Here is a 57,671-nt window from a genome sequence, read left to right as displayed (position 1 = left end):
ACAGCGTGAATTCGCCAGCGCCCTTCTTGTGGACCGAACCGAGGATCGTGTCTTCGAGTGCAGCCAGAATTGCCTTCGCCGACTTCGGCTCGACGCCCGCACGCTCCGCAACGTGTGCAGCCAGCGAGGCCTTCGTGAAGGTGTCCTTGATCGGCGAGGGAACGCCGGACGCCTTCACGGCGACCTTCTTAGCCGTGACTTTCTTTGCGGGAGCAGCAGCTTTCTTTGCAGCAACCTTCTTCGTCGGTACCGTAGCAGCCTTCTTGGCTACCTTTTTTGCGGAAGTCGCCATATTTCTCCTACCTCTAAGGGTCATTGATTGCGAGAAGCGCACGCGATATGCACACGCTTCAACGCCGGATTCTACAAGCGCTTTTGCTTTCTGCGCGAATCTTTTGTGTGTAACGGTTACGGTTTGTTGCGTGGCGCTGACTACGTCGCGCATTTCGAGCCTGTTTTTAAGGGGTAAACGCGATCGCCTGGCGATTTCGCCGCACCTGTCCAGCACGAATCGTCAAGCCCAGCGCCTCGCAGGAAGACCCCAGTCTCAACGACGAAATTGAACGTCCGTTACGCGCGCAAGCGTCAGGGACGCCGGACAGGACGGCATGCACGATCCCTCAAAAGCACGCTCAAGTCCTTGATTCGACACGTGGCAGCAGCTTCGCGAGCGTCGCAAGCGCGGTGTCGATCCGTTCGGCCTCGATGCCGCCATAGCCAAATACAAGCCCTGGCTGCGGCGTTGCCCGCACATAGAAAGGCGCGAGCCCATGCAGTGCGATCGATTCGTCGCGCGCCGCTTCGATCACGGCCGCCTCGGTGAGCGGCGCCTTCAGCAACGCAGCCATATGGATACCCGCCGTCGGCACGATAGGCTCGAACCAGCGAGCGAGGTCGCCCTGCAGATGCGCAAGCAGGCTTGCGCGGCGTGCTGCGTAAAGCTTGTGCATCCGCTTCAGGTGCTTGGCGAAGTCACCGTTCAGCATGAAACTGGAAAGCGCCGTCTGCGTCAGCGAGCAACCATGCCAGTCGCCAATCTGCCGCGCCTTGCACAGCGTGTCGAATAGCGACGCGGGCGGCACCATGTAACCGACGCGCAGCTCGGGGAAGATCGTCTTTGAAAACGTTCCTACGTACGCGACGAGGCCCGTGCGGTCGAGACTCTTCAGCGGCTCCATCGGCCGTCCTTCGAAGCGGTATTCGCAGTCGTAGTCGTCTTCGATGATGACGGCGTCGCGCTGTTGCGCCCATTCGAGCAGTTCGACGCGCCGCGCGAGACTCATCGGCATGCCGAGCGGAAACTGATGCGACGGCGTCACGTAAACGAGCCGCGCGTGCTTCGGCAGCTTGCTCACGACCAGGCCTTCGGCATCGACGGGCACGGCTACGACCTTCGCGCCCACGGCCGTGAGGCACGCGCGCGCGGGAGGATAGCCGGGGTCTTCGATAGCGGCGACGTCGCCGGGACGTAGCGTCACGCGTGCGATGAGGTCGAGCGCATGCTGCGCGCCCTGCGTCACGATGACGTCCTCCCAGTTACTCGCGACGGCGCGATTAAACGCGAGATAGCGCGAGATCGCGAGCCGCAATTCCTGTTCGCCGGCGGCATCGCGATAGGTGCCGCGTCCGCGCGACTGCACGCGAAGCGCGTGGTTCACGCAGCGGCGCCAGACGTCGAAAGGGAAATGGGACTTGTCGGTTATACCGCCAATGAAGTCGTACGGTGTGCCGGGCGTCGTTTGCGGGCTGAGTACCTCGGGGACGGTGTGCCATACCGGTTGAGCGCGGGCGCTGGAGCTGGGGGCCGTTTTCGCGTCGTGGGCGGCACGTGCGTGTGCTGGCTTTTCGGCGGGCAGCCGCTGTAAACCTCCGGCGACGAAGGTGCCCGAGCCGGGGCGCGCATGCAGGAAGCCCTCGGCGAGCAGGCGCTCGAAGACGTCGAGGGTCGTTTTGCGGGAGACGCCGAGTTGCGTCGCGAGATCGCGGGTCGAAGGCAGTTGGGTGCCGCCTGCCAGGCGGCCTTCGATTATTCCTGCGCGCAGTTGTCGGTAGATTTGCCCCGCCAGGTCGTGGCGGCCCTCTACGGATAGGTGGATTTCCATTTCAGTTTTGGTTCTGGTTTGGTTTTTGCCTGCGGCGCTTCTGGTTGTTGTTAGCTTAGCGTGCGCGTCGCGGTTCGGTGGGTTTGTTTGTGCGTTCGCAGTTGAGGTGTTTGCTGCGCAAGCGGTTTGGTTTTTTTGACCTTGCGCGGGTATCCGCGGTTGAGGCTTCGCGGCGCGGGTGTTGGTCTTGGTTTTGGTTTTGGTTTGCTCGTGTTTGCGCTGGCATCCGCGCTTTGCCTTTTCGCTGGCATCCGCGCTATGCCTTCGTGCTTCAAGCGTCGCCCCTATGCGGGGCGGCACCTACTTTTCTTTGCCGCCGCAAAGAAAAGTAGGCAAAAGAAAGCGGCTAACACCGCCAATCCTTCTTCTTGCATGAGGGCCCCCAACCGGTCCTACGCTTCACACGGCAGCGTCCTTGTTCGCGTGCGTTGCCAACGCACTGAATGAACGCCTCACCCGCTTCGAATGCCTGTGCACGGGCTAGCGGCAGCGAATGGTTTGCGCCGCCCAGGTGGCAAACTGTGTGTAGGTTGTCGCGTCGTATAGCTTGGCGCTCTTACAGGGTGGGACGCGTGCGCTATTGGTCCGAAGTGAGGCGTGTGTAGCGCTACGGCCTACACACAGTTTGCCACCTGGGCGGCAGCGGAATATCTGGCACGGCATGCTGCGACGCGGGCGCGTGAAGTCGGTGAGGCGCACCGCAAGAGCGCTGGCAACGAACATGAGTCACGTGGTTGCCGTGTGAAGCGTAAGACCCTTTGGGGGCCCTCAGGCAAACACAAGAGCTGGCGGTGTTAGCCGCTTTCTTTTGCCTACTTTTCTTTGCGGCGGCAAAGAAAAGTAGGTGCCGCCCCGCACAGGGGCGACGCTTGAAGCACGAAGGCATAGCGCGGATGCCAGCGCCAACACGAGCAAACCAAAACCAAAACCAAGACCAACACCCGCGCCGCGAAGCCCCAACCGCTGATACCAGCGCAAAGTCAAACCCACAACACCAACACCAAAAGAAAAAGGCGCACCCAAGAAAGGCACGCCTTGGAAGACCGCTCTGCCCCGCAGGGGCAAAAGAAAACCTTACTGCACCGAGGCCGCCACGCCCTCACCGCTGCGCGCTTGCTCAGCGCACTGCTGATGCGCCCGCGAAAGGCGCCCCATCAGCGGCAGCAACAAGATAGCAACAACAGCCCCAACAGCAGCCAGCCACCCAAGCTCAGCAAAGAGCTTCGTATACAGCGGCAAAGAGATCAAAGGATCGAGATCCCCAGCCGGCATCTTCGCCAGATTGGCAACAACACTACCCAGATACTGCGACACACCCGTCGCCACAAAATAAGCGCCCATCATAAAACCGCTCATCCGCGCCGGCACATATCGCGCGATCATCGCGAGCCCGAGCCCGCTCACCAGCAACTCGCCGAGCGAGTACAAACCATAACCCCCGACCATCCACCACGACGACACCCGCCCGTTGACGGCAAAACTACCGCTCCACGCGTAAACGAAAAATCCCGCCGCCACCACCGCAAAACCAAATGCATACTTCGCCGCAACCGGCACGTCCTTGCCGCTCTTCGCGAGCTTCGTATATAGCATCGCAAGAAGCGGGCTCAGCAGCATGATCCAGATCGGATTCAGCGCCTGGAACTGCGCAGCACTCCACGTAAACAAATGCGCACCGAACAGCGAGAACGTCGGATCGACATTGCGCAGCGCGAACAACGTCAGCGACGTCGACATCTGCTGATAGAACACGAAGAACAGAATCACCTGCAGCGTCAGAATCAGCGCAGCCAGCAAGCCTGAGCGCTCCGACCGCTCGCAGCTGAGCAACATGTACGCGAAGATCGCCAGAATCGCGACGCCCGCCGTGTACACGCATGCGACGGCAATCGCCTTGTGCTGCAACACGAACGTCGTCGCCGTGCCGAGCGCGATCCCGCCGATCGCAACAGCCAGCACGCGCTTCCAGCGGATCGGTTCGGCATCCGGCGCGGAACCAACGTGCGTCAGCGTGCGGAACATCAGGAAGTAGTTCACCACGGCGATCAACATGCCGCCGCAACAGACGGCGAACGCCGCGTGCCAGCCCCAGTGATCCTTGATCCACGGCGTCGCCAGCATCGACACCGTCGAGCCGATGTTCACCGCCATGTAGTAAATCGTGAACGCGCTGTCGATGCGCGCATCGTCGCCTTCATAAATGCGCCGCACGAGGTTCGCGGCGTTCGACTTGAACAGCCCATTGCCAACCACGATCACGCCCAGCGACGCATACATGAACTCGAGGCTGTCGTTCGGCAGCGCAAGCATCAGGTAGCCAGCCGCCAGCACCAGCGCGCCGAAAATCATCGAGCGACGCGCGCCGAGAATCTTGTCGCCAATCCAGCCGCCGATCGACGGCGACGCATACACGAGCGCCGCGAACGCGCCCCACGTGAGCGTCGCGCGGCTGTCGTCAAAGCCGAGCCGGTCGATCATGAACAGCACGAGCAGCGCCGCCATGCCGTAGTAGCCGAAGCGTTCCCACATCTCAATGAGAAAGACCGTCGAAAACGACCGGGTCTGGGATACGGGTGATTTCATGCTTTCCTCTTATTTACGCTATAGCAGCCGCGCGCGCATGCGTCGAGCGGACGCAATGCCACGTGGCGAAGCTGGAAAAAACTGGAGATCGTCGATCACTTGCCGTAGCCGATGCGCAAAGCGGCATCGAGCGACGGTTCAGTGCGATACGAGCAACGGACAGCGTGGTCCGCGTCGAAAACGGAACAACCAGGACTTCAGCGGGAGGCCGTCAACGCGAACAGCGCGTGACGAAAGGCTCAATGATAAAGCATCGCGCGAGCGGACCGCTTCGGCGGTTGCATCGAAATACGCGTGCTGGATATGCGGGATGGATGCGGAAAGACTGCGAAAGAAATCGACATGGATGTTCACCTTCATTCGTCGGTGGCAGTCCGGTCAGGACGTACCGATCAAAACGCCGTCGCAGGATCGCTGCAAACGGGAGTGCAGGCGGATCAGCCCGGCTGGGCCAACCCGCGCGAGGTTGCGATTGTGCGCATCGAAACGCGACTTGTCGCCTCGGGAATTCACTGACATGCGCGCCGCTCGTGCACGATCCGTCTCAATGCATTACCGGTCTTCTAACGCAAATCCAATAAGTGAACTTTGCGATCTGGCAACATAGAGTACTTTCTCGAAAAGATCGGATCTGCGTGAACGGCATGGAAGAGTTATCAAGTCGCGCAAGGCTGAGCGGGAAAGAGCAACACGTCATCAAACAAAATTTGCTTATATCAAACTAATTTTGACGGACTAATTTGGTTTTGTTATGGTCACGACACTTGAGAAAGACACGGCACTTGCACTGGGGAGCAAGATCCGCGCGCTGAGGCAAAGGCTGAAGCGTACGCTTGACGAAACAGCGACAGCAGCAGGCATTTCGAAGCCGTTCCTGTCGCAGGTCGAGCGCGGTCTCGCGTCGCCGTCCATCACGTCGCTGGCAGGCATTGCGAATGCGTTGGGAGTGAAGGTGCAGTATTTCGTCGACACACCAAGCGAAGAGCGGTCGGTGTGTCGCGCAAACGAGTTGAAGTTTTTTGGTTTCGCAGACTCGGCGAACCTGTTTGCCCGGATGACCAATCTGTCGGGGGGCCGTCAGTTGGAAGCCATCCTTGTGAGGATGCCACCCGGGCAAAAGCGTTCCGAAGTCACGACACATGCCGGTGAAGAGTTCATCTATGTCATCGAAGGGCAAGTGTCGTTGACGCTGGAAGGCAAGACCTTCGTGCTGCGCGCCGGAGACAGCGCGCATTACGAATCGACGGTGCCGCATAGCTGGGCCAACACGGCCCGCAAGGAATCGGTCGTCGTGTGGGTAGGTACGCCGAGATTGTTTTAGAAGGCAGGCATTCGATCCTGGTTGGAAGCGCTTCCGCAAGTCCGGGGGCGCACAAAATTCCGCTGTAGGATGCCTGTAATAATAATTGTAAGGAATCCTGCATGCCGTACACCGAACAAGGGCCACCTCGGCCTTCATCACGCGGATAACCGTTAGCGGCGTCCGTGCCGCTTGCGTTTCTCTCCCGACTTTTTCTGCGAATCCAACCATGAAAACACCGTTCGTTTACACGACGGCGCTGGCCGCGCTCGTCCTCACATTTCAGCAACACGCATCGGCCGTCACGGTCCCGTCGGGCGCCACGCTCGCCGCGAGCCAGGAACTGACCCGTCAGGTTCCCGCCGAAACCGAATCGCTCGACCCCGCGCACATCGAATCGTGGACGGGCAACACGATCGGCCTCGATCTGTTCGAAGGCTTGACGCGCATCGACGCAACGGGCGCGATCGTGCCTGGCGTCGCGCAGTCGTGGACGCGCACCGCGCCCGACACGTGGGTCTTCAAGCTGCGTCACGATGCGAAGTGGAGCAACGGCCAGCCGGTCACGGCAGCGGACTTCGTGTATGCGTGGCAGCGCGTCGTCGATCCGAAGACGGGTTCGAAGTACACGGTGCTCGTCGAGTTCGTGAAGAACGCGAAGGAGATCATCGCCGGCAAGGCGCCCGTGACGAGCCTCAGCGCGCGCGCCGTCGATCCGTACACGCTCGAAGTGAAGACCGACGTGCCCGCCGCATTCTTCCCGCAACTGACCGCGATGGCGACGATGGCCCCCGTCGACAAGGCAGTCGTGACGAAGTTCGGCAACGACTGGACGCGCCCGGCGAACTTCGTCGGCAACGGCGCGTTTGCGCTGACCGACTGGCAGCCGAACAACCGCCTCGTCATCAACAAGAACGGCAACTACTGGAACGCACCGAAGGTCGCGATCTCGAAGGTCACGTATCTGCCTATCGAAAGCGACGAAACGGCAATGCGCATGTACCAGGCCGGACAGTTCGACTACACGTACACGATTCCGTCGGGCATCTACAACCAGGTCGACAAGCAGTTCGGCCAGCAGTTGCAGAAGGGCCTGCAGATCGCAACGTATTACTACAGCCTCAACAACGACGACCCCGTCTTCAAGGACAAGCGCGTGCGCCAGGCGCTGTCGATGGTGGTCGATCGCGAGCTGCTGACGTCGAAGCTCACGTCGAGCGGCGAACTGCCGATGTACGGCCTGATCTCGAAGGGCACGGAAGGCGCCGCCGTCTTCAAGCCGGAGTGGGCATCATGGCCGATGGCAAAGCGCGTCGACTACGCGCGCAACCTGCTGAAGGAAGCCGGCTACTCGGATGCGAAGCCGCTCACGTTCACCTTCACGTACAACACGAACGATCTGCACAAAAAGGTTGCCCTCTTCGTCACGTCGGAATGGCGCACCAAGCTCGGCGTCACCGCGAAGCTGGAGAACGTCGAATACAAGGTGCTGCTCAAGCAGCGTCATGACGGCAAGGTGCAGGCGTCGCGCGACGGCTGGTTCGTCGACTACAACGACGCGATGTCGTATTTCGACCTGATCCGCTGCGGCAGCGTGCAGAACGACCAGCACTACTGCAACCCGAAGGTCGACGCGCTGATCGATCAGGCCAACCAGCAGACCGACGACAAGCAGCGCACCACGCTGCTCTCGCAGGCGCATGACCTCGCGATGAACGACTATCCGATGATCCCGCTGTTCCAGTACTCGGCGGCGCGTCTGGTGAAGCCGTACGTCGGCGGCTACGCATCGACCAACTATCTCGACATGCGCGCGTCGCAAGACCTGTACTTGCTCAAGCACTAAACAGCAGGAACCGCACTCATGCTTGCATACACGTTGCGCCGCACGCTGTGGGCGATCCCGACGATACTCGCCGTGATCACCGCATGCTATCTGCTGCTGCATCTCACCCCGGGCGGCCCGTTCGATACCGAGAAGCATCTGTCGGATGCCACGCTCGCGAACCTGAACGCACGCTATCACCTCGACGAGCCCCTGTGGCAGCAGTATCTGCACTATCTGTGGGCGCTGCTGCACGGCGACCTAGGCCTGTCGTTCCGCTACACCGACTGGTCCGTCACCGATCTCGTGCTGAAGGCGCTGCCCGTGAGTCTCGGCGTCGGCGGCGTGTCGGTGCCGATCGCCGTGGTGATCGGCGTCACGCTCGGCACGATTGCCGCCGTGCGCCGCGATAGCGTGATCGATCACGCGGTGATGGTGCTCGGCAATATCGGCAACGTCGTGCCGCCGTTCGTGCTCGGCCCGCTGCTGGTGTGGGTGTTCGCCATTCTGCTCAAGACCGCGGACGGCCACGGCTGGCTGCCCGCGGGCGGCTGGGGCGAAGGCGAGTGGCGCTATCGCGTGCTGCCCATCGCCCTTCTGACGATCATCAACGTCGCGCTGATCGCCCGCGTGATGCGCGGCAGCATGATCGAAGTGCTGTCGGGCAACTTCATCCGCACCGCGCGGGCGAAGGGCCTGCCCGCGCGCACGATCGTCCTGCGCCACGCGATGAAGCCCGCGCTGATGCCCGTCGTGTCGCTGCTCGGCTCGGTATGCATTTCGTCGATCACGGCGGCTGTCGTCACCGAATCGGTGTTCGCGCTGCCGGGTATCGGCCAGCTCGTCGTCAACGGCGCGATCAACCGCGACTACACGCTGGTGCTCGGCCTCGTCGTGCTGACGACAGCCGTCGCTGTTCTCTTCAACCTGCTCGTCGACCTTGCGTACGCATGGCTCGATCCGCGTATCCGCTATTGAAACCGATGAGAATGCCACCTGTTTCATTGACCGTCGTCGATGCGCCGCCTTCGCGCAGCCCGCTCGCGACGGCCGCGCGCCGCTTCGTGCGCAATCGCGCGGCGTTCGTCGCGCTTCTGTTGCTGGCCGTCATCATGCTCGCGTGCTTCGTCGGGCCGCTGCTGTCGCCGAACAACGCGATCGACAGCGACTGGTCCGCGATCAGCCTCGCGCCGACACTCGACAACATGCACTGGTTCGGCACCGACGAACTCGGCCGCGACCTGCTGGTGCGCACGCTGGTCGGCGGGCGCGTGTCGCTCGAAGTCGGTTTGCTCGGCACGCTCGTATCGGGACTGATCGGCGTCGCGTGGGGCGCGACGGCCGGCTATCTCGGCGGCAGAGTCGATGCCGTGATGATGCGCATCGTCGACATGATGTACGCGATCCCCTACATGCTGATCGCGATCCTGATGATGACGCTGTTCGGTCGCGCGTTTTATCTGGTCGTGCTGACCATCAGCGCCTTTTCGTGGCTCGACATGGCGCGCGTCGTACGCGGGCAAACGTTGTCGTTGCGCTCGCGCGAATTCATCGACGCAGCGAAAGCGATCGGCGTCGATTCGCGTTCGATCATCACGCGCCATATCGTGCCGAACCTGATCGGCGTCGTGGTCGTCTATGCGACGGTCACGGTGCCGGGCATCGTGCTGACGGAATCGGTGCTGTCGTTTCTCGGCCTCGGCGTGCAGGAACCGATGACGAGCTGGGGCGTGCTGATCCAGGACGGCGCGCAGAAGCTCGAATCGACGCCGTGGCTGCTGCTGTGCCCCGCTCTCATGCTGTGCGCGACACTCTATAGCGTGAGCTTCGTCGGCGACGGCCTGCGCGATGCACTCGATCCGAAGGACCGCTGAGATGGCAGAGAAGATGGCACATAACCCGGCACTACTCGAAGTCAAAGACCTGAGCGTGCGCTTCGCACGCCGCGACGGCGCGCCCGTCGACGCCGTGCAGCGCGTGTCGTTCTCGCTCGACAAAGGCAAGACGCTCGGCATCGTCGGCGAATCGGGCTCGGGCAAAAGCCAGACCGTGATGGCACTGCTCGGCCTGCTCGCGAAGAACGGCAAGGTCAGCGGCGACGCGCTCTACAACGGCACGAACCTGCTGACGATGAACGAGGCCGCGCTCAACCGTATTCGCGGCGATCGCATCGGCATGATCTTCCAGGACCCGATGACGTCGCTCAATCCGTTCCTCACAATCGAGCGGCAGATGACGGAGACGCTGCAACTGCATCGCAAGCTGTCGCGCCGCGAGGCGAAGCAGCGCGCGATCGAAACGCTCGAACGCGTGCGCATTCCCGATGCGGCGCGCCGTATCGGCATGTATCCGCACGAGTTCTCGGGCGGCATGCGTCAGCGCGTGATGATCGCGATGGCGCTGTTGTCGGAACCCGAAATCCTGATCGCCGATGAACCGACCACGGCCCTCGACGTCACCGTGCAGGCGCAGATCATCGAACTGCTGCGCGAGCTGAACCGCGAGCGCGGCACCGCGATCATCCTGATCACGCACGACATGGGCGTGGTGGCCGGTCTGTGCGACGACGTGATGGTGATGTACGCGGGGCAAACGGTCGAACAGGCGCCCGCGCAGCAACTGTTCGCCGCGCCGACGCATCCGTACACGATCGGCCTGCTGAACGCGCTGCCGCGACTCACCGACGATTACGACCAGCCGCTGCAAACCATTCCGGGCAATCCGCCGTTGCCGGGCATGGCGACACAAGGCTGCGCATTCGCGCCGCGCTGCACGTACGCCGAAGAGCGATGCCGCGCGACCCGTCCGGCGCTCGAACCGATCGAAGGCGAAGTCCATGCGCTGCGCGCGTGCCATCGTCCCGTCCAGGCTATCGCGGAGGTGCTATGAGCGCTCAGGTAACCCTACTCAAGGTCGACAACCTCAGCGTGCATTTCAGCATCGCGCAGGGCGGCTATCCGTGGTCGAAGAAGGCGACCCTGCGCGCCGTCGACGGTGTGTCGTTTGATGTGCGTCGTGGGGAGACCGTGGGGCTCGTCGGAGAATCCGGTTGCGGGAAGTCGACGCTTGCGCGCGCGATCATCGGCCTTACGCCGGTGACTTCGGGCAGCGTGCAGTGGAAAGGACGCGAGTCGGTGAAAGGCACGTCACGTGATACCGCACAGATTCGCCGCGACGTGCAGATGATTTTTCAGGACCCGCTCGCATCGCTCGATCCGCGCATGACGATCGAACAGATCGTCGCGGAGCCGCTGAAGACGCATCAACCGCAACTCGGCCGTGAGGAGATACGCGTTCGCGTGCGGACCATGCTCGAACGCGTCGGCTTGAGCAACCATCATCTGCGCCGCTATCCGCACGAATTCTCGGGCGGCCAGTGCCAGCGCGTGGGCATCGCGCGCGCGTTGATCGGCGAGCCGCAACTGGTGATCTGCGACGAGCCGGTGTCAGCGCTCGATGTGTCGATCCAGGCGCAGATAGTCAATCTGCTGCGCGATCTGCAACGCGAGCTGTCGCTGTCGCTGCTGTTCGTTGCACACGATCTGGCCGTCGTGAAGGCGATCAGCCAGCGCGTGCTCGTGATGTACCTGGGCCGCGTGATGGAGTTCGGCGACAAGCGCGACGTGTATCGCGAGCCGCAGCATCCTTACACGCGAGCGCTGCTGTCGGCCGTGCCGCTGCCCGACCCGGCTGCCGAGCGCGCGCGCAAGCATGTGCTGTTGCGCGGCGAGATTCCGTCGCCGCTCACGCCGCCTTCGGGCTGCGCGTTCCGCACGCGCTGCCCGGATGCAATCGATGCCTGCGCGAACGAGCGGCCCGTTACGAGCGCAACGGGCATCGGTCATACGCAGGTCGCCTGCATACGCGCCGTCATGACCTGACAACCCTTTAGCTTCACACAAACCTTTTTCCACGACGCAGCTAGCCGCTGCGCCGAGGGAGGCGTTCGTTCGCGCGACGGCGGGAACGGGCGAGAAAGTGTGGCACGGCCGACCGCCGCGCCGCTGTTTCATCAACTAGAAAAAATGGAATTGCAATGACAACCCAACGATCCACATCAGGAGCATCGAAGTTCGCGTTGCTGGCAGTGGGCCTGCCCGCACTGACGATCGCCACCGCCGCGCTGGCCGACGACGCAGTTGCGCCCGCCGTACCTGCCGCGGCGAGCGCCGCCGTGGCGCAGGCTGCGCCGGCGTCGCCCACGGCGCCAGCCAAACCGAAGCTCAAACACACACCGAATGTCGCGGAGGTGCAGCCCGAAACCAACAACGCGCTCGTGAACGCCGAAGCCGACCAGGCCGTGACGCCGACCGCGCCGTTGTCGAGCCAGGCGAAGAGCAAAGGCCTGATCGCCGACAGCCATCTGAACCTGCTGTTCCGCAACTACGCCGACCAGTTCGACAACGAAGGCGGGCCGCACCGTCACGCGTGGGTTCAGGGCATGCAGGCGAACTTCGAATCGGGCTTTACGCAAGGGCCCGTGGGACTCGGTTTCGACGCGTCGCTGTTTGCCGCGCTCAAGCTCGACGGCGGCAACGGCGCGGGCAACATGGTGCACGTGGCGAAGGGCGGCGGCGGCTCCGATCAGCTCGCGTGGGCGTATCCGGGCATGTACGACATCAAGGGGCGCATCTCCGAGACGGTCGTCAAGTATGGCTTGCAGATCGTCGACAACAACCCGTTCATGGAACCGCACGACAACCGCGCGTTGCCGCCGACGTTCCTCGGCGTGTCGGCCGTGAGCAACGATATCCATAACGTCACGCTGCAAGCGGGCAGCTTCACGAAGGTCGACCCGCGCGGCCACACGAACCTCGTAGACCTGACGACATCGTACGGCGGCACGACGTTCAAGCGCCTGTCCTACTTCGGCGGCAACTGGGACTATTCGCCCAACGGTACGGTCACGCTGTACGCGGACCAGGCGGAAGACGTGTGGAATCAGTTCTACGCGGCGATCTCGCATTCGATCGGCGATGTGAACACTGTCAAGTGGGCGGGTCTTGCGAACATCTACTCGACGCATCAGACGGGTTCGGCGCTGCAAGGGCATATCAACAACAATGCGTATAGCCTGTCGCTGTCGGCGCAGCATGGTCCGCATCAGGTGTTGCTCGGTTATCAGCAGATTCTTGGCGACCAGTTCTTCGATTATGTGAACGAGACGAACGGCATTTATCTCGTGAACTCGATGGACGTTGACTACAACGCGCCGCATGAAAAGTCGTTCCAGTTGCGGTATACGTTTGATGGCAAGTATGCCGGCTTGCCCGGCTTCAAGGCGATGCTGTGGGGCGTGACGGGCTGGGGCGCGGATGCTTCGGCTGGCGCGGCGTCAAATGCTATCGGGCCGTATACGCGAAATGGCGAGTATGTGCACGGCACGCACCATGAGATCGGCTTTATTCCGAGCTATACGCTGCAAAGCGGGCGGTTCAAGGATACGAAGATTACGTTTATCGCGATGTATCACAAGTCGACGGCGCACTATTCGGACCCGGATAATATGGAGTATCGGCTGGTGGTGAATGTGCCGGTGAAGGTGTTCTGATTTTTTTTGTCTGCGACGCTGGGTGGTTTGCTGGTTTTGTCGCTGGCATCCGCGCTACGGTGTTTGCCGTTCAAGCGTCGCCCCTGTGCGGGGCGGCACCTACTTTTCTTTGCCGCCGCAAAGAAAAGTAGGCAAAAGAAAGCGGCTAACACCGCCAATTCTTCTTCCTGCCTGAGGGCCCCCAACCGGTCCTACGCTTCACACGGCAGCGTATCTGTATGCGTGCGTTGCCACCGCTCTCTCTGTACGCCTCACCCGCTTCACGCGCCCGCAATCCGGCATGCCGTGCCAGATAGTCCTCTGCCGCCCAGGTGGCAAACTGTGTGTAGGCTTTCGCGCCTTACGCGCATCACTCCGGACTGAGTAGCAAGGTTGGTGTTTCTGGTAAGAGCACTAACCTGTGCGGTGCGACAACCTACACACTGTTTGCCACCTGGGCGGCACAAACCATTCGCTGCCGTTGGCCCTTGTACGGGTGTCTGAAGTGGGCGAGGCATCAGTTCGAAGCGTTGGCAACGGGCAGGCGATAGCGCGTTACCGCGTGGAGCGCGGGGCCGCCGGGGGCCCTCAGGCAAGAATAAATGTTGGCGGTGTTAGCCGCTTTCTTTTGCCTACTTTTCTTTGCGGCGGCAAAGAAAAGTAGGTGCCGCCCCGCACAGGGGCGACGCTTGAAGCACGAAGGCATAGCGCGGATGCCAGCGAAAAGGCTAGAACAACCAAACCGACCGACAACGCCCGCGCCGCAAAGGCCGAACCGCGAATAGCAGCGCAAAGCCCAAAACAACCGACCCAGCGTCGCAGACAAAGAAAAAATCAAAAGATAACCGACACAACAATCGACAACCAAACCGCAATCATCCCAACCAGAAACATCCCCCGCGCGGAGCGCACCTTCTTATCATTCGTATCAGGCTCGACGGGACTGGTCGCCACCCACGGCACGAGCCCCAAAAACGCAAACCCAACAATCGCAAGCCCAGCAACGAACCTATCGGTAGGCGTCCAGTGGCCTCCTTCCTGGAGGCCCCAATAGCCAAGAAAGATAATACCGATCGAGAACGTCGTCGCGGAAGCCGTGCACAGCGCTGGCACCGATCCCTGGGGAATGGGCATGGTCCACCTCGCGTGATTCAGTGCCGTCGATTCTACTTCAGCTTCGCCGCGTTCTGGCCCCTCCGCGTTGTTACGCGGATAACCGCGCCAACCTCGCCTCATAAGCTTTCAGATGGCTGTACGCGATACGCAGCAGCGACAACACGCCGTCCTTCTGCGCCTCGCCGCCACGCGCAATCAGATCGCCGACGATATGATCGGCCTCGATCCGCGACTGCCCTTCGATATCGCGCAGCATCGACGCCGTCAACGCCGAGCCATCCGCAAACAGAATGGTCTGCGCACGCGCATTGGACGCCTCGCCGATGGCATAACCGTTCGCCGCCGCGACCGCCTTGCATTCGGCCAATATGCCTTCGATCACACGCCGCCCATCCGGTGTCTTCAGAATGTCGCCGATCGCGGCACGGTGCAGACAGGTGTTGGCCGCAAGCGTCGCGAGGAACACCCACTTCTCCCACATCTGCTGAAGGATGTTGTCGGACGCCGTCGAGTCGAAGCCCGCACCATCGAACGCCGACGCAACCGCTTGCACGCGCTCGCTCAGTCCACCGCCGAGCTCGCCGAAGCCAATCGCATGCATGTCGTTCAGATGCACGATTTCGCGCTCGCGATTGAGCGTCGCGGCAATCACGCACTGCCCGCCCAATACCTTCGTCGCGCCGAATCGCTGCTTGAGCACATCGATATGACGCATTCCGTTCAGCACGGGCAGGATCATCGTCGATTCGCCGACAGCGGATTCGAACGATTCAATCGCATCGTCCAGGTTATACGCCTTGCAGCTCAGCAGCACGAGATCGTATGGCTGCGCGATCTGATTCGCGAGCACGGTCTTCACCTCGCGCAATGTCACATCGCCGCGCGGACTTTTAATGACGAGCCCGAAGTGCCGCAGTTCTTCAGCGCGCTTTTCGCGCACGAGAAACGTGACATCGCGGCCCGCCTGCACAAGACGTCCGCCGAAGTATCCGCCCACAGCGCCCGCGCCCACTACGAGAATTCGCATTGCTCCTCCATTGGTCCGTTTGCGTGGCGTACGCCATGCGCATGCAGTATGTCGCAAATCGACGATGCCCGCAGCGGACTTGCGTGTCCCGCTGCGGGCATCAGAACAGCAACGAAAACCGCGTCAGATAATTTCCAGCGCGAGCGCAATGCCCTGCCCGCCGCCGATGCACAACGTCACGATGCCGCGCTTGAGGCCATCGCGGCGCATCGAATGGATGAGGCGCGTCGTGAGCACCGCGCCCGTTGCGCCGATGGGATGACCATGCGCAATCGCGCCGCCTTCGACATTCACGATGTCGAGCGCCAGCCCCAGCTTCTGCGCAACGGCAAGCGGCACGGCAGCAAACGCCTCGTTGATCTCGACACGTTCCACGTCGCCGAGTTTCCAGCCCGCGCGTTCGAGCGCGATCTGCACGGCGGGCACAGGACCGAGACCGAACATGCCCGGCTCGACGGCTGCGATGCCGAACGAAACCAGACGCGCGGACGCTTCAATGCCATGCACCTCCGCATAGTCACGCCCCGCGACGATCATCGCCGCTGCACCGCTATTGAGGCCTGGCGCATTGCCCGCCGTGATCGTGCCATCGGGACGAAACGCGGGGCGCAGCTTCGTGAGCGTCTCGATCGTCGTGTCGGGACGCGGCTGCTCGTCGCGCGCGAACTGCACCGTGCCCTTGCGCCCTGCGATTTCGACAGCGACCAGTTCCGCGTCGAACACACCCCGCTCCTGCGCGGCAGCAAAGCGCTGCTGCGAGCGCGCCGCCCATTCATCCTGCGCGGCGCGCGTCAGTTCTGCCTTGCTCACGAGGTCTTCCGTGTGCCAGCCGGAGTGCTCGTTCGAGAACGCATCGACGAGGCCGTCGCGCAGCATGCTGTCGTGCACCTGCGCATTACCCATGCGGTTGCCCCAGCGTCCACTTTCGAGCAGATACGGTGCGCGGTCCATGTTCTCCATGCCGCCCGCGACAGCCACATCGCCGAGTCCGAGCGCGATCTCCTGCGCCGCCGACACGATCGCCTGCGCGCCCGATCCGCACACGCGGTTCACCGTCAGCGCGGGCACCGAGACAGGCACGCCGCCGCCGATCGCCGCCTGGCGCGCGGGGTTCATCTTGTTCCCCGCCTGCACGACGTTACCCATCACCACCGACGACAACGCCTTCGCATCGAGCCCGCCGCGCCGCAGCGTCTCGCGCACGACAGCCGCGCCCAGCTGCACGGCAGGCACTTCTTTCAACGACCCGCCGAATGCGCCAATCGGCGTGCGGACGGGATGGGCAATCACAATATCGCGAGCATTCATCGCTATTCCTCAGGTTGAAGGACTACGCTTCGATGCCTCGCGCAAACGAGGCACTTTCATTCCACTTCATTTCGATTTAGTTAGACGCGACATCCGTCGATGGCTTCGCCTTCGCAACATCGCTATTGGCCGGCACATCCCAGCCACCGCCGAGCGACCGATACAGCGCAACAGCCGCCTGCGCATGCTCGCGCTTCGCCTGATTCAACGATTCTGCGTCGCGCAGATAGGCCTCTTGCGCATCGAGTACATCAAGGAAGCTCGACGCCCCGCCCTTGTACAGCTCAGTGGAAAGCTTCAGCGCCTGCCCCGATGCTCCGAGCGCGCCGCCGAGTTTCTCGACCTGCGCGTCGCCGTTGACGAGATCGCTGCGCGTGTCCTCGATTTCCTTCAGCGCGTTCAGCATCGTCTGCTGCAAGCCGAGTTGCGATTCGCGCATGCGGCTCTCGTTCTGCTCGATGTGCGCGGTAATGCGGCCCGCGTTGAAGATCGGGCTCGTCGCGTTCAACGCCGCGCTAAAGAGGTTGTCCGTCAACGTCGGCAGGCCGAGATACGACGACGCGAGGATGCCGTCGGTCAGGCTCAGATTGAACTTCGGATAGCGGTCCGCTCGAGCGACGCCCACTTCGGCCGCGCGCTGCTCGACGGTTGCGTAGGCGGTGCGCACATCCGGGCGGCGCAGCAGCGCTTCGGACGGCAGCGTCTGCGGCACGCTTTGCGCAGGCACGGGAATCGGATGCGCCTCGCTGAGCAACAGGCTGTCGACGCTTTCCGGCGTGCGTCCCGAGTACACGGCGATCAGACTCATGTCGTGCTGAATGTCCGAGCGGATCTTCGGAAGCTGTGCCTGCAAATCCTGCAACTGGTTCTGCGCGCGCGCCACGTCGAGCTGCGTCGACAGCCCGTATTTGAGGCGCTGTTGCGTGAGCTTCAGCGCGCGAGCGCGGATTTCCTCGTTGTCGTTGACGATCTGCAATTGCGACTGCGCCCAGCGCAAGTCGATATACGCGGCGGCCGCGTTCGCAGCCAGCGCGAGCCGCAATTCGTTCAGCGCCGATTGACGCCCCGACACCTGCGCCTGCGCCGCGAGCACCGCAAGGCGTTCGCCGCCGAATACATCCGGCTGCCACGAAGCCGTCAAGCCGATACCCGCCTGCTTCACATAGCCAAGCGGCGGCGGCGTGTTCTGCCGCTCATACGCAGCCGTCGCGCCCGCGTCGAGTTGCGGCGCGAGTGCTGCGCGCTGCTGCTTCGTGACCTGCTGCGCCTGCTTCACGCGCTCGACAGCGGCTTTCACGTCGAGGTTGTCGTTGAGCACGATGTCCACGAGCTTGTGCATCGCCGGGTCGCCGAATTGCGACCACCACTGGTCCGCATCCACGGTATCTTTCGGCGCGTCGACGCTCCATGCGTCCGGGGCGACGGTCTTCACCGTCTGCGGCAAATCCGCGTGCGTCTCGGGCTGTACGGCGCACGCGGCGAGCGTCATGGCGGCGGCAACGGCGAGCGCTTTGGCTACGATCGTTTTCATGTCGGGTTCTTCCAATCATCGGATGTGTTGATGGCTTTCGCGTGGTTCAGTGCGCTTCAGTGCGCGTCCGGCGGCGGCGCGGTAAGACCGAAAGGCCGCGAGAACAGCACGCTGATCAGGCCTACTGCGAAGCACAGCGAGACCGCGAGGAACGTGTCGGAGAACGTCAGCACGAGCGCTTCGCGCATCAGCAGCGAATGCAGCGATGCGAGACCCGCCGACGCGCCGTTGATCACGTCGCCACCGACCGCCGAGAAATGCGCGGCCTGATTGCGCAGCATCGCTTCGATCACCGGGCGGCCAGCCGTCACGTGTTCGTCGAGCCGTTCGTAATGCAGGTTCAGGCGGTCGTTGAGCATCGTGCTGCACACCGCAATGCCGATCGCGCCGCCCAGGTTACGCATCAGATTGAACAGGCCGCTCGCCGACTTGAGCCGCGAAGGCGGCAGCGAACCGAGCGCCATCGTCACGATGGGCGGCACGCAGAACTGCTGGCCGACGCCGCGCAGCACCTGCGGAATCAGCAGTTCGTGCCACCCCCACTGGTTCGTCAGCGGCACATACAGGTAGCAGCCAACACCAAAGCAGATCAGGCCGAACACCATCAGCAGACGCATATCGACCCTGCGCGCGAGAAACGAGTACGCCGTCAACGCGACCAGTTGCGCGCAACCGACCGACAGCAGCGCGAGACCGATCTGCAGCGAATCGAAACCACGCACACGGGACAGAAACACGGGTGTCAGGAACACCGTGCAGAACAGGCCGATGCCCGTGATGAACGACAACAGGCTGCCGATACCGAAGTTGCGAATTGCGAGCGCCCTCAGATCGACGATCGGCTCTTTCGCCGTGAACGCATGCACGAGAAACAGGAAGCCGCAGATCGCGCAGATCCACGCGCAGAACAGAATCGCGTTGTCGCCGAACCAGTTCTTGCGCGGCCCTTCTTCGAGCACATATTCGAGGCAACCGAGAAAGCCCGACATCAGCACGATGCCCAGATAGTCACCCGTCTTGAGCAGCGAGACATCGGCGTGATCGACGTTGACATAGCGCGGCACGAGCACCGTGACGAGCACGCCCGGCACGAGGTTCAGATAGAACAGCCAGTGCCACGACCATTGATCGGTGATCCAGCCGCCAATCACGGGGCCGATCGTCGGCGCGAGCGACGCGAGTGCACCGATCGTCGTCGCGGCGATGATCCGCTGCTTGCCCGGAAACAGCATGAAGGCGGTCGTGAACACGGTGGGGATCATCGCGGCGCCCGCTGCGCCTTGCAGGCCGCGGAACAGGATCATCGAGTTGATGTCCCATGCGAGCCCGCACAGCATGCTCGTGATGGTGAAGCCCAACGCGGAGGCCGCGAACACCCAGCGCGTCGAGAACACGCGCGTGAGCCATCCGGACATCGGAATCACCATGATTTCGGCGATCAGATACGCGGTCTGCACCCACGAGAGTTCATCCTGGCTCGCCGACAGGCCGCCGCCGATATCCTTCAGCGACGACGCCACGATCTGGATGTCGAGCGTCGCCATGAAGAAGCCGAGGCACAGCAGCGAGAACGCGAAGACTTTGGTTGCGGTCGGCAGATCGGCCGGGTTTGCGGGTGCGGATGTCGTCTTGCTCATGATGGTCGCGGCGTCCGTGGGTTACGAAGCCGAGCGGGCTGCGTCGTGGCTCGCGTCTGCGTCGGAGCGCAGATGCACCTTCACCGTTGCCGAGAGGCCGGGGCGCAGCACGCCTTGCATCTCCTTCGGCACCGACAGCCGCACACGCACCGGCACGCGCTGCACGATCTTCGTGAAGTTGCCCGTCGCGTTCTCCGCGGGCAGCACGCTGAAGGTCGCGCCTGTCGCCGGCGCAAGGCTCTCGACCACGCCTTCGATGGGATGGCTCGACGCATCCAGATCGACATCGACGGTGTCGCCGACCTTCATCTTCTTCAGCTGGTCTTCCTTGAAGTTCGCGTCGATCCACAGTCCGCTAGCGGGCACCACCGTCAGCAGCGACACGCCGACATTGGCCAGCACGCCCACGCGCGCCGTGCGATTGCCGACATAGCCGTCGATGGGAGAACGGATCGTCGTGTACTCGACGTTGAGCGCGGCGACACGTTGCGCCGCCACGGCCGTCGCGATGCGGGCATGCGCGTCGTTGATCTGCGCATCGAGCACGGGCAACTGACGCTGCGCCGCCGTCAACGCGGCGCTGCTGCGATCCACGGCGGCATGCGCTTTCGCGAGGTCCGCGTCCGCGCGCTCGACGACCTGGTTCGACACCGCATCGTCCTTCACGAGTTGGCGGTAACGCACCGAATCCGACGCGCTGCGCGTGAGTTCCGCGCCCGACGCACGCACTTCGGCGGATTGCTCGTTGATCGTCGCGAGTTGCAGCGACTTCTTCGCTTCGAGCTCCGTCACGGCCGCTTCCGCGCTCGCAACTTCCGCATTGGCCTGCGCGAGGCGTGCATCGTAATCGCGTGCGTCGAGGCGAATCAGCACCTGCCCCGCTTTCACATACTGGTTGTCCTGTACCAGCACGTCGTTGACGAAGCCGTTCACCTTCGGCGCAAGCACGGTGACGTCGCCGCCCACGTAGGCATCGTCAGTGGTTTCGACAAAGCGGGCCACGAAGAACCAGTAGGATGCTGCCGCCGCGACAACGACGACGACGGTGATCACCGCCAGCAGCATCCACGGAATGCTGCGCGTCTGTTTCGCGGCGCCGACGACGCTCGGCGGAGCAATAGAAGGAGTTGTAGACATGGCTCTATGTGCGTATGCACTGGGAATCGTTGAAAAAAAGCGCCTGGAAGCGCCCGCTTTATTGCCTGAAAACGTGAGTGTTAGCGCTTGGTCATGTCGAACAACTCTTCGCGCAGACTCGCTGCACGCTGCGGTCCGAAACGCTGCTCGAATTCTTCCTGCGCCGCGAACCAGTGGTCGCGCGCCGCTTGCAACCGTTCTTCGCCTGCTGTCGTCAGCATCACCGTCAACACGCGGCGATTGCTGCGCGACGCTTCCGTGAACAGGAGCCCGTCGCGCTGCAGCGGCTGGATCGCGCGGACCAGCGTAGTGCGTTCCATCACCATCGAGTCGGCGAGCTCCTTCATCGTCATCCACTTCCGGCGGCGCAGCCGGCACATGATCGAAAACTGCGTGGTTTTCAGCCCCACCTGACCGAGATGACGGTCGTATAGCTGCGTCACGTAGCGCGCCGCCTGGCGAATCGCAAAGCAGTCGTCGTTGGGCGAAACCTGTATTTCTTCAGTGTCAGTTTCTACGTGCATATGCACACCATGGAATCGATTTCGTCGAGCGCGCGATACAACGCGCTAAAAGAACAACCGGATTACGAAGTCAGATTGAACAGCTCGGCGCGCAGTGCCTTCGCGCGGCTGCGACCGAACTTGCTTTCGAATTCGTCCTGCGCGGCGCGCCACGCGATGGCGGCCTGCTCGAACGTTTCCTTGCCCGCTTTCGACAGGCTGAACTGATAGGTGCGGCCATCGTGCTCGGACGGCTCGCTGAGCACGAGGCCATCGCGCTGCAACGGCTTCAGCGCGCGCACGAGAGTGGTGCGTTCCATCACCATCGTGTCGGCCAGCTCGACCATGGTCAGGCCAGGCTTGCGGGCGAGCTTCGCGACGATCGTGAACTGCGCCGCCGTCAGGCCAACCTGGCCGAGATGGCGTTCGTAGATCTGCGTGACGAACCGCGCCGCCTGGCGCAGCGCGAAACAGTTGCAATCGTCGTGAGAAATGGGCTTGCTCATGAGAAGGAAGTCTATATGTGCGTATGCACGCTGTCAAATCGCGTTGTGATACGCCGGATGAAATTCATTGTTGCTCACAGCGCCAACACGCTGACGGCCACCTCGACGCGATGCGCGCCGCCGCCAAGAATCATGCCGCGCAGCAGCGAAACGTCGCTGTAGTCGCGGCCGATCGCGAGCGTCACGTGGTCCATGTCGGCGAGCACGTCGTTAGTCGGGTCCAGATCGATCCAGCCGCTTTGCGGGCAATGCACCGACACCCAGGCATGCGATGCATCGGCGCCGATCAGGCGTGGCTGTCCCGGCGGCGGATCGTTGCGCAGATAGCCGCTCACATAGCGCGCAGGCAGGCCGAGCGCGCGCAGGCAGCCGATCATCACCTGCGCGAAGTCCTGGCAGACGCCGCTTTTCATATCGAACGCACGTTCGGCGGGCGTATCGAACATCGTCGCCGACGGCTTGTAGTCGAAATCCGCGTAAATGCGATGCATCAGATCGATCGCGCCCGCGACGATCGGCGTGCCGGGGCGGAAGCTGCGCAGCGCGTAGTCGCGCAACGATGGCTTGAGCGCAACGTTGGGCGACGCGAAACGGAACTCGACCTGCGGATGACACTCGCCGCCCGCGCGAAACCGCAGCGAGTCCGCCACCTCTTCCCATTCGGGCGTCGCGTCGGGATCGAGATCGCGCCAGCGCGGCGTGAGCTGCACGGTCGTTTCGCTGACCATTTGCAGGCGTTCGTGCGGTGCGTCGAGCGCGAAATACAGCACGTCATTGCCGAACGCGTCGATGCGGCTATGCAGATACGAAGGCGACGGCTCGATGCGCTCCGTATGCGCGACCACGCGCTGCCACGAGCAAGCGAGCGGGCGGATCGTCGCGAGATGCTGCGCGGTTTCGACGAGCGTCGAATAGTGATAGGTCGTGCGGTGCGACACGGACAGCAGCGTCTGCGCGTCCTTCATGACGACACCTGCGGGGCCAGCGTGTTCGCGTGGCTGAAATAGCGCGCGCTGATTTCATTCGCCGCTGCCGTCATGCTCATCGCGAGGCGGTCGCACAGCGCGATCAGTTCCTCGTACATGCCGCTGTCGTCGGTCGTGCACAACTGTTCCAGCGAGGGCAGCGTGCTCACGTCCGGCAGCATGTCGTTGAAACGCCGATGGCGCGTGTTGCCCGCCGCCATCGAAATATCGTCGAGCTTCGAGCACAGCCGCGCGTACACGCCGTACAGTCCGCGCGGATTGGTCGGCTCGATCACGAGCAGATCGATCAGCGCGGGCACTTCGAGGCGCCCTGGATACAGCGAGCGATACGTGAGCGTGCTGTCGAACAGTTGCAGCAGCAGATCGAACGCGGCGGGCGTTGCCAGCTGGCGCTGCATCGCGACGACGCGCAGTATCGACGTCATCGCCCACACGCGCTCGATATGCCGGCCCGCGAACATCAAGCGCCACGCTTCGTCGCGCGTCATGCGGTCGCCTTGTGCGCCGCTGATCGCCGCGAGCTGCGTCGAAAGATGTTCGAGCGCGTTCATCAGCGACACGCGGTTGTAGCGTGCCTTGCCGCGCGAAGACGCATTCGACGACACGGCCGCCGCCGGCGTCAGTTCGTGCAGCGCGTCGCGGAAGTCGTTGCGCGCGGCGAGCGTGATGCGCCAGTGATCGTTCGAAAGCCGGCCGCGTATCTCGCCGCTCGCGCGCGCCTGGCTCGCGAGATTCTGGCCGATGCTATAAGCGCCCGTGTTTTCGTGCAGATTCGCAACCAGCGTGCGCTCGAACGCCCGCAGCGACTGGCCCGCCACGATGTCGCCCGGTTGCACGAGGCCGTATTGCAGCGCGAGCTCCGCGAGCGTCCCGAACATGGTGTCCGCGCCGTTGCTTTCCAGCGAGCCGAGAATCAACCGCAGCAGCCGCACGTTGTTTTCCGCACGCTCGCCGTACCGGCCGCTCCAGAACAGGTTCTCCGCCGCGCGGCTCGACACCGTGCGATGCTTGCGCGCGAGATCCGCGGGCTTGAGCGGCGAAGGCAACAGCGTGAAGGTCGAATTCGGATGGCTCGACAGCACCCACGTATCGACGCTGCTGCCGCCGAACTGCATCGACACCGACGCCTGCCGCTCCCCCGCGAGCCGCGTGAAGCCGCCGGGCAGCACGTGCCAGCTGCCGCTCGCATCGGCGACAGCGATGGCGCGCAGCACACTCGGCCGGTTGCCGAGCGTGCCGTCTTCGTAGCGCGGCGTGCACGAATACGGCAGCGGCTGCTGGATCGTGAACGCATCAGGCGCGCGCTCGATGCGGCTCTTCCACGCGTCGAGCCGCTGCGCGCCAGGCGCGATGCCAGGCGGCCCGTCCGGCGTGCGCGTGGGCCACGTCGGTTGCAGGAAGGCGTCGTCCATGTTCCCGAACGCATGCTCGCGCGCGGCGTCCTCGCCGCACCACCACGTCGACACGCCGTTGAGCAGCAGCGGCTCGTTCAGCAAGGTCTGCGCGATGCCCGGCAAAAAACCGTGCATCGCCGGCGATTCGAGAAAGCCCGAACCCGGCACGTTCGACACGATCACATTGCCCGCGCGCATCACCTGCAACAGCCCCGGCACGCCGATCGTCGAGTCGGCGCGCAGTTCGACGGGGTCGCAGAACGCGTCGTCGAGGCGCCGCACCACGACGTGCACGCGCTCCAGACCCGTGAGCGTCTTCAGATACAGCATGTCGTTGCGCACCGTCAGGTCTTTGCCTTCGACGAGAGTCACGCCCAGATAGCGCGCCAGAAACGCATGCTCGAAATAGGTCTCCGCGAACGGCCCCGGCGTGAGCAGCGCGATATGCGGCGCGCTGTCCGTCTTGCCGTTGCGCATCGTCGCGCGCGCCCATTCGGCGAGCGTCGCGATCAGCGTGGAAAACGTCGGCGCAAGGCGGCTCACGCGCAATTCGCGGAACGCGTCGGCGAATACGCTCGACACGATCATGCGGTTTTCCAGTGCGTAGCCGAGGCCCGACGGCACTTCGGTGCGATGCGACACGACCGTCCACTCGCCACTGGGCGCACGCGCCAGATCGACGCCGATCACCTGCAGGAACTGGCCGCCCGGCGGCGCGAAGCCCTTCACGGCCCGCAGATAGCCCGGGTGCCCATAGACGAGCGCGGGGGGCAGCTTGCCTTGCTGCAGCAACATCTGCGGACCGTACACATCGGCGACGATCGCGTTGAGCAGCTGCGCGCGCTGCTTCACGCCGCGCTCGATATGCGCCCACTCGTCTTCGCCGATGATGAACGGCAGCAGGTCGAGCGACCACGGGCGCGGCTCGCCCTTGTCCGCGTAGACGTTGTACGTGATGTCGTTGTCGCGCACCTGCTGGGCGATCGATGCGCGCCCCGGCTCCAGACCCGCGATGCCTTCCTCGCCGAGCAACTCGAAAAAGCGCCGCCATGGCTCGCGCAGCGCGCCCGATTCGTCGCGCAGTTCGTCCCAGTGGCCTTCGCGCACGTCGAGCAACGGCAGCGAGCGCAGCAGCGCCAGCGCGTCGGGATGGCCTGCTGCCGCTTCGAACGGAAAGGTCGATTGAAAAGCCAAGATGTCGTCGCGAGTCTGTCGTTATGGGCTAAGGTTGAAGCAGCGGCTTACCAGTGCCGCAAATCCAGCGTGAACGGAAACTCCAGGCTGCGCGGCGGCGCTTGCGTCACGAGCGGCCCCGGCGTGTGGCCCGTCGTGAAGAAGCGCGAGCGTCGCCGGCTTTCCGCTTCGTACGCGTTCACCGGGAACGTCTGATAGTTGCGTCCGCCCGGATGAGCGACATGATACTGGCATCCGCCGATCGAGCGTCCCGTCCAGGTATCGACGACATCGAACGTCAGCGGCGCATCGACGCCTATCGTAGGATGCAGCGACGACGACTGCTCCCATGCGCGGAAGCGCACGCCCGCGACGAATTCGCTGATGCGGCCCGTCGGCTGCAGCGGCAGGGACACGCCATTGACGCTCACGACATGGCGATTGTCGTTCAGCCCCAGCACCTTCACTTCGAGCCGCTCCACCGACGAATCGACATACCGCACCGTGCCGCCCGCCGCGCCCTCTTCGCCCATCACGTGCCACGGCTCCAGCGCGCCGCTGATCGTCAGCGACATGCCGTTCGCGTGCATCTCGCCGATGGCCGGGAAGCGGAACGCGAAGTGCGGCGCGAACCATTCGCTGTCGAACGCGTAGCCCGCACCGCGCAGATCGGCAAGCACATCGTCGAAATCCATCTGCACGAACGTGCCGAGCAGGAAGCGGTCGTGCAAGCCGGTGCCCCAGCGCGTGAGGGGCGTGGTGTACGGCGTCTTCCAGAACTTCGCGACCAGCGCGCGAAGCAGCAGTTGCTGCACGAGACTCATGCGCGAGTGCGGCGGCATTTCGAAGCCGCGCAGTTCGAGCAGGCCAAGTCGGCCCGTCGGGCCATCGGGTGAATAGAGCTTGTCGATGCAGAACTCGGCGCGGTGCGTGTTGCCCGTCACGTCGATCAGGATGTTGCGCAGTGCGCGGTCGATCATCCACGGCGGCAGTTGCGCGCTACCCTGGCCACCGAGCAGATCGATCTGCCGTTGCAATTCGCTGAACGCCAGTTCGAGCTCGTAGACCTGATCGTTACGTGCTTCGTCGATACGCGGCGCCTGGCTGGTTGGCCCGATGAACAGCCCGGAAAACAGGTACGACAGCGACGGATGGTTGTGCCAGTAAGCGACGAGGCTTGCGAGCAGATCCGGGCGGCGCAGGAACGGACTGTCGGCAGGCGTCGCGCCGCCGAGCACGAAGTGATTGCCGCCGCCCGTGCCCGCATGGCGGCCGTCGAGCATGAACTTCTCGGTGCTCAAATACGTCTCGTGCGCAGCGTTGTAGAGGAACTCGGTGTGATCGACGAGTTCGTTCCAGTTCTTCGCCGGATGAATGTTGACTTCGATCACGCCGGGATCGGGTGTCACTTGCAGCACATGCAGACGCGGATCGCGCGGCGGCGGATAGCCTTCGATCACGACGGGCATCTTCAGCTCGGCGGCCGTGGCTTCGATCGCGGCAAGCAGGTCGAGATAGTCGTCGACTTCAGTGAGCGGCGGCATGAAGACGTGCAGCAGCGCACGCCCATCGCCCAAGGCGTCGGCCTCCACTTTCGGGCCCGCCGCGCGCGCCGGACTGCGCACCTCGACGCACAGTGCCGTGCGGATCAGCGATGCTGCCGATTCGCCGCGCTCGGGAAGGCGGTCCTGAGGCAGCGTGCCTGTGCCGTGTCCGCTTGAGCCCGCGCCGCGTCCACCGCCTGATCCGACACCGCGACGAGCGTCGTACGACACACCTTCATACTGCATCCGCAATTGCGCCGACGTGCGTAGCGGCGCGGGTTCCGCAAACGGATCGTGCGCATGCTGGTACGGATAATCTTCCTCCGCAACCCACGGCAGCGAATCGAGCGGCAGGCGCAAGCCCATCGGCGAGTCGCCGGGAATCAGGTACATGCGCGCGTCGCGGAAGAACCACGCGCCGCTCGTCCAGCCCGGGCCAGTCGTCGCGCGGGCCAGCGGCAGCACATAACCCGTTACGCCCGACAGCCCCGCCTCGAACACGCGGCGCAACCGCACGCGCTCCATTTCGTCGTCGAGACGCGAATCGAACGGATCGACGTTGACGGGCAAGCGGCGCTCGCGCCACAGGTAGTACCACGTGTCCTCGTAACCAGGCTGCGCGTACTCGCTGTCGACGGACAGCTTGCCGGCGAGCCGCGTGATGAAGCGGTGCGCATCGTCGGATGTATAGCGGCCGGGGCTGCGCTCGTCGGCGAACAGCGCCGGATCGTTCCAGCACGGCTCGCCGTCCGCGCGCCAGTACAGCGACAGCGCCCAGCGCGGCAACTGCTCGCCCGGATACCACTTGCCCTGGCCGATATGCAGAAAGCCGTTCGCGCCGTAGTGGCCGCGCAGCTTGTCCATCAGCGCGACGGCATAACCGCGCTTGGTCGGGCCGAGCGCGTCGGTGTTCCATTCAGCGGCGTCGCGGTCGCGCACCGACACGAAGGTCGGCTCGCCGCCCATCGTCAGGCGCACGTCCATCGCGCCGAGCTGGCTGTCGACGTGCGCGCCCATCGTCAGCACGCGGTCCCACGCGGCTTCCGTATAGGGCTTGGTCACGCGCGGCGTTTCGAGCACGCGCGTGATCGACATCGCGTGCTCGAACTCGACTTCGGACTCGTCGACGGCGCCCGAAATCGGCGCGGCGCTGCCCGGCTCCGGCGTGCACGCGACGGGAATATGGCCCTCGCCCGCGAGCAGGCCCGAGGTCGGATCGAGGCCGATCCAGCCCGCGCCGGGCAGGAACACTTCGCACCACGCGTGCAGGTCGGTGAAATCGTATTCGGTGCCGCTCGGGCCATCGAGCGACTTGGTATCGGGCGCAAGCTGCAGCAGGTAACCCGACACGAAGCGCGCCGCCAGCCCCAGCTGGCGCAGCGTCTCGACCAGCAGCCAGCCCGAATCGCGGCACGAGCCTGACCCATTGACGAGCGTTTCCTCAGGCGTCTGCACACCCGGCTCCATCCGGATCAGATAGCGGATGTCGTGCTGCAGACGCTGGTTCAGCTCGACGAGGAAATCCGCTGTGACACGCGGCGAACGGTCGATGCTCGCGACGAACTCCTTGAAGCGCGGCGTCATTTCGCGTTTGACGAGATATGGCGCCAGTTCGGCCGCAAGCTCAGGCGCGTACTCGAACGGAAACTTTTCGGCGGCCGGCTCCAGGAAGAAATCGAACGGATTGTAGACGGCCATTTCCGCGACGAGATCGACCGTGATCTTGAACTCGGGCGTGCGCTCGGGAAACACGAGCCGCGCCTGGTAGTTCGCGAAGGCGTCCTGCTGCCAGTTGATGAAGTGCACTTCCGGCTCGACGCGCATCGAGTACGACAGGATCGGCGTGCGGCAATGCGGAGCCGGGCGCAGCCGCACGACCTGCGGCGACAATCCGACGAGACGGTCATAGCGGTAATGCGTGACATGGTTCAGCGCGACACGTATGGACACTCCGGACTCCTGGGCGGGAAAGGCCGATAAGGGGGCAGACGCGAAAAGCAAGCTCTATGCCGTTGAGCGTGAAAACGCAGCCGTTGCTGCATTTGCAGCTATCGCATTGTCACGTGGCGGCCTCATGCTTCAAAGGACTTCGAATGACAAAGCACGCGTGCCACGCGACCGACCACACGCACCAAAGCGGCGCATGCGGCGGGTCATTCGCGCACGTAATGTGCGCAAGACCCACGACGTTATAGCGAAGCGGCATGAAGATTGCGGGAACCTCACGCGCGCGGATGCTGCTATAAACGGCGCGCTGCACGTCCGCCTGACACACATCTCATCCACTGCACGACGACATAAACGTAAACGGATTGAAGCGATGAAAGCCTTCCATTGCAACCGGTGCGACCAGCGCGTGTTCTTCGAAAACGTATTGTGCGAGCGCTGCGAGGCGTTGCTCGGCTACGTGCCCGAACTGGCCGAAATCAGTGCGTTCGAAGACGCGGGCGATGGCCAGTGGCGCAGCCTGCATCCCGACGTCAAAGGCAAGCTGTTCCGTCAATGCCACAACTACGCGGTCGAGAACATCTGCAACTGGATGCTGCCCGCCGACGATCCCGAAACGCTGTGCCGCTCATGCCGTCTCACGCACACGATCCCGAATCTCGCGGAACCGAACAACCGGCTCTACTGGTACCGGCTGGAGACCGCGAAGCGCCGCCTGCTCTATACGCTCGAATCGCTCGGCCTCGCGATCGAATCGCGCCAGGTCGATCCCGACAACGGCCTCGAATTCGACTTCCGCGAGAACACGGGGGACGGCGAGGCGGTGATGACGGGACATGACAACGGCCGCATCACGCTGAACGTGGCCGAAGCCGACGACGCGCACCGCGAGAAAGTCCGCACCGACATGCGCGAGCCGTATCGAACGCTCCTGGGGCATTTCCGCCACGAGTCGGGGCATTACTACTTCGAAAAGCTGGTTGCGGGGACGCACTGGCTCAAACCGTTTCGCGAGCGCTTCGGCGACGATCAAGCCGACTATCGCGAAGCGATGGACAACTACTATCGCAACGGCGCACCCGCCGACTGGGAAAACAGATTCATCAGCGCGTACGCGACGATGCATCCGTGGGAAGACTGGGCCGAAACGTGGGCGCACTATCTGATGATCGTCGAGGTGATAGATACGTCGACGGCATACGGGCTTGCGCTGCTGCCGCCCGCGCCGAACGAGCCGTCGCTGACCGACCAGACGCCCGTCGAGGAAGCGAGCTTCGATAACCTGATGAAGCGCTGGTTTCCGCTGACGGACGTGCTGAACAGCCTGAACCGCAGTCTCGGCATGCCGGACGGTTATCCATTCGCGCTGGCGCCGCCTGTCGTCGACAAGCTCCGTTTCGTGCATCGTGTGATCGCGCAGGCGTCGGCGCGCAAGTAGTCACGCACAAGCCGCGCACGCGCGGCCAGCCTCGCGTTGCAGCCTGCCGCGAACGCGCGTTACTTCTTCTGCAGCAGTGTCTTCAGCTCTTCGACGTTCTCTTCGACGCGCTTCGCGATCACCGCATACGAATCGGCCTGCGTGCGATACGCGGCTTGCGTGAGCTGCTGCATGTCCGCGAGCGCTTTGTGCAGCGTCTGCTGGACGAGTTCCGCGGTCTGCGCCGACGGCACACCGCCGGAGGCTGCCTGCTTCTGCGCGACATCCTGCAGCTCGGATAGCGTCGAACGCAGCATTTCGGCCTGCTTCTGCGCGAGCGCCTGAATGCCCTGCACGGCCGTCTGATTGGCGGCGATCAGAGCCTCGACGTCCTTGCGACGCGCTTCCATCACGGCCGGCACGTCGAATCCGGGCAGCTTGAACTGTTCGAACAGCTTGTTGAACTCGGCGAACGGATTGGCGGCGTCAAAGGGTTCCATGCTTGATCTCCACAGGGTGCTTCGGTGGGTTGGGCATGTGCCTCGAAGGCTTGACGCAGGCACATGGCACGATCATGCCCGTTAATGCGGCAATGTGCCAGCGACCAACGCGGACGCCAGCAGCCATGGCGGCCTTGCTATGCCCATTTCATATCACGCTATGATGCAGTGCAACTATGCACAGCGTACGGGTTTTCCCTGCACTTACAGGCCCGACAAGCGTCCGCCGGGCGGGCGTTACGCGGGATTTATATCACGTTGGCATATATCCATGACGACAAATTGTTTCCTTTCTGACAGCTTTTCCCTTAACTTACGCCTGCCCGTTTCCCTCAACAGAACAATATCTTGACCCGTTCCCCTTTTTTCCAGTGGCTGGCTCGCTTTTATCCCGCCGCGATGAACGTCAAATGGCCCGAGCGCATGCGCTCGGCGCTCGGCGCGTTGATCGGCATTGCGTTCACGGGCGGCAGCATGCATCTGCTGCTCGGTCCGAACGTGAACATTCCGCTGCTGGTCGCGCCGATGGGCGCGTCGGCCGTGCTGCTGTTCGGCGTGCCCGCCAGTCCGCTCGCGCAACCGTGGTCGATCATCGGCGGCAATCTGGTGTCGGCGACGGTGGGCGTGGCCTCCGCGATGCTGATCTCCGATCCTGTCGCAGCGGCGGCGCTCGCGGTGGGCGTGGCGATCGCCGCGATGTTCGCGCTGCGTTGCGTGCACCCGCCATCGGGCGCCGTCGCGTTGACGGCCGTGGTGGGCGGACCCGCCATTCATGCGCTCGGCTTTCGCTTCGTGCTCGAGCCGATCCTGATCCAGTCGGCGGCGCTGCTCGGCGCGGCGCTCGTCTATCACGCGGTGACGGGCCACCGCTATCCGCACGCGACGCGCGCCGCGCCGTCCGTGCCGCAAGCGCCCGCAACGGGCAACAGCATCACGCGCGCCGACCTCGAAGCCGTGCTGAACCGGCGCGGCGAACTGCTCGACATCGACCCTGACGACCTCGAAACGCTGTTTCGCGAAACGCAGTTGCAGGCCTACGCGCGCACCTTCAGCGAACTGGCATGCCGCGACGTGATGTCGGCGCCCGTCGTCAGCGTCACGCCCGACAGCACGTTGCGCGCCGCAGCGGACCTGTTACAGCGTCACTCGATCAAGGCGCTGCCCGTCGTCGACAAGCGTCAACACGTGGCCGGCATCGTCACGCGCGCCGATCTCGCGAACAAGCCGAAAAGCGCAGACCTGCGTCTGATGGAAGCGCTGTCGGCGCGTCTCTTCAAGCGCGACGCGACACGCGGGCGACTCGTCAGCACCGTCATGACGACGCACGTGCGCACCGTCTCGACCAGCACGCCGATCGTCGAACTGGTGCCGCTCTTCGCCGACGACGGCCACCATCACATTCCCGTGATCGACTCGCATGACAGGCTGGTCGGCATCATCACGCAGTCCGATCTGATCGCGGGTCTGTACCGGCAGACGCAGATGCAGGCTCAAGCTCAGGCTCAGGCGCAACAGCGCCCTGCTGCCTGAGCGCGGCCATCGCGCGCCGCTTGAATCAAAGGTCCTGAAGATACCGAGTGGCGATGCGCAGGCATCGCCATTTATATCATTTTGTGATAGATTTTTTGTTTTCCCTTGCGCGGCCATCGACATGAAAGTTCTTACACGCACGTTGAACAAGGCGGACTACGAACAGCTCTCTGAGTTTCGCTATCAGATGCGGCGCTTCGAGCGCTTCTCCGAGCAGGCCGCGCAGGGCGAAGGCATTACGCCGCTGCAGTATCTGTTGCTGCTGCATATCAAGGGCTATCCCGATCGCGAATGGGCCACCATCGGCGAACTGGCGGAGCGGCTGCAGGCGCAGCATCACGGCGTGGTCGCGCTGGTATCGCGCTGCGAAGCGCTGGAACTGGTCAAGCGCAAGGTCAGCGAGACCGACCGCCGCCAGGTGGAAGTGCATCTGCTGAAAGCAGGAGAAAAGGTGCTGGCGCGGCTTGCGGAACTGCATCGCGCCGAGCTGCGCTCGCTCAAGGGCGCGTTCACGATTCCGCAAATCGATCTCTGATTCCGGCCTCCAGTTTGAAAGCGACACCGCATTTGACACACCACTCATGAGCGACATCTCTCACAAGCGGGACTTTTCCAGCAACTCGCGCTTGCCCGGCATTTCCGCGCTGGCGGCGGGCATCGGCCTGCTCAGCACGCTTGCCGCATACGTGCTGCTGAGCCTGATTCATCTGTTCACCAACTTGTTTTTCTTCGGCAGCTTTTCGTTCGTCGACCGGTCGCCTGCCACGAATACGCTCGGCGCGTGGGTGATCGTGATTCCCGTGATCGGCGGATTGATCGTCGGCATGATGGCGCGCTTCGGCTCGGAGAAGATTCGCGGGCACGGCATTCCCGAAGCGATCGAAGCCATCCTGTTCGGCAAGAGCCGCATGTCGCCGAAGGTCGCCGTGCTCAAGCCTTTGTCGTCGGGCATCGTGATCGGCAGCGGCGGCCCGTTCGGCGCGGAAGGCCCCATCATCATGACGGGCGGCGCGCTCGGCTCGCTGATCGCGCAGTGCGTGAAGGTTACCTCTGCGGAGCGCAAGACGCTGCTCGTCGCGGGCGCCGCCGCGGGCATGACGGCCGTGTTCGGCACGCCCGTCGCCGCCGTGCTGCTCGCCGTCGAATTGCTGCTGTTCGAATGGCGGCCGCGCAGCTTTTTGCCTGTCGCGCTGGCCTGCGCTGTGGCCGGTTTCGCGCGCGCGATCTTCTTCGGCACCGATCCCCTGTTTGCGCTTCAAACCGCGCCGCCGACGGCCATTTCGCTCGTGTCGTGCGTCATCGCGGGGCTGTTGTCGGGCGCGCTCGCATCAGGCTTGTCGGCGGCGCTCTACAAGACGGAAGACCTCTTTCACAAGCTGCCGCTGCACTGGATGTGGTGGCCTGCCATCGGCGGGCTGGCGGTGGGTATCGGCGGATTCATCGAGCCGCGTGCGCTTGGCGTCGGCTATGACGTGATCGGCGATCTGCTGCATCAACATATCGCGTTGCAGGTCGCGGTGGCGATTCTCGTCGTGAAGGCGGTGATCTGGGTGATCGCGCTCGGCTCCGGCACGTCGGGCGGCGTGCTCGCGCCGCTGCTGATGCTCGGCGCGGGACTCGGCACCGTGCTTGGTCACGTGCTGCCCGGCAACGAGCCCGCGCTGTGGCCGCTCGTCTGCATGGCCGCGACGCTCGGCGCCACGCTCGGCGCGCCGCTGACGGCCATCGTGTTCGCCTTCGGCCTCACGCACGACAGCAACGCGCTGCTGCCGCTGCTCGCCGCGACGCTGGTCGCGCACGGCTTCGCGACCGTCGTGATGAAGCGCTCGATCATGACCGAGAAGATCGCGCGGCGCGGTTATCACATCTATCGCGAGTACGGCGTCGATCCACTCGAACGGCATTACGTCGATGAAGTGATGACGCAAAAGGTCGATTCGATCGACGGCACGCTCAGCGTGCGCGACGCGCTCGCCGCGTATTTCGGCGCGACGCAGAAGCGGCGTGCGTATCCCGTCCTGCGCGCGAACGGCGCAGTGCTCGGCATCGTCGACCGCGCGATGCTCGATGCCGTGCGCGAAGGCGCGACGCCACATACGCTCGATACGCCGCTCGCCGACGTGCTGCAAGGCGGGTCGCCGCTCGTCGCGCTGCCCGATGAAACCTGCCGCCTCGTCGCGACGCGCCTGGCCGTGCATGATCTTGAGCGGCTGCCTGTCGTCGTCGATCGCGATTCGATGCAACTGCTCGGCGTCGTGTCGCGCAGCGATCTCGTGAAGCCTTCTGTCGCGCACTTCGAGGAGGAGCACAAACGCGAGCGCTTTCGGCGTCTGAGCTTCACGTCGGGCAAAAAGCATTTCCCACCCGTGCGCAAAACGCGCACGCACGGCTGAAGGTTGAACGAAGTTCTACAGCAACAGCAGTGAAGCGCGTGCCCCGGAACAGCCTTCCGGTTCGTGACATCTAACTCCTCGAATCGTGCCCGAGCGCCTGCCCTTCATGAAGACGGCAGGCCGCACATCTTCCTGGAGGCTTCAGATGAAATCCGCACGCTGGTTCCTGCTCACCGCGCTTGCAATCGCAGGCGCTCCCGCCTGGTCCCAAGGCTCAGGTCCGACCGATCCGCAAATCGCCGCCATCGTCGTCGCCGCGAATCAGGCCGATATCGACGCGGGCAAGCTCGCCGAATCGAAGACGCATTCGAAGGACGTAAAAGCGTTCGCGCAGCAAATGGTCACGGACCATACGGGCGTCAACAAGGCGGCCGTCGATCTCGCGCACAAGCTCGGCGTCAAACCCGAAACGAATCCGACCAGCGACAGCCTCAAACAGGGCGGCGAAGCGAACATCGCGAATCTGAAGCCGCTGCAGGGCACGAAATTCGATCGTGCGTATATCGACCATGAAGTCACGTATCACCAGAACGTGATCGATGCGCTCGACAAGACGCTGATCCCGTCCGCGCAGAACGCCGAACTGAAAGCGCTGCTAGTGAAAGTGAGGCCCGCGTTCGTCGCGCATCTCGAACACGCGAAGATGGTGCAGGCATCGCTGCCGCAAGCGCAATGAGCAGCGTGCGCAATGCTGTGCTGTGCGGGTTCGCAATGGCCTCGTGTGCGTTTGCAGTGCCCGCGTTTGCCGGCGCTTATGTCGTGACGATCGAGCAGATGCGCTTCGACCCGCCCATGCTGACCGTGCATCGCGGCGACGAGGTCGTGTGGGTCAACAAGGATCTCGTTGCGCACACGGCAAGTACCGACGCAAAAGGCTTCGATTCCCGCAGCATCGCGCCCGACGCAGCATGGCGCTACCGGGTCAGCACGCCTGGCCGCTATACGTACCGCTGCATCTTTCATCCGACGATGCATGGCACACTGATCGTCGAACCGGCACCATGACGACATGAAGAGCGACACGATGAACGGCATGACGGCGCGAGCCGCTTCTACACCACGTTCCGACGATGACGACGCGGCGATCGTGCGCCGCATCGTGGCGGGCGACCGCACCGCATTCGAATTGCTGATGCGCCGCCACAACCGGCGTCTCTATCGTCTTGCGCGCGCCACGCTGCGCAACGATGCCGAAGCAGAAGACGCATTGCAGGACGCGTATCTGAACGCCTACCGGTCCATCGCGCAGTTTCGCGGCGATGCACGGCTCTTCACATGGCTCTCGCGTCTCGTGCTGAACGAATGCTTCGGGCGGATGCGCCGCGAAGCGCGACGCCAGAACGTGCTGCCGATGCTCCACGATTGTCCCGACGACGAGCACATGTCATCCATCATGGACACGCTGAACGCCCACGACCACCACGCGCCCGACCAGGCGGCGGCACGCGCGGAAATTCGCGCGCTGCTCGAACGAAAGCTCGATGCGCTGCCTTCCGGCTTTCGCACCGTATTCGTGCTGCGTTCGGTTGAAGAGATGAGCGTCGAAGAAACGGCGCAATGCCTCGATATTCCCGAAGCCACGGTGCGCAGCCGTCATTTCAGGGCGAAACTGCTGTTGCGCGAATCGCTTGCGGACGAAGTGGAAAAGTTGGGACCGGCGCTATTCGAGTTCGGCGGCGCGCATTGCGATCGTATCGTCGCTTCGGTGCTGGCGCGATTGCGCGACGAATAGCGGGAAAAACACCATGGCGCGAAGACCCGGTTTGCTTGTGATCGTCGCTTTCGCTGCTTCCGTCTTCAGCATTGAAGCGCAAGCTCAAGCGGAACGCATCCGCATCGAATCGGGCACGTACGGCGCGAATTGCGGCGCGGCAACAGGTAACGCCACGCGCGATCTCGCCAAGCACTGCAACGATCGCGCGACCTGTCGCTACATCGTGAACACGCGGCTCTCTGCAACGCAGCGAGCGTCATGCGCGCGCGATTTCACCGCAGAATGGACCTGCGATCACCGTGAGTTTCATCGCGCGAGGTTGAGTGCCGAAGCGGGCAACGGCAGCTCGCTGGTCCTCACATGCGTACCTTCGACGGGCGCAGGCAAGTGATCTGAACAGTCAGGCTCACAGGTCCAGCGTCAGGCTCGCACGCTCCCCTTCCACAACGGGATGCGCCATACAAATCAACGCGCAACCGTCCGCGACTTCCGCTTCGATTTCGCCGTCGTACGCGACCTGTCCCGACAACACTTTCGTCGAACACGTGCCGCACATGCCTGAACGGCAACTCGATTGCGCTTTGATGCCGTGCTTTTCCGCGAGATCGAGCAGGCTGCCATGCTTCGGCAGCCATTGGACCGTGCGTTGCGAGCGCGCGAACGTCACTTGCGCGCCGCCTGCTTCGGATTTTTCTTCCGCGACGGGTTCGGCCAGCGTCAGCGTGCGCTTCACGCTTGCAGGGCCGAACGCTTCGAAACGAATGCGTTCGTCAGCGATGTTCAGCGCGCGCAAACCTTCATACAGGTCGCGCATGAACTGCTCGGGGCCGCATAGATAGAAATCGTAGTCGTCGAACGGCAGCGCGCGCTTCAACGCGGCGATGTCCACGCGCCCTTGCGTGATGCCTTCGGCAGGCTCACTCGCCGCGCTGTCGAACAGATGCATCGACACCAACGGATAACGCGCCGCCACGTCTTTCAGATGCGCGCTGAACGGACGATCGCGATCGCTGCGCGCGCCATGAAAGAAGAACAGACGTTTTGCCTGACTATCGCCCACGACGCGCGCGTTCAGTTCGTGATGGAGCATCGCGATCATCGGCGTGATGCCGATGCCGGCGGAAATGAACACCGCCGGCCGTGGGCTGCGCGCGTCGAAGACGAATGCGCCGCGCGGCGCCATCGCCTCGATCTCCAAGCCCGCCGCGAGATGGCCGTGCAGCCAGTTCGATGCGATGCCCTCACGCTTCACGCTGATCCGGTAGTGATGCGGATCGTGCGCGTCGGACAGCGTATAAGTGCGCGTCAGCGGCGCATCGCGTCCTTCGACGGGCACGCGAATCGGTAGATACTGGCCCGGCTGATACGCAGGCAACGGCGCGCCGTCGGTGGATTCGAAATAGAACGAGCGAATCGAAGCCGTCTCTTCGACGACAGCCGCCACCTTCAGCTTGTGCCACGGCGACGCGGCAGCTGCCTTGCGAATTGCTGCTGCGAACTGTGGCGCGTATTCGACATCGGACCAGCGAAACGGCAGCACGCCCTTGCTGCGCCGCACTTCCTGCACATGGAAACGCATCAACCTTTCGGCGCCTTCGAAAGCGGCCAGTTCGGCGCCCTGCCAGATGATCTCGGCGCGCACTGCGAGATACAGCAGATCACCGCTCGCGAAGTCGATGAACAGCAGGCCCGCGCGCGGATCGTGCAGCAGATTGCCGATCGTGTTGAAGAACTTGTTGCCCGTGAAGTCGGGCGTAGTGAGCGTCGCCGCGTCGTCGATGTGCACAAAACCCGGCGCGCCGCCGCGATGCGACACGTCGACGCCGCGCGCAAAGCCCGCGTCGTCCGCCATATTCGCGCTCGCGATGAAGAAGGTGTCGGCGCGCGCGAGGAACGCGCGGTCCGCGTCGCTCAAATGCGTCGAGATTTCCTGCGGCACTACAACGCCACCTTCAGCACGGTCGATGAAAGTCGGCACACGCCCCTGAATGTACTTCGCGCAGTTGCCGAAGCTCTGGGTCACTTCGAGCGTAACCATATCGCCGTCCACGCCCGTCACGACGCCGTTGATCCGGTTGCGCCGCCGCGTATGCGGCTGGATGCCGAGGCCGCCGATCATCGCGCCCGTCTGCCAGCGCGGACCGAGCGGATCGCCGGGCAGCGCGCGGCTGTCGATGCGCAGCGTGCGCGCATCCGGCGACGACACGAAGCCCGGTTCGCCCGTGCGAATCGTCGCCCACGGCTGCCCGCTCGCATCGACGCCGCCGAACACCATGAACGGCTGCTGCGCGAAGAACTGGCGGTGCTGGTCCGGCATGTAGCGGCGAATGCTGCGCCGCCCCGACGAGTTCGCCTGACTGTCCACGCCTGCGAGCCGCTGCGCGGCGAGTTCGTCGGCGTGAAACGGCGAGGTGTCGAGGCCCCAGCCGTTCAGAGGAATGAAATCGGACATGTCAGGCTCCTGCAGGCAATACGTCAGCGTGTTGCGTCGTACGGAACCGCTCGTCGCTGACTACTCGGCGAGCAGCCCCGCCTTCGTCGCCGGCATCGCGATGAAGCGCGGCAGCGCCTCCACGCGGCGCAACCACGCGCGAATGTTCGGATACGGCTCCAGCGACACGCCGCCTTCCGGCGCGTGCGCGATATACGTGTGCGCGGCGATATCGGCGATCGTCACGTGCTCGCCTGCTGCGAACGGCTTCGCGGCCAATTCGCGGTCGATCACGTCGAACAGCTTCACCGCGATGCCCTTCGCCGTCTCATGATTCAGCGGCGCGCCGAACACGGTGACGAGCCGCGCCGAGCACGGACCAAACGCAATCTGTCCCGCCGCCAGCGACAGCCAGCGCTGCACGGCAGCCGCGCCGAGCGGGTCTTCCGGCAGCCACGACGCGTCGCCGTAGCGCTTTGCCAGGTACACCAGAATCGCGTTCGAATCGAACAGCGTCACATCGCCGTCCTGGATGGTGGGCACCTGGCCGAACGGATTCAGCGCCAGATACTCCGGCTTGCGGTTGTCACCGGCGCGCATGTCCAGTTCGATCACTTCGAACGGCAGGTCGAGCAAAGTCAGGAACAGCTTCACGCGATGCCCATGACCCGACAGCAGGGTCGTGTACAGGCGGATCGGCTGGGCGGGCTTGGCTGCGGGCATTCGTCACTCCGGGTTCAGTCATGTTGGACAATAGGAGGTTAATGCGCGGCGCGCGGCCGCAGAAGCCTGATAACCTTGAAAACACAATCATCTGAAAGTGGACAATCGACATGGCCGACGTGCGTGACGTGAACCTGAACCGGCTTGCCGTCTTCGTCGCCGTGGTCGAAGCGGGTTCGCTGACGGCGGCCGCCACGCGGCTCGGGCTTGCGAAAACGATGGTCAGCACGCACATGCAGCGACTCGAAGCGGAAGTGGGCGCGAGCCTGCTGGTGCGTACGACGCGCCGTCTCGGCATCACCGAGGCAGGCCGTGCGTTCTACGACGCCAGCGTGAAAATCCTGCGCGCAGCGGAGGAAGCGCTGGCTGAAATCGGCGGCGAGGAGGCACCCGTGCGCGGCACACTGCGCGTGAGTTGCCCGATCGACTACGGCACGCTCGTGGTCGCGCCCGTGCTGGTGGAACTGCGCCGCGCGCATCCTCAGCTCGATATCGAACTGCTATGCAGCGACCACGTTGTCGATCTGATCGCGGACGGCATCGACGTCGCGATCCGGCTCGGTCGTCTCGCGGATTCGAACTATCGCGCAGTGATGCTGGGGCGCTACGAGAAATGGGTCGTCGCGAGTCCCGCGTTCATCGAGACCTGGGGCGAGCCGCAGACGCCCGCCGATCTCCCTGCAATGCCTTTCGTCGCGCTGACGGTTTTGCCGCACCCGCACACGCTCGACATGCGCCACACGAAAGGCGCGACGGAAAGCGTCCGTTGCGAGAACGCGTTTCTCGTGAACACGGCGGCAGCCGCGCGCGCGGCGACGCTCGCGGGCGGCGGACTGGGGCTGTTGACGGACTTTTCGATCGGCAACGACGTCGCGGCGGGGCGCCTCGTTCGGCTCTTGCCCGAATGGTCGACTGAGCCGGCGGGCATTCAGGCCGTGTTTCCGCCAACGCAGCACACGCCGTCCAAGGTCCGTGCGCTGATCGAGACGTTCAGGACGTACCTCGCGCGCGACGCGGCGCCGCTGCATCAGTAGAATTGTCCGTCCGGGTTTCAGCCGATCAAGCGGCGGTGTTGCCGTGCCGTTGACGTGACGAGATACCCCGTTGTGCGTAATCGACCAACACAAAGCGACCAACACGAAGCGACCATGAAAAACATCGACGACACGCAAGACATGCTCGGCGCCGCGTTTCTGCGCCATGACGATGCCAGCGCCAGCATGCGCGCCGAAGGCGAGCGGCTCGAACACGACAGCGCCGTGTATCGCACGCTGCTCGAATCGACCAAAGCGATTCCGTGGAAGATCGACTGGGCGACGATGGCCTTCACCTACATCGGCCCGCAGATCGAGGCGCTGCTCGGCTGGGCGCCGTCGTCGTGGAAAACGGTCAACGACTGGGCCGAACGGATGCATCCCGATGACCGGCAGAAGGTGGTCGAGTTTTGCGTCGCGCAGTCGCAGGCGGGCACCGATCACGAAGCGGATTATCGCGCGCTGACGAAAGACGGCGGCTATGTGTGGCTGCGCGACGTCGTGCATGTAGTGCGCACGCCGGATGGCGGCGTCGATTCGCTGATCGGCTTCATGTTCGACATCAGCGAACGCAAGCGCACGGAAGAAAAGCTCGCACGTCTGCAGAAGGAACTCGAAGACCTGTCGTTCAAGGACGGACTGACGGGCGCGGGCAACCGCCGCATGTTCGACGCCGTGATGCAGCGCGAGTGGGCTGCGGGTCAGGGAAGCGGCAAGCCGCTGTCGCTGATCATGATCGATATCGACTTCTTCAAGGCCTACAACGACTACTACGGCCACCTCCAGGGCGATGAATGCCTGAAGCGCGTCGCTGGCGTGCTCGCACAGGCCGCGCGTGACGGCGATTTTCTCGGACGGTTCGGCGGCGAGGAATTTGTGCTGGTGCTGCCGGACACGGACGCGGATATGGCCGTGAAAATGGCCGAACGCTGCCGCGATCTGATCGATGCCGAGGCGATCGCGCATGTGCGCTCGCCGCATCAGCAGCGCGTAACGGCGAGTTTCGGCGTGGGCACCATCGTGCCGACTGATTTGTCCGGCGGGATGGACACGACCGCGTTCATCAACCTGATCGACGCGCAGCTGTATCAGGCGAAGGACAACGGCCGCAACCGCATCGTCGCCGTCGATCGCGCGGGCCTGGGTGGCGAGGCGTTTCGCACGCACTCGCGCTGAGGCGCGTGTTCACATGCACTTTGAAAGAAACCGCGCGACGGGATCACACCGTCTTCAGTACACGCGGTTTCACCTCGGGCACGGGGATGGGGACGGGAAAGCTGGTTAACTCGCTTTTGCCCGCGACGATCGACAGATACCTCAAGCAACACACGCGCAGGAACGATGCGAAATTGCTCGGCACTTCACCGCGCAGCGCGATGAGTTCGTCGTAGAGCTTGACGGCGAATTGCGTGGTCGTCATGTTCTCGCGCGACGCGATTTCATGCAGCACGTCCCAGAAGAGATTCTCCAGACGCACAGTCGTAATCACGCCGTGGATGCGCAGCGAACGCGTGCGCGATTCGTAAAGGATCGGGTCCGCGTTCACGTAGACATTGCACATGGTTTGTCTCCATTGTTCGTATGAGTGCGGCGGCGTTCATCGCGCCCGCCTGCCGCACTCGATGAGTTCACGTGCGTCGATCAGATTGTGCGCCTGTTCATCTGCCCTGCGATGTAGTCGGCCTGACGGATCGCCAGCGTCACGATGGTCAGCGTCGGGTTTTCCGCCGCGCCCGTCGTGAACTGGCTGCCGTCGGAGATGAACAGGTTCGGCACATCATGCGTCTGGCCGAAACGGTTGCACACGCCGTCCTGCGCTTTCGCGCTCATGCGCGCGGTGCCGAGGTTGTGCGTCGACGGATAGGGCGGCACCTTATACACGGTCTTCGCGCCCGCCGCCTGATACACGGCGCTGCCCTGCTTGAAGCCGTGCTCGCGCATCGCTTCGTCGTTCGGATGGTCGTCGAAATGCACATTGGGCACAGGCAGGCCGTACTGGTCCTTCACGTCGGTATTCAGCGTGATGCGGTTGGTCTCGCGCGGCATGTCCTCACCGACGATCCACATGCCTGCCGTGTACGGATACGCGTCCATCGCCTGCGTGAAGTCCGAGCCCCATGCGCCGGGATCGAGAAACGCCGCATAGAAAGACAGCCCCAGCGACACCGTCTCCATGTGATAGCCGCCCGCGAAACCACGCGACGTATCGAAGCGCGCTTCGTCTTCGATGATGCCCGCCATCGTCGTGCCCTTGTACATGTCGACCTTGTCGTTGAACACGGCATAGACGGAGCCCGTCGTGTGACGCATGTAGTTGCGTCCCACCTGTCCCGACGAATTCGCCAACCCGTCAGGGAAGCGGCTCGAATGCGAATTCAGCAAGAGACGTGGTGTTTCGATCGCATTGCCCGCCACCGCGACGATGCGCGCCTTCTGGCGTTGCAGCTTGCCGGCGGCGTCGTAGTAGACGACGGCGCTTGCCTTGCCCTTCGCATCCGTTTCGATCTTCACGACCTGCGCCTGGGTGCGCAATTCCATGTGGCCCGTGGCCTGCGCGCGCGGAATCTCCGTGTAGAGCGTCGACCATTTCGCGCCTGTGCGACAGCCCTGGAAGCAGAAACCGCGCTGGAAGCAATGCGCGCGGTCGTCGCGCACGATGCTGTTGGTCGCCATGTGGCCGGTGTTGCATTCCTTGTAGCCGACCTTCGTTGCGCCGTTGTACATCACCTTGAAGTTGTTGTTGCCAGGCAGCCCAGGCAAACCGTTCGTGCGCGTCACGCCCATTTTCTTTTCGGCGCGGTCGTACCACGGCGCCATCTCCTCGCCCGTCACGGGCCAGTCGAGCAGGTTCGCGTCCTTGATCGTGCCGTAATTCGTTTTCGCCTTGAATTCGTGGGGCTTGATGCGCAGGCTCGCGCCCGCCCAGTGTGTCGTCGTGCCGCCGACTGTCTTGCAGATCCACGCGGGCAGGTTCGGGAAGTCGGTGGCAACGCGCCACGTGCCCGACGTCGTACGCTTGTCGAGCCACGACAGCATCGAGAACGAGCCCCATTCGTCTGTGGTGAAATCGCCTTGCGTATGCATCTTGCCCGCTTCGAGCACGATCACGTCGATACCCTTTTGCGCCAGCTCGTTCGCCAGCGTGCCGCCGCCCGCGCCGGAGCCGATGATGACCACGGCGCGCGCATCGTTGTGCGCGAAATGCACCTTGTTGTTGTCGTCCATGTCAGGTCTCCGTTGCTCAGCTGTCGGTGGGAATCGGACCGCTCGCGGCGGCGGGCGGATTCGGCAGCCACGCCAGATCGTTGAAGCCCTTGGTCAGATAGCCGCCGTCGCCTTGCGCCGCGCCGTAGCCGAAGTGCGCGTAGGCCATGTCGTTGCTGTACAGCGAGACGATGGCCGTCGTGCGCACGGTCGTGAAGAACGGCGTTTTCTGCATCGCGGCGACATCGCGCGCCTGCTCGGCGGGCGTGCGTTTGGTCCAGTCCGAACCGTTGAGCGCGTCGAGCTGCTTCACACCGTCGGCGAGTTGCTGACGCACGGCCGGGTCTTTCTGCGCCTTCGCGTCGAGGTCCTTGACGACGAGCGCATAGACCGCGTCGTCGAGCGTCTTGTGCGGGTACTGCTGCTTGACGAAGGCGAGCAGCACCGCCCCCTGATGCGTATCGAGCGCCTGCATTTCGAGCGCCCATACGCGGCTGGGCGCAAGCGTCGCGAGGATCGACGGGAACGCGAGCGTGCCGATCAGCACACCCGTGCCCTTGAGCCACTCGCGCCTCGCCAGCGAGCGCGGCGCATGCGGTGCATCCGGCTCATGAGCCGTGGCAGACGTTGCGGCGATTGGAATCACTCTGTGACTCATGCCTGTCTCCTTGATGGTTGTGTGGTGGGGGTACCGCGTCGTGCGCGGCTTTCTATTGGTAATGTCCGTGCCGTTCGAGCACTTCGATCTTGTAGCCGTCCGGGTCCTGAATGAAGAAGTAACGCGCGAGCAAGGCGCCGTCGTCGTTCTTGAATTCGCGCACGTCGTTCGGCGTCATGCCGAGTTGCAGGAGACGCTCGCGCTCGCGCTTCACGTCGTCGACAACGAACGCGACGTGCCCGTAACCGTCGCCATGCGAGTACGCGTCTTCGCGTCCCTTGTTCCAGGTGAGTTCGATCTCGTTGTCTGATTCGTCGTTGCGCAGATAGACAAGCGAGAAGTCCGGAAAATCGAGCCGATGCGAAGGCTCGAGCCCGAACGCACGCTGATAGAACTTCAGCGAGCGGTCGAGATCCTGAATGCGGACCATCGTGTGGATCATCTTGGCCATGTCGTCCCTCCTCCGTTTGATGCTGAGTGTAGGAGGGCAATGTGCGCCGTGGTAATGCAGGGCTAAATGCGCTTAGGGACTTGCCCTATGCTGCAGATGCGTGCGGGTGCGATGGGATCGGAAGGTGTCTTCGAGTGTGAAGACGATGCGATGCGCCGTCGGGCAATGAAGTGCGGCGCAGCATGCGCGCACGGCGCATGCTGCTGTTCGACGCACGATCCAGGGTAAGCGATAGGCCCGTGCGAATGTCGCAGCGTGGCTGCTGCGATGCGCCATCTGCTGGATGACAGCGAGCCTATAAAGCGTTCACCTCGTGCGGCGGGCTGATGCCCGCATGCGCGAGCGCTTCGTGCAGCGTGTCGAATACGTTCGACTCGCCGACGACCTGCGTTATACGATGCCGGTCCATATCGGCGCGCAGATAAGGATTCACTCGCCCGAAGATGACAGCCACCTTGCGCTCCTGCAGATCCGCAATCAGATCGCTCAGCGTGAGGGCCGCCGAATAGTCGAGTGCGGTGATCGCGCCGGCATCGATGACCAGCGAATGGAGGTCGCCGGACGCTGCATCGACGAGTTCGATCACTTCCGCTGTGAAGACATGATCGTTGGCAAAGAACAGATCGGAGCCGAAGCGGTACACGATGAGCCCCGGCGCGGTCATGATGCCCGGCTTCGCGGGCACGGGCTGCCATCTTCCGCTGGCGGGCGACGGTTCCATCACCATCGTATGTGGGCGATAGCTGTGCCGCACATGCCGCAGCAGCGACAACGCGACGGCGAGCAGAATGCCATGCTCGACGCCGACCATCACGACGGCTGCCGCCGTGATGAGTGCGAGCGTGAACTCGCCGGGGCTTTCGGCGCGGATCGCCGCGAGACTCGGCACGTTGACGAGTCCAATAGCGATCGTGAACACGATCCCGGCGAGCACGCAATGCGGCAGGTATTGCAGATACGAGCTCAGAAACAGCAGCACGACGACGACCACACCCGCGAACGCCAGTTGCCCGATCTGGCTACGCGTGCCCGCGCGTTCGGCCATTGCCGTCTGCGTCGGGCTGCCGTTGACGACGAACGTGCCGCTGAATGCGGCAGCGGCATTGGCCGCGGCCAGCCCGAGGATGTCCGCGTTGGTGTCCACTTCTTCGTGATACTGCTGCGCGAACACGCGAGCCGCGGCAGCGCTTTGCGCAATGATCATCACGAAGCACGACGCCGCCACGGGCACGAGGTCGAGAAACTGTTGCCACGTGACAGCCGGAAACGCGAACGGCGGCAGACCGCCGCTGATCGGGCCGAGGATCGTAATGCCGTGGCCGGCGAAATCGTAGGTCTTGCTCGCGGCGATGCTGCCTATCACGGCAATGAGGGGAATCGGCACGCGCGGCAAGAAGCGCTTGCCGACGAGAATCGCGCCCACCACCAGCACGGTGACCGCGAGGGTCGGCAGTTGCGCATGTACGACATGCCCGATCACATAAACCAGTTGCGCAAGACTCCGCGACGAAGGATACGGCACGGTCATGCCGAACATGTCGCCCAGCATCGCAATCGATACCTGTATGCCCACGCCCGTCAGGAAGCCGACCAGCACGGTACGCGAGAGGAAATCGGCGAGAAAGCCGAGCCTGAAGATGCGGGCAACCAACAGGAGCGCCGCCGTCAGCAATGCGACCATGCCCGCCAGCGCGACATACTCGACACTGCCCATCGGCGCAATGGTCGACGCGCGGCTGGCGAAGATGGTCGCCGTGGCCGAGTCGGCGGCGACCACGAGGTGGCGCGACGCGCCGAAGAACGCGAACGCGACGAGCGGCAGAAATACGGTGTACAGCCCCGTCACCGCGGGCATGCCGGCGATGCGCGCGTAGCCGAGCACCTGCGGTATGTCCATCGACGCGAGCGAGATGCCGGAGAACACGTCGCGCCATGCGCTCGCGCGGCCGATCGGCAGGATGCCTTTCAGAAGGCTCAGGGATGCTGAAGATTTTTCTTTTGAGTTATGCATGCTCAAGTACGTTGGAGTGCTATCCACGCATCCTGCCCTGAATGCTTGCGCTGTGGCAAGGAGCCTCGGCGCATATCCGCGCTCCGTACCGGAAATCATTCACACATCTGTACCGGTACTGTACCGGCTCCGATCGGTACACTGTCGCCAATCTCGAAATAGTTTGCGGAGCCGACCATGACCCTCGACATCCTGAGCGCCAGCGCCCTGCCCGCCGGCATCCTGTTCGCGCTCGTCACGACCATCACGCCCGGACCGAACAACACGATGCTGCTCGCATCCGGCGTCAATTTCGGTTTTCGCCGCACGCTGCCGCATATTCTCGGCATCAGCGCGGGCGTCGCGTTGCTGATGCTGTCGGTGGGTTTCGGGCTTGGTGAAGCGTTCCGCCGCTTCGAAGTGCTTTACACGGTGCTCGAAGTGCTGAGCGTCGTGTATCTGCTGTACCTCGCGTGGAAAATCGGCACGTCGGGCGAGATGCAGGTCAAGAAAGGCGAGCGCCGCCCGATGCGCTTTCATGAAGCGATCGCCTTCCAGTGGGTCAATCCGAAGGCATGGATGATGGTGCTCACGGCCGCGACGACGATTCATCTGAGCGCCGACTTCGGCATCAACGCGCTGTTGATGGCCGTGCTGTTCTATGTGATCGGCTTGCCGTGCATCTGCCTGTGGGCCGCGTTCGGCACCGCGATGCGCCGCGCGTTGTCGAACCCTGTGTGGCTGCGCACGTTCAACATTGCGATGGCTTTGATGCTCGTCGCGACGCTTTATCCCATCGTGTTGCGCCTGCTCGCGTGACGCGCGGACAGTCTGGAAATTTTTCTCGCCTTGCACGCCATTTTGGCCAGCCGCGGCGCGCTTCAAATGTCCGTTTTCCGCCACGGCCCGTCTCGCGAATTGAAAGTAGAATAGCCAACACATAACCCTGTTCTCGCGAGCGGGCTCAACGCTGTCCTCGCCGGCATCATTGCCGGATTGCGGCATTTGACGGGCTCGATAATTGCTCCAAGACCACGGTTATCTCCGAGCAGATTTCACCGGCGCGTACGCGACGCGCCAGTCCCGCCATTGACAGACGCAGACCGCAAGGGTCGGAGGCGTTGCACACATGGACGCACAGGAATCTCCGGACCGCGAGCGCGGCGGCCGGCAGCAGCAGTACGACAGCGCGCCTCTGCCGGATAGCGACGATCCGCAGGCACGGCATTACAGCTGGGTGCAGATCTGCCTGATCTCGGCGATGGGTCTCGCCGTCGGCGTGATGGGCACGGCTGCGTATGTGATCTGGTTCAACCGCGACCAGGTGGCCTACGCCGAAGCCGTCGAATCGGCCCGGCGCCCGCTGCCCACGACGGCAACCAGCGCGAACGGCGATCTGCGCATCCCGAGCCATGCAACTGCAGCTGTGCCGACGAGTTCAGTGTCGGGCCGCGTGATACCGGCACCGCCGACGCAAAAGCCCGCGCCCACCAACACCGACTCGCTCGCCGCAGCGCAGACAGCCGACGACGACACGGACGCAGACGCGGACCCGGACGACTCGTCGCAAGCCGCGCGCACCGCGCCGCCCGGGCCAAACAATTCCGCCGCCGCTCGCGCCGACCGTGGCAAGCAGCAGGGCAACGCCGCGCGCCATGCGCAACGGGCGAAACCGAAGGAAACGTTCGTGTCGCGGCTGACCGCGATGTTCCGCAAGGTCGGCTACCACCGCCGCACCCGAGAGCCCGGAAACAACCCCGATCCGTATTCGCACCCCTAGCCCACCGGCGTGAAGCAAACCGTCACGCCGATCCGCCCGCTCAGCCCGCGATGGCGCCCGCAGCCGATCGTGGTCGGCGCGCTCGCGCTCGCGTGCCTCGTGGTCGGGCTGCTCTACGTCGCCGTGCAGGTCAAGGCGCTATTCTCCGATCACTTCCAGCAGCAATACGCAACGCTCGTGCTGGAAGCCGTCGGGCGGGCCGACAACGCGCTCAACGTCGCGAGCCTGCTGAAGCGCAACGCGCCTTCGAATGGCGCTAACGCGACATACCAGCAAGCGCTCGACGAACTGGGCGCACGCATCACCGAACTCGACGCGCTGATCGGATCGAGTCCCGTCCCCGCGCCGCGCTTGCCGCAAGCCAATGCAACGGCAAAAAGTCTCGACGAACTGAAGCAGTCGCTCGCGGCCACGGCGGACTACTGGCACGCGCGCCGCGACGCCGTCAGCAACGATGTCCGCCGGCGCACGCTGCGCGTCGCGAGCGTGCTCGCCGTGCTGACCGTCGTGGTGACGGGCGCGCTGTTCGCGGCGCTCGTCGTGTTTGCGCGGCGGCATCGGCGGCTCGCGGGTCTCACGCATCAGTTCCGCCACGCCGCCCAGCATGACGCGATGACGGGCCTGCCCAACCGCCAGCAACTGCTCGCGCGGCTCGACCGCATCGCAGCCGAGCGCGCGCCCGGCAAATGCGCGGTGCTGTATGTCGACCTCGACGGCTTCAAGCAGGTCAACGACACCCTGGGTCACGCCATCGGCGACGAATTTCTGATCGTGCTCGCGCAGCGCTTTCGCCAGTCGCTGCGGCCCGGCGATATGGTCGCGCGCATGGGCGGCGACGAATTCGCGGCGCTCGTCTCCGGCTTCGGCAACGACACGGAACTCGCGGGCATCGCCGCGCGGCTGATGAACTGTGTCGGCGAAACCGACACGCAAATGGGCCTCGGCTTCGTGCGCGCGAGCGTCGGCATCGCGACCTATCCCGATCGCGTCGCCGATCACCGGTTGCTCGTCGCCGCCGCCGACGGCGCGATGTACGAAGTCAAACGCCACGGCAAGAATGGCTACGCGTTCGCCGTCAGCCCCATTCCGCCCGCATGATTTCGACGCGAGGCACCGCTTCCATCGAGTCGATTCCAGCGATCAACGCCGCCAGTTCAGCACGTCCATGCTGTTTCAATCGAATCTGAGAAACACAATCAACTTCCGTCCGGCGCTGCCGTTATAAGGGTTCAGCAAGGCGCGGCAGCATGCGCGCCGTCTCCTATGAACGGTCGAGTTGAAGTGCCTCACGCGTCAACCATCAGCCAGTGAAGAACATCGCGTCCGTAATGAGGTCGTTGACAGGCAGACTTCGCACATCCATCAAGCGCTTGCGGCCCCGCGGCCACGGCAACGCGCCGCATCGCGCGTTCATTCTGTTGCCCGCGCTGACCGTGCTGATCCTCGCTGTGTTGTGGGTCACGATCCTGATGCGCCTGCGCGTCGAAAAGACAGCCGTGCTGCACGACGCGCGTGTCGCAGCCGGCACCGTCGCGGGCGCGCTCGACACGCACACGCTGAAAACGATTCACGACGTCGACACGATTGCGCTGCTGGTCAAATACGGCTACGAAAGCTCGCCCGACACCTTCGACCTCAAGAAATACCAGGCTTACGGCCTCATCACCGCCGACACGGCGCTGCAAGTCACATTAGCTGGCGCGGACGGCCATGTGATCGCGTCGACGATTCCGTTTTCCGGCGCGATCGACCTCAGCGACCGCAAGCACTTTCGTGTGCATCGCGAGCGAGCCGACGTCGGGCTGTTCCTCAGTGAACCGCTGATCGGCCGCATCTCGCGGCAATGGTCGATTCAGGCGACGCGGCGCATCAACCGTCCGGACGGCAGCTTCGGCGGCGTCGTGATCGTGTCGGAGAATCCCGCTTGGCTCACCGACGGCTTTTACACGAGCGCCGCGCTCGGCGAGCACGGCATGATCGCGGTGTTGTCGGACCGAGGCTCGATGCTGTCGCGCCGCGCAGGCGATGCGCCGAGCCGCACGGGCGAGTCGCTGCCGACGGGCTACGTCGATCCGCGCGCGAACGACGAAATGTTCACCGACCCGATCGACCGCGTGGAGCGCATCGTCGCGCGCCGCGAGGTCAAGCGGTACGGGCTCACGGTGATGGCGGGCCTGTCCGTCGCCGAGACGCTCGACGACTACTACCGGATGCGCCGTGTCTACGTGACGATGGCAAGCGTGATTTCGGCGATTCTGGTCGGACTGTCCACGTGGATCGCCGCGCTGATCCTGAAATTGCTGAAGGGCCGGGAGCAGTTGCACCGGCTCGCGCATACCGACCGCCTGACGGGCCTGTCCAATCGCGGCTGCATCATGGATCTGCTCGAGGAAGCCGTCGCCGCGCCGGACGCCGCCGGCCGCGTGGCCGTGATTTTCGTCGACCTGGACCGCTTCAAGGAGCTCAACGATACGTTTGGCCACCATCTGGGCGACACGATTCTTGCTGAGATCGCGCGGCGCCTGACGGATGTTGCGCAGGGCCGAGCGCAGGTCGGACGGCTGGGCGGCGACGAGTTCCTGGTCGTGATCGAGGACGACGCGGCGCTGGCGCCCGAGGTCGCCGACGCGATCACGGCGGCGCTGGAGGTGCCCGTCAGCGTGCACGGCAATGCGTACCGTGTGTGCGCGAGCCTCGGCATCGCGGTGCTGCAACCGGGCGAACGCGCGGAGGATCTGGTGAAAAGCGCGGACCGGGTGATGTACGACGCAAAGGAACTCAGCCGCGCGAACCGCGCGCCAAGGGCAAAGAATGCGCTCGTCGCGTGATACGTGGACAACTCGGGGCAGAGCCATACAACGCGTTCGACCCACAGTTTGGTCGCGGCGCAACGAATGCTTCTAAAACAGGGAAACCGGCTCAAGCTTTGCGGCTTGCTGTCGTTAGCGCAGGGTATGGAAAAGAAACTTGCACAACGCATCGTCAGTTCGGCGCACCGCGCGGCAGAAGCGATCGCGAACGCCCGCGCGGATCTGCTCGAAGTCCAGCGGGATCAGCTGTACAGCCGCGTGTTCATCGGGCTGCTGGAAGACAATGTCGGCGCGGCAAACATCGGCGAACTGATCGACTCGCTTGCCAGGCCCTGACGTTGCCTCTCGCGCCTCCCGTGCTCAGCCCCGGCCGATTCGCTCGATGAAGCGCCACAACGCGTCATCGGTCGAATGCGGGACGTTGAAGCGGAACCACGCGCTCGGTGCATCGTCGGGACGGAAATAGGAACCTGGAGCGAGCCAGATGCCGTCGGACAGCGCCGCCGTCGCGATCTCGCCCGCGCGCTCCGGCTCCACGGGCAAGCGGGCGAACAGGAACAGCCCCGCCCGGGGCCGGTGAAAGGCTTCCAGCCCCAGCGCATCCAGCCGTTCCTCGACGATCGCGTGCGCCGCGCGCAGCCTCTCGTTGACCTGCTCGACATGGCGCGCGTAGCGCCCTTCGTTCAACACCTTGTCGACGATCCGCTCGATCGCCTCCGACGACGTCAACCCAACCGCCATCTTCGTGCGCGCCAGTTCGCGCAGCACGTCGCGCTCGGCGACCACATAGCCGCAACGCAACGCGGGCGTCACCGTCTTCGAAAAGCCGCTGATGTACAGCACGCGGCGTAAGCCCTCCATTGCCGCGAAAATCGGCGCGCCGGGGGAGCCAAGCTCGCGGCTCACGTCGTCCTCGATCACCCACATGCGGTTGCGCTCGGCGATCTGCAGCAGTCGGAACGCGGACGCCATGCCGTAGGTCGCTCCCGTCGGATTCTGCAAGGTCGTGTTGACGAAGATCGCCTTCGGATGATGCGCGTCGACGATTTGCTCCAGCACGTCCGTATCGATGCCCGCCGGCGTGCGCGGCACGCCGATCACGTTCAGCCCGGCGAGCTTCAGAATTTGCAGCAGGTTGCAGTAGCCCGGATCTTCGACGACGACGGTATCGCCCGCGCGCAGCAGCGTGCGCACGATCAGATCGAGCGCCTGGGTCGCGCCCTGCGTCAGCAGCACGTTCGACACCTCGACGGGCAGGCCGCGCCGGTCCATCTGCTCGGCGATCTTCGCCCGCAGCGGCGCGAAGCCGTACGGATGCCCATAGTCGCCGAGACGCGCGGCGGGCACGCGGCTCATCGCGCGAAACGCGTGCTGCATGCCCGTTTCGTTGATCCACTCGTTGGGCAGCCAGCCGCCACCTGCCTTGATCGGCATGGAATGGTCGGCGAACACGTCGGACAGCAGCCAGGTCGCGGTGAGGCTGGGCGGCTGCCAGTCGACGGTATTCGCATGCGCAGCCCGCGCGCGCGGCGCGACGCGATAACCGGAGCCGCGCCGTGCCGTCACGAGGCCCATCGACACGAGCCGGTTGTACGCCTCCGTCACCGTGAACGTGCTCAGCGAATGCGATTGCGCAAGCTGCCGCACCGACGGCAACAGTGCGCCGGCGCGCAGCGCCTGGCTGTCGATTGCATGTGCGAAGCCTTGCACGACCTGCTCGACGAGCGTCGGCGCTAAACGGCGGTCACGATCCAGTTCGAGTTCGATCATCAGCGTTAATCCAGACGGCAACAGATACCGCGCCAATTCCAGCACAGTTGGGCCGATTCGACCAGCACAGTTAGCAGCGCAGTGAGTGAACTGTTTATGTCCGCCATTTAACCTCGGACGCTACAGTTTCGCTATCCATTCGAGGAGAAACTCATGACTTCGCGCCCTGTAATCGACGATCTGTCGAACTTCTGGATGCCTTTCACCGCCAACCGCCAGTTCAAGTCGGCGCCGCGCCTGCTGGAATCGGCGAAAGGCATGTACTACCGTTCGACCGACGGGCGCGACGTGCTCGACGCATGCGCGGGCCTGTGGTGCGTGAACGCGGGTCACGGCCGCGACGAGATCGTCGCTGCCGTCCAGAAGCAGGCCGCCACGCTCGACTTCGCGCCGACCTTCCAGATGGGTCACCCGCTCGCGTTCGAAGCGGCGTCGAAAGTCGCGGAACTGATGCCCGAAGGGCTCGACCGCGTGTTCTTCACGAACTCCGGCTCGGAGTCAGTCGATACCGCGCTGAAGATCGCACTCGCCTATCACCGCGCGCGCGGCGAAGGACAGCGCACGCGCCTGATCGGCCGCGAGCGCGGCTATCACGGCGTCGGCTTTGGCGGCATTTCGGTTGGCGGCATTGCGCCGAACCGCAAGACGTTCTCGGGCGCGCTATTGCCGTCCATCGATCACCTGCCGCACACGCACAACCTCGAACACAATGCGTTCTCGAAGGGCCAGCCGGCCCGGGGCGCGCATCTCGCCGACGAACTGGAACGCATCGTCACGCTGCACGACGCGTCGACGATCGCCGCCGTGATCGTCGAACCCGTAGCGGGCTCGACGGGCGTGCTGATCCCGCCGCAAGGCTATCTGCAGAAGCTGCGCGACATCTGCACGAAGCACGGCATCCTGCTGATTTTCGACGAGGTGATCACGGGCTTTGGGCGTCTGGGCGCAGCGACGGCCAGCGAATACTTCGGTGTGAAGCCCGATCTGCTGACGATGGCCAAGGCGATCAATAACGCCTCCGTGCCGATGGGTGCCGTCGCGGCAAGCCGCACGGTGCACGACACGATCGTCAACGCTGGCGCGCAAGGCGCGATCGAGCTGTTCCACGGCTATACGTACTCGGCGCACCCGCTGGCCGCCGCCGCCTGCGTGGCGACGCTCGACCTGTATCGCAGCGAAGGGCTGTTCGAGCGCGCGGCATCGATGGCGCCGAAGTTCGAAGCCGCCGTTCACGCGCTGCGCGACGCGAAGTACGTGAAGGACATCCGCAATCTCGGCATGGTCGCGGGCATCGAGTTGGAGCCGCGCGATGGCGCGCCGGGCGCTCGCGCGTACGAGGCGTTCGTCAAGTGCTTCGAGGCGGGCGTGCTGATCCGCTTCACGGGCGACATTCTGGCCTTCTCGCCGCCGCTTATCATCGACGAAGCGCAGATCGACCAGATCTTCCAGACCGTCCGCAACGCGCTGGCTTCGATCCAGTAAGCGTCTTGCACGCCGCTGCTGCTCGCCGATCGTTTAAACGGCGGCGAGCGCGGCGGCGGTCCTCCCTGACCTTCAATGATGCGCACGCGCGGCCCGCGTATGCGCGGCCTTCTTCGCGGCCGCCGACCGGCCCGCCGCGCCCTTCGTCGCAGCCGCCTTCTTCGCCGCAGCCGAGCGGCTTGCGGCCGGACGACGCGCTGCCGCTGCCTTCGTCTGCTTCGACAGCGCTTCCTTCGATGCGCCCTGTCCGCTTTCGCGTTTCAGCACGGCCTTGGCAACGCGCGAGCGTTTCGCCGTCGATTCGCTGCTCGGACGGCGTGCGGCCGTGGGCTTCGAGGCCGTCGCAGTGCTTGTCTTCGCCGTAGCCTTCTTCGCGGCTGAGTGCTTTGCGGCAGGCGTCTTCTTCTGTCCCGCAGCCGTGTCCTTCGCGGCTTTCTTGCGCGTGGCCGCGCTCGTCGTTCCCGCCTTCGGCTGCTTCAGCGCGACGCCCGCGCGGCGAGCCTTCGACAGACCGATCGCGATAGCCTGCTTCGCCGATTTGACGCCGTGCTTGCCTTCGCGCACGTGGTCGATTTCTTCCTTCACGAATTCGCCCGCTTGAGTGCTCGACGACTTGCCGGCGCGCTTGTCGGCGGCGGCACGCTTGAGGGTTGCTTTATCAGGCATGACAGTGCTCCCGTTGAATGGTGGCCTGTCATACGCAGCAACGGGTGTGCCTTGTCCTCGCTGACGCCTGTCCTGGCTTGAAAGCCCTGCGTTTTTGCGGTCCTCCGCCCGCTCGCCAGGCGAAGGGATCCTTCGATTCGCGCTGCCTGGCAATAACGACGCAGGCGGCCCCGATGCGCAACGAGGGCTGCGCAATGCGCCGATAGCGTCTATGGTTTACGTCAAAGGCGGCGATGCAACCGTCAGGAGACGCCTCATGAACACACAGACAGTCAGGGCAGGCGCCCATATCGAAGGGATTCACTGGGTGGCGGAATACGCGGAGACGATGCACGAGATCCGCATCTTCCGCGAAGGCCAGGAAGTGGACGTGCACAATGCGCCATCGACGCTGTTCGGCGACGAAGAGAACGCCGGTTCGAAAAGCTGCGCGGACCATCGCGCGGCGGAAGCGGCCGTGCTCGCGTATCTGCGCCATTTCGTTGCCGAGCACGACGCCGAGGAATGACGGCGCGCACATGAAAAAGGCCAGCCGCGGGGCTGGCCTTCCGGACGCGTCTTACATTCGCGGAATCAGTCCGCGGGACGCAGTTTCTTCACTTCGGCGTCGGACGGCTGCACGCTCGCGCCGTCGATATAGCGATACGACGTCATCACACCCTTGCCGTCCTTCAGCGCGGTCACACCGACGAACGCGCCCATCGTCGACTGGTTGTCCTGCGGGCGATACGTAATCGGCCCGAAGGGCGTATCGACATTCAAGCCCTTGAACGCGGCCGCGAGCTTGTCGGGATCGGTTGAGCCCGCCTTCTTGATGCCGTTTGCAATCGACATCAGCGCCGCATAGCCGACCACCGAACCGAGGCGCGGATAGTCGTGATACTTCGCTTCGTAGTCCGCGACGAACTTCTTGTTCGCGGGTGTATCGATGGAATACCACGGGTAGCCCGTCACGATCCAGCCGACGGGCGCTTCTGCGCCGAGCGTATCGAGGTAATCCGGCTCGCCCGTCAGCAGCGACACGACGCTGCGGTCCTTGAATAGCCCGCGCGTATTGCCTTCGCGGACGAACTTGCCGAGGTCTGCGCTGAACAGCACGTTGAAGATCGCGTCGGGCTTTGCGTCGGCGAGGGCCTGCACGGTCGAGCCGGCGTCCAGGTTGCCGAGCGGGGTTGCCTGTTCGGTGACGAACTCGACGTCGGGCTGCGCGGCCTTCAGCAGCTTCTTGAACGTGGCCACCGCCGACTGGCCGTATTCATAGTTCGGGTACACGAGTGCCCAGCGCTTTTTCTTCAGTTTTGCCGCTTCTGGTGCGAGCATCGCGACCTGCATGTACGTGGAAGGACGCAGGCGGTACGTGTACTTGTTGCCGTCGGCCCAGACGATCTTGTCGGTGAGCGGCTCGGCGGCGAGGAAGAACATGCGCTTCTGTTTCGCGAAGTCCGTTAGCGCGAGGCCCGTGTTCGACAGATAGCCGCCGAATAGCAGTTGCACCCGCTCGCGGGCGATCAGTTCTTGCGCGACGCGGATCGTGTCGCCGGGGTTCGCGTTGTCGTCGCGTGAGATTACTTCGAGCTTTTTGCCTAGCACGCCGCCGGTTGCGTTTACCTGATCTAACGCGAGATTCCAGCCGTTTTTATAGGGCATCAGGAAGGCGGGCTGTGCCTTGTAGCTGTTAATTTCGCCGATTTTGATGGTCTGTTGCGCGTAAGCGCTGAGGGCCGTCAGCGAGACGGCTAGTGAAGCGGCAATGCGGGAAATCCATGCTGCGCGCGAGGTCATGCGGTGGCTCCGTTTTATTTATCCGTTCAAGGGTGCGGGTACGTGTGAAGGTTGAATCGTACCGGTTCTTTGCGTTCGCGGTGCGGGCGTTGGTTTTGGTTTGCTCGTGGTTGCGCTGGCATCCGCGTGTTGCCTTCGTGCTTCAAGCGTCGCCCCTGTGCGGGGCGGCACCTACTTTTCTTTGCCG

General features: G+C 63.7%; 50 protein-coding genes (1 of these 50 running past the window's edge). 24 read left to right on the top strand and 26 right to left on the bottom strand.

Going from position 1 to position 57,671, the window contains the following annotated elements; translation table 11 throughout:
- The 4 genes from SB822_RS40965 to SB822_RS40950 form a co-directional block, all read right to left on the bottom strand.
- Positions 1–292, bottom strand: the 5' portion of a protein-coding gene (locus SB822_RS40965; protein ID WP_007587329.1) for an HU family DNA-binding protein. 158 nt of this gene lie to the left of the window's left edge; only the first 292 of its 450 coding nucleotides appear in the window; its start codon is at positions 290–292; the stop codon falls past the left edge of the window.
- 340 nt (positions 293–632) lie between these two features.
- On the bottom strand, positions 633–2,102 hold the full coding sequence (locus SB822_RS40960; protein ID WP_410857371.1) for a PLP-dependent aminotransferase family protein: 1,470 nt from the start codon (positions 2,100–2,102) through the stop codon (positions 633–635).
- A 768-nt stretch (positions 2,103–2,870) separates the two neighbouring features.
- On the bottom strand, positions 2,871–3,125 hold the full coding sequence (locus SB822_RS40955) for a hypothetical protein (protein ID WP_410857370.1): 255 nt from the start codon (positions 3,123–3,125) through the stop codon (positions 2,871–2,873).
- Positions 3,126–3,176: 51 nt separating this feature from the next.
- Positions 3,177–4,685 carry a peptide MFS transporter gene (locus tag SB822_RS40950; RefSeq protein WP_007743720.1) on the bottom strand — a complete coding sequence of 503 codons (1,509 nt, stop codon included), beginning with the start codon at positions 4,683–4,685 and terminating at the stop codon, positions 3,177–3,179.
- Between the two features lie 751 nt (positions 4,686–5,436).
- Between SB822_RS40950 and SB822_RS40945 the strand changes: the two genes are divergently transcribed.
- From SB822_RS40945 to SB822_RS40915, 7 genes are all read left to right on the top strand, one after another.
- A complete protein-coding gene (locus tag SB822_RS40945; RefSeq protein WP_007743723.1) occupies positions 5,437–6,006 on the top strand; it encodes a cupin domain-containing protein in 570 nt (189 codons plus the stop codon).
- Between the two features lie 208 nt (positions 6,007–6,214).
- Positions 6,215–7,831: an ABC transporter substrate-binding protein gene (locus SB822_RS40940; protein WP_079500744.1), complete on the top strand. Its 1,617-nt coding sequence runs from the start codon at positions 6,215–6,217 to the stop codon at positions 7,829–7,831.
- Between the two features lie 18 nt (positions 7,832–7,849).
- On the top strand, positions 7,850–8,788 hold the full coding sequence (locus SB822_RS40935) for an ABC transporter permease subunit (protein ID WP_009771521.1): 939 nt from the start codon (positions 7,850–7,852) through the stop codon (positions 8,786–8,788).
- 11 nt (positions 8,789–8,799) lie between these two features.
- Entirely contained in the window at positions 8,800–9,684 is an 885-nt protein-coding gene (locus tag SB822_RS40930; protein ID WP_165489560.1) for an ABC transporter permease, read from the top strand.
- A 1-nt stretch (position 9,685) separates the two neighbouring features.
- Positions 9,686–10,699: an ABC transporter ATP-binding protein gene (locus tag SB822_RS40925; RefSeq protein ID WP_410857369.1), complete on the top strand. Its 1,014-nt coding sequence runs from the start codon at positions 9,686–9,688 to the stop codon at positions 10,697–10,699.
- The gene (locus SB822_RS40920) at positions 10,696–11,691 is read left to right on the top strand and encodes an ABC transporter ATP-binding protein (protein WP_410857368.1); all 996 of its coding nucleotides are present in this window, start codon (positions 10,696–10,698) and stop codon (positions 11,689–11,691) included. The genes SB822_RS40925 and SB822_RS40920 overlap by 4 nt, the downstream gene beginning before the upstream one ends.
- A gap of 155 nt (positions 11,692–11,846) precedes the next feature.
- Complete coding sequence (locus SB822_RS40915) at positions 11,847–13,361, top strand: OprD family outer membrane porin (RefSeq protein WP_007743731.1); 1,515 nt, start codon at positions 11,847–11,849, stop codon at positions 13,359–13,361.
- 813 nt (positions 13,362–14,174) lie between these two features.
- On the opposite strand, the gene SB822_RS40910 is transcribed toward SB822_RS40915, so the two are convergent.
- The 11 genes from SB822_RS40910 to SB822_RS40860 form a co-directional block, all read right to left on the bottom strand.
- The gene (locus SB822_RS40910) at positions 14,175–14,474 is read right to left on the bottom strand and encodes a hypothetical protein (protein WP_007747305.1); all 300 of its coding nucleotides are present in this window, start codon (positions 14,472–14,474) and stop codon (positions 14,175–14,177) included.
- A 70-nt stretch (positions 14,475–14,544) separates the two neighbouring features.
- The gene (panE, locus tag SB822_RS40905) at positions 14,545–15,483 is read right to left on the bottom strand and encodes a 2-dehydropantoate 2-reductase (protein WP_079487378.1); all 939 of its coding nucleotides are present in this window, start codon (positions 15,481–15,483) and stop codon (positions 14,545–14,547) included.
- 123 nt (positions 15,484–15,606) lie between these two features.
- A complete protein-coding gene (locus tag SB822_RS40900) occupies positions 15,607–16,791 on the bottom strand; it encodes a thiolase family protein (RefSeq protein ID WP_410857367.1) in 1,185 nt (394 codons plus the stop codon).
- Between the two features lie 76 nt (positions 16,792–16,867).
- Entirely contained in the window at positions 16,868–18,322 is a 1,455-nt protein-coding gene (locus SB822_RS40895; RefSeq protein ID WP_007747297.1) for an efflux transporter outer membrane subunit, read from the bottom strand.
- A 56-nt stretch (positions 18,323–18,378) separates the two neighbouring features.
- Entirely contained in the window at positions 18,379–19,959 is a 1,581-nt protein-coding gene (locus SB822_RS40890) for a DHA2 family efflux MFS transporter permease subunit (RefSeq protein ID WP_007747294.1), read from the bottom strand.
- Positions 19,960–19,980: 21 nt separating this feature from the next.
- Positions 19,981–21,096 carry an HlyD family secretion protein gene (locus SB822_RS40885; RefSeq protein ID WP_007747292.1) on the bottom strand — a complete coding sequence of 372 codons (1,116 nt, stop codon included), beginning with the start codon at positions 21,094–21,096 and terminating at the stop codon, positions 19,981–19,983.
- An 80-nt stretch (positions 21,097–21,176) separates the two neighbouring features.
- Positions 21,177–21,620 carry a MarR family winged helix-turn-helix transcriptional regulator gene (locus SB822_RS40880; RefSeq protein WP_410857366.1) on the bottom strand — a complete coding sequence of 148 codons (444 nt, stop codon included), beginning with the start codon at positions 21,618–21,620 and terminating at the stop codon, positions 21,177–21,179.
- 62 nt (positions 21,621–21,682) lie between these two features.
- Positions 21,683–22,105 (bottom strand): MarR family winged helix-turn-helix transcriptional regulator, encoded by a 423-nt coding sequence (locus tag SB822_RS40875; protein ID WP_007747272.1) that lies wholly within the window; start codon positions 22,103–22,105, stop codon positions 21,683–21,685.
- Between the two features lie 74 nt (positions 22,106–22,179).
- Positions 22,180–23,070, bottom strand: a complete 891-nt coding sequence (locus tag SB822_RS40870; protein ID WP_007747270.1) for a transglutaminase domain-containing protein — start codon at positions 23,068–23,070, stop codon at positions 22,180–22,182.
- Complete coding sequence (locus tag SB822_RS40865; RefSeq protein ID WP_410857365.1) at positions 23,067–25,679, bottom strand: circularly permuted type 2 ATP-grasp protein; 2,613 nt, start codon at positions 25,677–25,679, stop codon at positions 23,067–23,069. Before SB822_RS40865 ends, SB822_RS40870 begins: the two co-directional genes overlap by 4 nt.
- A 47-nt stretch (positions 25,680–25,726) precedes the next feature.
- Complete coding sequence (locus tag SB822_RS40860; RefSeq protein WP_410857364.1) at positions 25,727–29,152, bottom strand: DUF2126 domain-containing protein; 3,426 nt, start codon at positions 29,150–29,152, stop codon at positions 25,727–25,729.
- A 370-nt stretch (positions 29,153–29,522) separates the two neighbouring features.
- On the opposite strand from SB822_RS40860, the gene SB822_RS40855 reads away from it, so the two are divergent.
- Entirely contained in the window at positions 29,523–30,587 is a 1,065-nt protein-coding gene (locus SB822_RS40855) for a putative zinc-binding metallopeptidase (RefSeq protein WP_079500732.1), read from the top strand.
- A gap of 59 nt (positions 30,588–30,646) precedes the next feature.
- Here the strand turns inward: SB822_RS40855 and SB822_RS40850 are convergent, their stop codons facing one another.
- The gene (locus tag SB822_RS40850) at positions 30,647–31,066 is read right to left on the bottom strand and encodes a phasin family protein (RefSeq protein ID WP_042314373.1); all 420 of its coding nucleotides are present in this window, start codon (positions 31,064–31,066) and stop codon (positions 30,647–30,649) included.
- Between the two features lie 399 nt (positions 31,067–31,465).
- On the opposite strand from SB822_RS40850, the gene SB822_RS40845 reads away from it, so the two are divergent.
- The 7 genes from SB822_RS40845 to SB822_RS40815 all read left to right on the top strand — a co-directional run bounded on the left by SB822_RS40845 (position 31,466) and on the right by SB822_RS40815 (position 37,094).
- Positions 31,466–32,596 carry an HPP family protein gene (locus tag SB822_RS40845; RefSeq protein WP_094298036.1) on the top strand — a complete coding sequence of 377 codons (1,131 nt, stop codon included), beginning with the start codon at positions 31,466–31,468 and terminating at the stop codon, positions 32,594–32,596.
- Positions 32,597–32,717: 121 nt separating this feature from the next.
- Entirely contained in the window at positions 32,718–33,131 is a 414-nt protein-coding gene (locus SB822_RS40840; protein ID WP_007747257.1) for a MarR family winged helix-turn-helix transcriptional regulator, read from the top strand.
- 46 nt (positions 33,132–33,177) lie between these two features.
- Positions 33,178–34,989 carry a chloride channel protein gene (locus SB822_RS40835; RefSeq protein ID WP_410857363.1) on the top strand — a complete coding sequence of 604 codons (1,812 nt, stop codon included), beginning with the start codon at positions 33,178–33,180 and terminating at the stop codon, positions 34,987–34,989.
- 145 nt (positions 34,990–35,134) lie between these two features.
- Complete coding sequence (locus SB822_RS40830; RefSeq protein WP_410857362.1) at positions 35,135–35,665, top strand: DUF4142 domain-containing protein; 531 nt, start codon at positions 35,135–35,137, stop codon at positions 35,663–35,665.
- Entirely contained in the window at positions 35,662–35,994 is a 333-nt protein-coding gene (locus SB822_RS40825) for a cupredoxin family copper-binding protein (protein ID WP_007747250.1), read from the top strand. Before SB822_RS40830 ends, SB822_RS40825 begins: the two co-directional genes overlap by 4 nt.
- 4 nt (positions 35,995–35,998) lie before the next feature.
- Positions 35,999–36,721, top strand: a complete 723-nt coding sequence (locus tag SB822_RS40820; protein WP_410857361.1) for an RNA polymerase sigma factor — start codon at positions 35,999–36,001, stop codon at positions 36,719–36,721.
- Positions 36,722–36,734: 13 nt separating this feature from the next.
- Entirely contained in the window at positions 36,735–37,094 is a 360-nt protein-coding gene (locus tag SB822_RS40815) for a hypothetical protein (RefSeq protein WP_410857360.1), read from the top strand.
- A gap of 15 nt (positions 37,095–37,109) precedes the next feature.
- On the opposite strand, the gene SB822_RS40810 is transcribed toward SB822_RS40815, so the two are convergent.
- Together SB822_RS40810 and SB822_RS40805 are read right to left on the bottom strand one after the other, a co-directional pair.
- Complete coding sequence (locus SB822_RS40810) at positions 37,110–39,155, bottom strand: pyridoxamine 5'-phosphate oxidase family protein (RefSeq protein ID WP_410857359.1); 2,046 nt, start codon at positions 39,153–39,155, stop codon at positions 37,110–37,112.
- Positions 39,156–39,215: 60 nt separating this feature from the next.
- A complete protein-coding gene (locus SB822_RS40805; protein ID WP_410857358.1) occupies positions 39,216–39,857 on the bottom strand; it encodes a glutathione S-transferase family protein in 642 nt (213 codons plus the stop codon).
- A 110-nt stretch (positions 39,858–39,967) separates the two neighbouring features.
- Here SB822_RS40805 and SB822_RS40800 point away from each other — a divergent pair, with 110 nt between their 5' ends.
- Together SB822_RS40800 and SB822_RS40795 are read left to right on the top strand one after the other, a co-directional pair.
- Complete coding sequence (locus SB822_RS40800) at positions 39,968–40,891, top strand: LysR family transcriptional regulator (RefSeq protein WP_007747239.1); 924 nt, start codon at positions 39,968–39,970, stop codon at positions 40,889–40,891.
- A gap of 114 nt (positions 40,892–41,005) precedes the next feature.
- On the top strand, positions 41,006–42,067 hold the full coding sequence (locus tag SB822_RS40795) for a diguanylate cyclase (RefSeq protein WP_410857357.1): 1,062 nt from the start codon (positions 41,006–41,008) through the stop codon (positions 42,065–42,067).
- A gap of 43 nt (positions 42,068–42,110) precedes the next feature.
- On the opposite strand, the gene SB822_RS40790 is transcribed toward SB822_RS40795, so the two are convergent.
- From SB822_RS40790 to SB822_RS40770, 5 genes are all read right to left on the bottom strand, one after another.
- Positions 42,111–42,452, bottom strand: a complete 342-nt coding sequence (locus SB822_RS40790) for a ribbon-helix-helix domain-containing protein (protein ID WP_007747228.1) — start codon at positions 42,450–42,452, stop codon at positions 42,111–42,113.
- A gap of 80 nt (positions 42,453–42,532) precedes the next feature.
- Positions 42,533–44,116, bottom strand: coding sequence for a GMC family oxidoreductase (locus SB822_RS40785; RefSeq protein ID WP_007747226.1), 1,584 nt, complete (start codon positions 44,114–44,116; stop codon positions 42,533–42,535).
- A 16-nt stretch (positions 44,117–44,132) separates the two neighbouring features.
- Positions 44,133–44,753 (bottom strand): hypothetical protein, encoded by a 621-nt coding sequence (locus tag SB822_RS40780; protein WP_009771610.1) that lies wholly within the window; start codon positions 44,751–44,753, stop codon positions 44,133–44,135.
- Between the two features lie 52 nt (positions 44,754–44,805).
- Positions 44,806–45,204, bottom strand: a complete 399-nt coding sequence (locus SB822_RS40775; protein ID WP_007748683.1) for a VOC family protein — start codon at positions 45,202–45,204, stop codon at positions 44,806–44,808.
- A 295-nt stretch (positions 45,205–45,499) separates the two neighbouring features.
- Positions 45,500–47,215 carry a SulP family inorganic anion transporter gene (locus SB822_RS40770; protein ID WP_410857356.1) on the bottom strand — a complete coding sequence of 572 codons (1,716 nt, stop codon included), beginning with the start codon at positions 47,213–47,215 and terminating at the stop codon, positions 45,500–45,502.
- A 177-nt stretch (positions 47,216–47,392) separates the two neighbouring features.
- Here SB822_RS40770 and SB822_RS40765 point away from each other — a divergent pair, with 177 nt between their 5' ends.
- The 5 genes from SB822_RS40765 (at position 47,393) to SB822_RS40745 (ending at position 52,120) form a co-directional block, all read left to right on the top strand.
- A complete protein-coding gene (locus tag SB822_RS40765; RefSeq protein WP_007748687.1) occupies positions 47,393–48,013 on the top strand; it encodes a LysE family translocator in 621 nt (206 codons plus the stop codon).
- 310 nt (positions 48,014–48,323) lie between these two features.
- Complete coding sequence (locus SB822_RS40760; RefSeq protein ID WP_410857355.1) at positions 48,324–48,974, top strand: hypothetical protein; 651 nt, start codon at positions 48,324–48,326, stop codon at positions 48,972–48,974.
- Between the two features lie 9 nt (positions 48,975–48,983).
- Entirely contained in the window at positions 48,984–50,072 is a 1,089-nt protein-coding gene (locus tag SB822_RS40755) for a diguanylate cyclase domain-containing protein (protein ID WP_410857354.1), read from the top strand.
- Positions 50,073–50,302: 230 nt separating this feature from the next.
- Positions 50,303–51,802: a diguanylate cyclase domain-containing protein gene (locus SB822_RS40750; protein ID WP_410857353.1), complete on the top strand. Its 1,500-nt coding sequence runs from the start codon at positions 50,303–50,305 to the stop codon at positions 51,800–51,802.
- A gap of 3 nt (positions 51,803–51,805) precedes the next feature.
- On the top strand, positions 51,806–52,120 hold the full coding sequence (locus SB822_RS40745) for a hypothetical protein (protein ID WP_318268128.1): 315 nt from the start codon (positions 51,806–51,808) through the stop codon (positions 52,118–52,120).
- A gap of 24 nt (positions 52,121–52,144) precedes the next feature.
- Here SB822_RS40745 and SB822_RS40740 read toward each other — a convergent pair whose 3' ends face one another.
- Positions 52,145–53,554 carry a PLP-dependent aminotransferase family protein gene (locus SB822_RS40740; RefSeq protein ID WP_009771603.1) on the bottom strand — a complete coding sequence of 470 codons (1,410 nt, stop codon included), beginning with the start codon at positions 53,552–53,554 and terminating at the stop codon, positions 52,145–52,147.
- Between the two features lie 153 nt (positions 53,555–53,707).
- Here SB822_RS40740 and SB822_RS40735 point away from each other — a divergent pair, with 153 nt between their 5' ends.
- Positions 53,708–55,036 carry an aspartate aminotransferase family protein gene (locus tag SB822_RS40735; protein WP_410857352.1) on the top strand — a complete coding sequence of 443 codons (1,329 nt, stop codon included), beginning with the start codon at positions 53,708–53,710 and terminating at the stop codon, positions 55,034–55,036.
- Between the two features lie 72 nt (positions 55,037–55,108).
- Here SB822_RS40735 and SB822_RS40730 read toward each other — a convergent pair whose 3' ends face one another.
- Positions 55,109–55,702, bottom strand: a complete 594-nt coding sequence (locus tag SB822_RS40730; RefSeq protein WP_410857351.1) for a DUF6496 domain-containing protein — start codon at positions 55,700–55,702, stop codon at positions 55,109–55,111.
- A gap of 256 nt (positions 55,703–55,958) precedes the next feature.
- Here SB822_RS40730 and SB822_RS40725 point away from each other — a divergent pair, with 256 nt between their 5' ends.
- A complete protein-coding gene (locus SB822_RS40725; protein WP_007748721.1) occupies positions 55,959–56,210 on the top strand; it encodes a hypothetical protein in 252 nt (83 codons plus the stop codon).
- A gap of 65 nt (positions 56,211–56,275) precedes the next feature.
- Here the strand turns inward: SB822_RS40725 and SB822_RS40720 are convergent, their stop codons facing one another.
- Positions 56,276–57,484, bottom strand: a complete 1,209-nt coding sequence (locus tag SB822_RS40720) for an ABC transporter substrate-binding protein (protein ID WP_410857350.1) — start codon at positions 57,482–57,484, stop codon at positions 56,276–56,278.
- Positions 57,485–57,671 lie beyond the last annotated feature (187 nt).

This window comes from Paraburkholderia sp. SIMBA_054, assembly GCF_046534875.1.
Taxonomy (GTDB): domain Bacteria; phylum Pseudomonadota; class Gammaproteobacteria; order Burkholderiales; family Burkholderiaceae; genus Paraburkholderia; species Paraburkholderia hospita.
The sequence above is the reverse complement of the archived record's forward strand: the minus strand, read 5'-3'. Positions and strand labels throughout refer to the sequence as shown.

Bases quoted from the DNA above. Each gene is read 5' to 3' on its own strand.
- SB822_RS40960 (WP_410857371.1), bottom strand. From the start codon at position 2,102: ATGGAAATCCACCTATCCGTAGAGGGCCGCCACGACCTGGCGGGGCAA.
- SB822_RS40950 (WP_007743720.1), bottom strand. From the start codon at position 4,685: ATGAAATCACCCGTATCCCAGACCCGGTCGTTTTCGACGGTCTTTCTC.
- SB822_RS40945 (WP_007743723.1), top strand. From the start codon at position 5,437: ATGGTCACGACACTTGAGAAAGACACGGCACTTGCACTGGGGAGCAAG.
- SB822_RS40940 (WP_079500744.1), top strand. From the start codon at position 6,215: ATGAAAACACCGTTCGTTTACACGACGGCGCTGGCCGCGCTCGTCCTC.
- SB822_RS40935 (WP_009771521.1), top strand. From the start codon at position 7,850: ATGCTTGCATACACGTTGCGCCGCACGCTGTGGGCGATCCCGACGATA.
- SB822_RS40930 (WP_165489560.1), top strand. From the start codon at position 8,800: ATGCCACCTGTTTCATTGACCGTCGTCGATGCGCCGCCTTCGCGCAGC.
- SB822_RS40925 (WP_410857369.1), top strand. From the start codon at position 9,686: ATGGCAGAGAAGATGGCACATAACCCGGCACTACTCGAAGTCAAAGAC.
- SB822_RS40920 (WP_410857368.1), top strand. From the start codon at position 10,696: ATGAGCGCTCAGGTAACCCTACTCAAGGTCGACAACCTCAGCGTGCAT.
- SB822_RS40915 (WP_007743731.1), top strand. From the start codon at position 11,847: ATGACAACCCAACGATCCACATCAGGAGCATCGAAGTTCGCGTTGCTG.
- SB822_RS40910 (WP_007747305.1), bottom strand. From the start codon at position 14,474: ATGCCCATTCCCCAGGGATCGGTGCCAGCGCTGTGCACGGCTTCCGCG.
- panE (WP_079487378.1), bottom strand. From the start codon at position 15,483: ATGCGAATTCTCGTAGTGGGCGCGGGCGCTGTGGGCGGATACTTCGGC.
- SB822_RS40900 (WP_410857367.1), bottom strand. From the start codon at position 16,791: ATGAATGCTCGCGATATTGTGATTGCCCATCCCGTCCGCACGCCGATT.
- SB822_RS40895 (WP_007747297.1), bottom strand. From the start codon at position 18,322: ATGAAAACGATCGTAGCCAAAGCGCTCGCCGTTGCCGCCGCCATGACG.
- SB822_RS40890 (WP_007747294.1), bottom strand. From the start codon at position 19,959: ATGAGCAAGACGACATCCGCACCCGCAAACCCGGCCGATCTGCCGACC.
- SB822_RS40885 (WP_007747292.1), bottom strand. From the start codon at position 21,096: ATGTCTACAACTCCTTCTATTGCTCCGCCGAGCGTCGTCGGCGCCGCG.
- SB822_RS40880 (WP_410857366.1), bottom strand. From the start codon at position 21,620: ATGCACGTAGAAACTGACACTGAAGAAATACAGGTTTCGCCCAACGAC.
- SB822_RS40875 (WP_007747272.1), bottom strand. From the start codon at position 22,105: ATGAGCAAGCCCATTTCTCACGACGATTGCAACTGTTTCGCGCTGCGC.
- SB822_RS40870 (WP_007747270.1), bottom strand. From the start codon at position 23,070: ATGAAGGACGCGCAGACGCTGCTGTCCGTGTCGCACCGCACGACCTAT.
- SB822_RS40855 (WP_079500732.1), top strand. From the start codon at position 29,523: ATGAAAGCCTTCCATTGCAACCGGTGCGACCAGCGCGTGTTCTTCGAA.
- SB822_RS40850 (WP_042314373.1), bottom strand. From the start codon at position 31,066: ATGGAACCCTTTGACGCCGCCAATCCGTTCGCCGAGTTCAACAAGCTG.
- SB822_RS40845 (WP_094298036.1), top strand. From the start codon at position 31,466: ATGAACGTCAAATGGCCCGAGCGCATGCGCTCGGCGCTCGGCGCGTTG.
- SB822_RS40840 (WP_007747257.1), top strand. From the start codon at position 32,718: ATGAAAGTTCTTACACGCACGTTGAACAAGGCGGACTACGAACAGCTC.
- SB822_RS40835 (WP_410857363.1), top strand. From the start codon at position 33,178: ATGAGCGACATCTCTCACAAGCGGGACTTTTCCAGCAACTCGCGCTTG.
- SB822_RS40830 (WP_410857362.1), top strand. From the start codon at position 35,135: ATGAAATCCGCACGCTGGTTCCTGCTCACCGCGCTTGCAATCGCAGGC.
- SB822_RS40825 (WP_007747250.1), top strand. From the start codon at position 35,662: ATGAGCAGCGTGCGCAATGCTGTGCTGTGCGGGTTCGCAATGGCCTCG.
- SB822_RS40820 (WP_410857361.1), top strand. From the start codon at position 35,999: ATGAAGAGCGACACGATGAACGGCATGACGGCGCGAGCCGCTTCTACA.
- SB822_RS40815 (WP_410857360.1), top strand. From the start codon at position 36,735: ATGGCGCGAAGACCCGGTTTGCTTGTGATCGTCGCTTTCGCTGCTTCC.
- SB822_RS40810 (WP_410857359.1), bottom strand. From the start codon at position 39,155: ATGTCCGATTTCATTCCTCTGAACGGCTGGGGCCTCGACACCTCGCCG.
- SB822_RS40805 (WP_410857358.1), bottom strand. From the start codon at position 39,857: ATGCCCGCAGCCAAGCCCGCCCAGCCGATCCGCCTGTACACGACCCTG.
- SB822_RS40800 (WP_007747239.1), top strand. From the start codon at position 39,968: ATGGCCGACGTGCGTGACGTGAACCTGAACCGGCTTGCCGTCTTCGTC.
- SB822_RS40795 (WP_410857357.1), top strand. From the start codon at position 41,006: ATGAAAAACATCGACGACACGCAAGACATGCTCGGCGCCGCGTTTCTG.
- SB822_RS40790 (WP_007747228.1), bottom strand. From the start codon at position 42,452: ATGTGCAATGTCTACGTGAACGCGGACCCGATCCTTTACGAATCGCGC.
- SB822_RS40785 (WP_007747226.1), bottom strand. From the start codon at position 44,116: ATGGACGACAACAACAAGGTGCATTTCGCGCACAACGATGCGCGCGCC.
- SB822_RS40780 (WP_009771610.1), bottom strand. From the start codon at position 44,753: ATGAGTCACAGAGTGATTCCAATCGCCGCAACGTCTGCCACGGCTCAT.
- SB822_RS40775 (WP_007748683.1), bottom strand. From the start codon at position 45,204: ATGGCCAAGATGATCCACACGATGGTCCGCATTCAGGATCTCGACCGC.
- SB822_RS40770 (WP_410857356.1), bottom strand. From the start codon at position 47,215: ATGCATAACTCAAAAGAAAAATCTTCAGCATCCCTGAGCCTTCTGAAA.
- SB822_RS40765 (WP_007748687.1), top strand. From the start codon at position 47,393: ATGACCCTCGACATCCTGAGCGCCAGCGCCCTGCCCGCCGGCATCCTG.
- SB822_RS40760 (WP_410857355.1), top strand. From the start codon at position 48,324: ATGGACGCACAGGAATCTCCGGACCGCGAGCGCGGCGGCCGGCAGCAG.
- SB822_RS40750 (WP_410857353.1), top strand. From the start codon at position 50,303: ATGAGGTCGTTGACAGGCAGACTTCGCACATCCATCAAGCGCTTGCGG.
- SB822_RS40740 (WP_009771603.1), bottom strand. From the start codon at position 53,554: ATGATCGAACTCGAACTGGATCGTGACCGCCGTTTAGCGCCGACGCTC.
- SB822_RS40735 (WP_410857352.1), top strand. From the start codon at position 53,708: ATGACTTCGCGCCCTGTAATCGACGATCTGTCGAACTTCTGGATGCCT.
- SB822_RS40730 (WP_410857351.1), bottom strand. From the start codon at position 55,702: ATGCCTGATAAAGCAACCCTCAAGCGTGCCGCCGCCGACAAGCGCGCC.
- SB822_RS40725 (WP_007748721.1), top strand. From the start codon at position 55,959: ATGAACACACAGACAGTCAGGGCAGGCGCCCATATCGAAGGGATTCAC.
- SB822_RS40720 (WP_410857350.1), bottom strand. From the start codon at position 57,484: ATGACCTCGCGCGCAGCATGGATTTCCCGCATTGCCGCTTCACTAGCC.